We start from the raw sequence: 57,671 nt of genomic DNA, 5'->3' as shown, positions 1-57,671 counted from the left end.
TGAGATCGGCCAATATGCTGCAAAAGCCGGAATCCACATGCTTGTCTGTATCGGTGATCTGGCCCGGGAGATCGCCCGCGGCGCTGCTTCTCTGGAAACAGGTATGGAAATTTACCACTATGATACCAAAGCAGAATTCCTGAACAGCGTGGATTCTGTCATCAACGAAAACGATACAATTCTGATAAAAGCTTCTCACGGGATGGAATTTCCCGAGCTGGTAGAAGCGCTTAAAACGAGGTAATTATGGAATATCAAATGCTGGTACTGGATCTGGACGGCACGCTGACCAACTCTGAAAAGAAAATCACACCGCCTACCAAGAAAGCTCTGATCGAGATTCAGGAAGAAGGGAAAAAAGTAGTACTGGCAAGCGGACGCCCCATCAACGGTGTGCTGCCGCTCGCCGAAGAACTGGAGCTTAAAAAGTACGGAAGCTACATCCTGTCCTTTAACGGGGCACGTATCACCAGATGTTCCGACGGCCAGCTCCTCTATAACCGCACACTGCCCCGGGATGTACTGAAACCGGTTTATGACATTACCTGTTCCTATCCCGGACTGGATATCATCACCTATGAAGGGCCTGATATCATTTCAGGCATTGCCTGCAACGAGTATACCGAAAAGGAATCTTATATAAATAAGATGCCTGTCGTACATATGGATGATTTCACAGGACACCTTACCTTTTCTGTAAATAAACTCTTGATCACCGGCAACCCGGCCGTGATAGAAGAAGCAATGGAAGATTTGAAAAAACGTTTTCACAAGCTGCTGAATATCTACCGTTCTGAGCCTTATTTCCTTGAAATTATGCCACAGAACATAGATAAAGCCTACTCCCTCCAGAAACTCTTAAGCAGTCTGGGCCTGACTGCGGACCAGATGATCTGCTGCGGGGACGGCTACAATGACCTGTCCATGATCGAATATGCGGGACTCGGAGTTGCTATGGAAAATGCGCAGCCAATCGTGAAGGACAGCGCCGATTTTATCACTCGCTCGAATGATGAAGACGGAATTTTATATGTAATCGAAAAATTTATGAAAGAAACATGAGGCATCTGAATATGGACATTCAAAAATTTTATGAAACAATCGGTGTTGATTATAATCTTGTACTTAGAAGACTTCTGCGTGAACATTTGATTGATAAATATCTGCACTTATTCTTAAAGGATAACAATTTTGACCGCCTGGGAAAAGCACTGGAAGCACGAGATTATGAGGAAGCCTTCAAGGCTGCCCACACGCTCAAAGGACTCTCTTTGAATCTGGAGCTGACCCCTCTTGCAGAAGCTGCCGCAGAATTGTCCGCCTATCTAAGACCCCTGACTGCTGAGACACTGGACCCTGATGAAGTGGAAAAAAAATACGAGAAAGTTAAGACCGAATACGAAACCATCAAAAATCTGATATCTTAAAGGAGCGCGTCAATGAAAAGCACTGTACAAAAGAAAACGATTCTAATCGTAGATGATGCAGAACTCAACCGCTGTTTACTGTCAGATATACTCCAGGACGATTACAATATCGTCGAAGCATGTAACGGGAAAGAAGCTATTGAGATTCTAAAGCATAATGATGCATCCATATCCCTGATCCTGCTGGATCTGATCATGCCTGAAATGACCGGGTTCGATGTCCTTGCCCTCATGCAGAAAAACCACTGGCATGAAACAATCCCTGTCGTGATTATTTCTTCTGAAAATTCTGCTGAATATATAGAAAAAAGCTACGAATATGGTGTCGTGGACTACATTAGCAGACCCTTCGACCCAAGTATTGTAACCCAGCGTGTGAAGAATACAATTATCCTGTATTCAAAACAGAAGGAACTGGAGTCGCTGATTAAGGAGCAGGTCATCGAAAAAGAGCGGAATAATGCCCTCATGATCAATATTTTAAGTACGATCGTTGAATTTCGAAACGGTGAATCCGGCCTGCACGTCATCAGGATCCGGATCATCACAGAGATTCTGATGGAGGCACTCAGGAAACGTTATCAGGAGTATAGTATGGATGAATCCCATATCGCCCTGATTTCCAATGCAGCTGCCCTGCACGATATCGGTAAAAACGAGATTCCAGAAGAAATCCTTAACAAGCCCGGAAAACTGACATATGAAGAATTCGAGATTATGAAGACGCATTCTGCATGCGGTGCGGAAATGCTTGAAAACTTAAGGTTCGGCAACGATGAAGAACTCGTGAAATATGCGCGGCAGATCTGCCGCTGGCACCATGAGCGCTGGGATGGCAACGGCTATCCGGACCATCTCAAAGGAGATGATATCCCTATCGCGGCCCAGATTGTTTCCCTTGCAGATGTTTACGATGCACTCGTAAGTGAGCGTGTCTATAAGCCGCCTTATACACATGAGCAGGCAATACAGATGATTCTGAACGGAGAATGCGGCATGTTCAACCCAAAGCTTATCGCATGCCTGAAAGAAGTCAGCGGCCATCTGGAGCAGGCAGTCAAGCTCAGGAGCAAGGACCCCGGCCATCTTTTCGATGTTAACCAGCTCTCACGGGAAATTGTTCAGAAAAAAGGTGTCAAGCTGTCCGACCGGACACTTTTCCTGTTAGAACAGGAACGGACAAAATATCAGTTTCTTACCTCCATTACGGATGAAGTATTGTTTGAATATGACTTCAGTACAGACACCATAACTTTTTCAGACAGGTGCCGGGACGAATTTAATATTCCGACTATTGTCACTGAATTATTTTCTCACAACAATCTGCGGGGAATCATCGATAAGGAAGATTTTCAGAAACTGACAGAACTTGTTTATTCCGCAAGCCCTGCATCCCCTACTTTCCAGACGCAGCTTATCATGACGACATCGGATGGTTCCAAAGAGTGGTATGAAATCGTCGGGCGGACTTTATGGTCCAATGACGACCAGAATGAACAGTTGTACAGCTGTGTAGGCAGAATTGCAAATATACACCGGCAGACAATCGAAGGCAGACGCCTCGAAGAACTGGCACAGAAAGATTCGCTGACGAATCTCTTTAACAGAGATGCTGCCCAAAAAGTTGTCGGCCATATTCTGGAGACCCGAAATCAGGCGCCGGGCTTAATGATTTTATTCGATCTGGATAATTTCAGGGAGCTGAATGAAAATAACGGCCATCTGTTCGGGGATCAGATTTTGAAACATGTAGCCAGACTGGCCGAAAATAATATCCGTAAAATGGATATTGCCGCCCGTGTAGGCGGCAACGAATTCATGGTATACCTGCATGAGGTCGTATCTGAAGAATTTATGCTAATGTACTGCCGCATGCTTTCCATTGCCCTAAAGCAGTGTTATCAGGGGACGGAATATACCATCAGTATCGGGGCGGCGGCTTATCCGAAGGACGGTACCTCCTACAGTGAATTATTCACCCACGCAGGGCAGGCCCTTTATGAGTCAAAACACAGCGGGAAAAACTGCTGTACAATATACCGGAATGACGGCACTATGCAGGCCGCTTTTGAGGGAGCTGTGCCAGAATAATCGCCGTAAATACAAGCACACAGCCGAAAATTTCCTTCGGTGACAAAGTTTCATTTATCAGTACCCAGCCGGCAAGCGCCGCAAATACGGATTCCATGCTTAAGATCAGAGAAGCCACCGTGGGGTCCGTATTTTTTTGTGCAATAATCTGCAGCGTATAGGCAACCCCGCAGGAGAGAACCCCCGCATAGAGCAGAGGAAGCCATGCAGCCGCCACTGCCTCAAAAGTCGGTTTCTCACTTATAATCATGGGCACAGCGCACAAAATTCCGGCTACCCAGAACTGAATACAGGAAAGCTTTACACCGTCCACCTTTGGCGAGAAGTAATCAATAATTAAAATATGTAATGAAAAAATGAATGCACAGATCATAACCAGAAAGTCCCCATAAGAAATAAAAAACCCTTCCTTTATACATAAAAAGTACATCCCGATAATGGCCAGTCCCACGCCGATCCATGTCTTAAGCCCGACCTTTTTTCCAAGAAACAGCCCGAGCACAGGCACGATCAGAATATATAACGCCGTAATAAACCCGGCCTTTCCCGCACTGGTATAGACAAGCCCGATCTGCTGAAGGGAGCTTGCAGCTGCAAGGGCAATACCACAGCAAAGGCCGCCGGTTAAGAGTATCTTCTTATCTCCACGCTTCTTCTGGCCTTCCTCTATACTTCGTGAATCCGGCCGGTATGCCGGGTCTTTGGGGTCCTTTCTTCCCATGATCCATATAACAGGCAGGAGTACCAGACCTCCCATCAGACATCTCAGGGAATTAAATGTAAACGGCCCCATATAATCCATTCCAACACTCTGAGCCACAAACGCACTTCCCCAGATCAATGCGGTCAATACTAACAGTGCATCATTTTTTAATTTCGAGTTCATCTCTCATTCCATCCTTTACTCTTATGTAATACAATTTCACGCACTGTCCAGTATAGCACCTCCATCCATGTTTTTCCAGACTCCATCTTTTACATTTTTCCCTGACTGTTCCCGGCCTAATCCAGCCCGGGCAGTATTTCTTCCAGCACTTTCATTGCCTCGTTCAATCTCCGCAGTTCTTCCTCTGTCAGTTTTTCCTCGAGCTTTTGGATAAATCCTGTATTTTTTAGGTAATATTCATCCAGATATTCCACTGCCTGTGGTGTCAGGCATATCCGGACGGATCTGCGGTCTTTCTCGTCATGGACACGTTCCACAAACTGATGATCACACAACTTATCGATCAGCTTCGTCACCTGCTGTTTGGGAACCTTTAACTGCTGTGCAAGTTCTGTCATTGTGGTGCTCTCATACTTTCTGACAGTCTCCAGACAGTAGTAGGTTTCCAGACTCATCTCCTTATTCAGTGACTCCCTGAACGGCCGTACCAGTTTCGAATTCCAAGCCGGAAATACTCTCAGAAGACTCCGGACAAGTTCTTCAGACAATTTTTTCGTTTTCATAAGCTCTCCTTTTGTTACCATTTCGGTATCTTGACAAACATGTGGGGAAGTGTTATGCTTTTTAATTAGTAAATAAAATATGACTATCATTGTAGGTTAACTTTTACTGATTATATAATAGAAACCACTAAAATTCAAGCGCGCCTCTATTTAATCCATAGAAAGCCTGATCTTCTTTCAAAATTAATTCAAACAGGAGAGTGAATCATTCATGAGCAAAAAATTCAAAATTCCAGCAGTGATAAAGGATAACTTCCGCTTCAGTACTCTTAGCTTCCTTTTTATCATTGCCTATGTCAATATCTTTCAATTTGTTTTCGGCCCTGAAAACTCCATCGTCGGCGTAATCTTCACGATCATGATGTCCGCCTCGATGGTGCGGGACCTCACTGCCACACCGATTCGGCATTTTCTTGTCCAGTCGGCGGTTCTTGTTTGGATGGCAATAGCAGCATGTCTGGTGACGGTTCTCCCTGCTATACCGGGTTTTGCTGTCAATTTTATCACGATAGCACTCATTTTGTATGCATTTACATATGAATATTCCAGCCATTTATATTTTCCGTATATTTTATCCTACCTCTTCCTTGTATTTATCTCACCGGTTGAGTTAAGCCATCTGCCCATGCGGCTTTACGGCATGCTGACAGGGGCACTGTCTATTATCCTGTATCAGCTCTTTATGGGAAGGAAACGGGTGGCCGAAACTGCAAATGATGTATTAAATGAAATGATCGACGATGTCGGAAAGATGATTTCATTCCGGCTGGACCAGTCCGGGGAGCAGCCGGATTTTTCCGAAACCAGACGCAGGCTGTGCCGCCTGAGCCAGACCGTATATGACCGAAGGAAGAAGATACTCTGTGTCTCCGATGCCAGCTTTTCCATGATTGATGCCGGGCGGGGTCTGGAAAACCTGCTCCTGCTCATCAGTGAGATGCCCCAGGAACTCTCTTCCGGGAACAGAACTCTCCTGATCCATACGAAGTCCTGGCTGGACATTTTCCGCGCCTTTCTCAGTTCTGAAAACCAAACCATACCGGAGCTGACACAGGAAGGGCTGTCTGAATCATCCACTTGTGACACTGCAGATTCTGAAGATACAAAAACTGCCCTTACATTTTACCAGACGCTTTCATATACACGTAATAAGCTCCTGCACATGACCGATCCCAAACGGAGAATCCACTACCGCAGGACCGCCCTCTCCCTGAAAACACAGCTTTATGCGGCTCTGGACTACAGCCCTGTACGAGCCGTTTATGCCATTCGTACCGCACTGCTCCTCTCCTGCGCAACAGCACTTGTCCAGTTCCTTGGACTCCCTCACGGGAAATGGCTTCTATTTACACTTGCTTCCGTATCCCTGCCTTACGCAGATGATGTTCCGGTAAAAATAAAGAAACGTATCCTCGCAACCTTGATCGGGGGCGCCATCTCCGTTATCATATATTCCCTGATCCCCTCCCCTGCGGGACGTACAGCCGCCATGATGCTGTCCGGTTATATTTCCTTCTATTTTTCTGATTATACGGAAACCTTCGCATGTTCCACAATCGGCGCACTGGGCGGGGCTGTATTTATGAGTAGTTTTGGTTTTCAGGCTGTAGGTGGTATGTTCGTAATCCGTATCTGCTACGTACTGGCCGGTGCCCTTATCGGTTATCTGGCCAACTGCCTGATATTCCCCTACAGCCGGGCCAAGGCGACAAGACAGCTCTGGAAGAGATACATAACCGTCACAGAGCTACTGACCAAAATATGCCGGTCCGTATCAGCAGATGCACAGCTGTATTATAATCTTGTTATTCAGGCACATCTGCTTGAAGAGAAATTGTCTGCTAATGCATGTCTGGAAAAATGGGAAGGCAGCTCTGAACTGCTGGCGAAATTCCGGAATAAGGTGCGTCAGGCACACAGAGTCCATATACCCGAGCATGAAAAAGCCCCGATATTTTAATCGGGGCTTTTTCACTGCCAAAACTATCGCTTTCGTTTTCCGCTCTATATTGTATCTATTTTTTGATTTCCTTCTTTTATTTTGTTATACTATTTATATCCAAACGAAGGAGGTCACTATGTTTACCGCACTGTTAGCAGACGACGAAATTAATATTTTAAATCTATTAGAAAAGCTGATTGACTGGAATGCCCTGAATATTGAAGTGATTGGTAAGTGTCAGTCCGGCTCCGAGGCATATCAGGCCATTATTTCCCGTAAACCCGATATTGTTATTATCGACATTAAGATGCCCGGATTATCCGGTCTTGATGTTGTAAGACAGATTCAGGAGGAAGGGATCTTCCCCAACTTTATCCTGATCAGCGGTCACAAGCAATTCGAATATGCCCGCTCGGCAATCCAGTACGGTGTCGAGAATTATCTTGTAAAGCCAATCAACAAGCAGGAATTAACGGACAATCTGGTCCAGATCATCCACCGCATTGAGAAAGAACAAACCAGCAAGGATTACAAAGTAATGTTGGAACAGCAAATAAAAACGAACATTGCACTTTCCCGGGAGCAATTTTTAAAGATGCTCTATTTATCACCGGACCTGTCGGCACGGCAGCCCCTCGAAGAAATTAACCGGCAGTATGGCTTCCACTTTGTACATGATCACTATAGAGTGATTTCCATAAAGCCGGATACGAAGGAACTTTTTACTCTTCCCCAATACCAGATCCTGCTAAAACAGATCTACGAATTTATCACCTTGAAGCTGGAGGATTATCCGCTCGTAACATATGGAATCATAGAGGCTGACGAAATTATGCTTTTGATCAACTATGCATCTGAAGAAGATCTGGCATGCTCACTTGCCTCTATTTTTGAAACTTTAAAGAATAAGTTTTACAGCTATTGTTATATTACAATGGGAATTTCCTCCACGTCCGTAAACCTTTTTCAGGTTTCCTTCCAAGAGGCCCGCATTGCCATAATGAGCCGCATCACGCTCGGTAAGGACCGCATGATCGATTACAACGGACTGTCCCGTTTTCGGTTGAAGCTGAATAAGTCCCATCTTTTGGACCAGTTCGGCACCTACATAGACACACTGAATATAGCGGGGGTCGAAAAGGCGATTTCACAGCTTTTACAGGAAATATCAGACGAGTCCGTAAGCCCTGTTTCCATTTTTGATTTGTTCATCAGCCTGATACAGCTTCTGGACGAGCACCTGACCGACCTTTATAACAAAACAGAAGAAAATTTTACATTTCCAAGGAAACAATATGTGTCGCAAATACATAATTCCACATCAAAAGAAGAGCTTGTGCAAAGTATGAAACATATCATGATTAAAGAAATTACTTCCTACGAAAAGCTTCAATACAGCAAAGACAGCCGGTATATCAGTCTCGCGAAGCAATATATATACGATCACATCGACCAGAATATCACGCTCAATGATGTAGCTGAGGTGCTGTTTATCAATCCCTCCTATTTCAGCGCCCTCTTCAAAAGAGAAACGGGCGAAACGTTCAGTAATTACATAACAGGCATGCGGATGAAGCGTTCAAAAGAGCTGCTTAAAAATCTCCAATACTCTATTGCTGATGTCAGCAGTATGGTCGGGTATCAGGACTCCAAATATTTCAGTAAAGTATTTCAGAAAACTGTTGGAATCAAGCCTTCCCAGTACCGGAAACTTTATACGAACTGAGGTGACTGCTATGAAAAAGCTTTTATTGAAAATGGGACCCTTTTATAAAAAACTACTGGTATTTTTCATTGTAAATATTGTAAGCATACTCCTATATATTCTGGTTCCATTAGGAAAAATCAGAGTGCTCTGCCTATTTCTTCTAGTGCTGTCCTATCTGCTGGCCGTGCCTTTGATCCTCCTGCCGCTTAGAACGCTGTATCTGCATTTTTCGAGCCACAGGATACTAAGCGATGAATGGCTCCCCGAAGATAATGCAGATTTCTGCCTGATCAACGATTATCTTCAGGCTTCTTATGAAAAATCGCATTCCATTGAGAGTGCCCTCTCCGACAAAAATATAGATTATCTGTCCAAACAGATCAACTCGCATTTCTTTTACAACACACTGGACTCCATAAGGGGAAGGGCTTTCTGTGATGGCGCTTATTTCGTTGCTGATATGATTGAAACATTATCCTCTTTTTTCCGTTACAGTATTTCGAGAAAAGGTAATATTGTATCTTTACAGGATGAACTGCAGAACCTTGATTCCTACATGAAGATTCAGATGTTCCGCTTCGGCAACAGGATACAGTATGAAGTTTCTCTGGAATCTGATAGCATCACCCGCTATCAGATTCCCAAGCTCACACTGCAGCCGATCGTTGAAAATGCGATTATACACGGCATTGAAAGCTATGAAAGTGGTGGATTGATCTCTATCAATATCTTCGAAACCGATTCTACCATCGTCTTACATGTGAAAGATAACGGGGTTGGAATTCCGAAAGAGAAGCTGGATCAGATCAATCTAAATTTCCAGAACAACCATTTTGAAAGCCCGGAAGTTCAGAAAAAACATATGAATATCGCCCTGAATAACATTAATAACCGGATCTGCCTGCTCTACGGCAGCAGATTCCACCTTCACATTTTCAGTACGAAAAATATCGGAACTGATGTGCAGATTACGATTCCTAAAATCTTGAAAGAAAAGGAGATGTAGAACTTATGAGAGAACATTTACTTCAGATCGAAAATCTGTATTTCGGTGGGCGCGACAGTGCTGCCTCTGCTCTTAATATCTCTGTCTATAGAAATGAGCTCATTTCCATCTGTAGTTCTTCCTCTCTCTCTGTAGATTCACTGAAGAATGCATATAAGAATCACCAGATGAATGGCAGGCTGACATTTCCGGATAAAAAAACGGTCTCCCTTTCAAAAGGTACGCCACTTAAGTATATTTACAGCATTTCAAGATACGCGCATCTTGTTCCTGCGCTCTCCATTACAGATAATATTTTCTCACTCCGCAAATGCTCATTTCCACACTTTCTGTATAATTCGAAACATGCCCGAATAGCCGCAGCCGATTTAGTGGATGAGCTGAATTTGCCAGTAAATATCGACACACCAGTTTCGGAACTGACCGCCGCAGAAGAGCACCTGCTTCTGCTTGCGAAGGCATTTGTCTCCTCCGCAAAGCTGATTATACTGGATAATATTGTGGAGTACTACACTTACGCAGAGCTCTGCCTGCTACTTGATCTTATCAAGCTGCTGCAGGACCGGGGAGTCACATTTCTTGTTTTTACAAATGGCCCCTCCCTCCTTACCCAGATGTCGGACCGCATATTTGTAACACAGAATTATGAGATCACCAATATTCTATACCACACTGAATACAGTGATAAATTGCTCTCCTCTATGATGTTGGGGGATGATCCGCATATCACCAACGCAAAAAAATCTTATCCGAAGGAAGAAATACTTCTCTCTCTTGACTGGTCATGCCTTTTTGCAGATCTGCCTAGGATGGAGCTTCACCATCAGGAATGCCTGTGTGTATTTAATTATAATGGTTCTAATATCGACGATATCTACGACCTGTTTACCAGATATTTTCCATATGAACTGGACGGCAAAACCTGTACGAGTTATTCCTCCGCCGTCAAAAATGGACTGGCACCGATCTCCATTTCCAGAATCGAGGACTATTTTTTCCGGGAACTTTCACTAAGGGATAACCTGACTCTCCCCATCCTGCATAAAATCAGTACAGCCGGAATCATTAACAAGAAACTTTTTAACTACTGTATCCACTCATCTCTGGAAAAAATGAATGGGAACAGCGCAAATGGAACAGACGTACTTCTGAAATCGGTACTCCTTAGATGGCAGCTGGCGAATCCAAAGCTGATGCTGATCTCTGACCTGAATGTAACAGACTCCGACAGGCCGGAAATCTATCCCGTACTGAATGACATTAACAAATCCGGTGCAGCACTGGTCATACTATCTTCGAATCTCTATGACTGCCTGTATTTTGCGGATTCTCTTCTTGTTATCCGGAATTCTGCCGATTACCGCTTCTTTCATAAATCGGATTCCGCCTCTTTTGTGCAGGACGTGAAATCTTATGTATACGGCAGTCGTGATATACCATAATTTTGTCCGGTTCCATGCACCCGCAAAAAAGAAAGCGCAATGCCGGCATTTTCTTAGCATTGCGCTTTCTTTTATAATTCCAGTTTTCCTGCTATTCTTTCAAGCTCCTTATAGTCCTTGTCCAGATGGTTCCGCATCCTGATAAAGAGTGGGTACAGTTCTTCATATATGTTACTCCAGGATGGAATAGGTTCTATCATTTCTTCCGGGCACTTCAGGACATCATAAGCCTCCTGTATACTGTGATATATTCCTGCCGTGTATCCAGCAAGCATGGCACCACCCTTGGGTGCCCCGCTCAGTGTCCCTGCAACATAGACTGGCATATCCAGCACAGATGCCTTGATTTTCAGCCACTCTCTGCTGTTTGCACATCCACCGGCTATCTTGATGTATTTTGTATCGGCCCCCTCCTTCTTCGCCTCCTGGCAGATTTCCTTGAGCGCAAATGCATTTCCCTCATAGATTGCTCTCAGCATATCCGCACGGTCAGTCAGCGCCGTTGCACCCAGATACATCCCTCTGATCGAGTTGCACCAGAGCGGGGCGCGTTCTCCCATAATATACGGATAAAAGAACAGCCCCTTACATCCCGGGCTGGCCGCATGCACCATATCCTCATATACATCATATATGGAATTTTTCTTCTGTTCGGCCATTCTTGCCTTTTCCTGCTCTTCTCCCATCACTTTACGGAACCACCGCACCGTATCGCCGGAAGAATTTGTCGGTCCGAAGAGAAGGCAGGGAACTTCCTTTGTCCTCATGATCGGCGTAAAACTAAGTAATTTGGAATCCGGAGACGGGGGCATGCGGCTGGCAAAGAAATTATTGCTCGATGTTCCTGTGATCTCTGCGGCCTCCCCCTGTTTATTCAGTCCGATCTCCAGTAAAGCCATCGCAGAATCCACACCGCCCACCAGAACAGGCGTCCCCTCTTTCAATCCTGTATGAGCGGAAGCCTCCCTTGTCACTGTCCCAAGTATCTTATGAGCCGGTTCTACTGGTGGCATCAGTTCTTTTAAAGGGATATCAATTGCCTTTGACAGTTCCCCGGACCAGCACTTCTTATGGATGTCATAGCACAGCGTCATTTCAGCCTGACATTCATCCAGCGCGAGTTCTCTTGTCAGCATATAATTCAAATAAGTATTCGCTTTCACGATATGGCGTGTCTTTTCATAAAGTTCCGGCTGGTGGTTTTTAAACCAGATAATATTCGTGATCTGATAATAGGGATCCGCGTAGGCACCAAATTCTTTCCGGATTCTTTCCCTGCCGTATATGCGTTCCATCCATGCAGTCTCTTCCACCGCCCTGCGGTCCATCCAGATATGCGCCCTGCACAGTGGATTCCCAGCGGCATCCAACGGAAGCATTGCCATTCCCTGAGAGCTGACGCTAACCGCGGAAACAAAAGTGTCATGCATGGAAATCTGACTTAAGGACTGCCGAATTGCACGCGCTGTGTCTTCCCACCAGAGACGGGGGTCCTGTTCTGCCCAATTGTAATGGCTGGAGATCGTCTGATAAGATCCTGCTTCTCCTTTTGCCATACATAGGCCATCCTCCGAAAACAGCATGGCCTTTACGTTTGTTGTCCCCAGATCCACGCCTAATATAAGCTTCTTCATTTCTTCAAAGGCTCCTCCCGTATGATTTTCGCACTCTGTTTTATGATACAAACTGCATGAATTCTGCTATCTCAGTAAAGATCACACCCAGAGCGTATGCCCCGGCATCTGGATAGCCCAGGCTTCTCTCACCGACTGTGCCGGCACGCCCCATTCTCGCTACAATATTCTTCGTCTCTTCCGCTCCGTTGACAGCTGCCACAGCTCCCATTTTAAAAGCATTTTCCCATGTCCCGCCCTGTTCTGCAACGGTCCTGACTGCCTGTACACATGGAATCAAAGCATCAATCAATGTCTTATCACCGATGACTGCCCCCCTTCCGAAAGACCGCTCTCCTGTCTTCTGAATCCCTGCTGCCGCTGCCTGCATCATGTCAGCAAATTCTGGGAGTGTCAAGTATGCCCTGTCTCCCGCCTGCAGTGCAGCTGAACGGAACGCGGAACCCCAGAGAGGCCCCGATGCCCCGCCGCAGTTTTCCATAATGATCATGGAACACGCAAGCAAAAATTCCTTCACAGTAGAAAAATGTTCTTTTAACAGTTCGTCCCATTCCCGCTTCACTTCTCTGAACCCTTTTGCAATACTCATCCCGAAGTCACCGTCGCCAGCATAAGAATCCAGTTTGCAGAAACTTTTCTCATTCTCCAGAATACAGCAGCACATTCCGCATACGATCGCTGCAAGATTCTGCACAGTGAGTCTCTGGTCTTTAATCACCTTCCATGCCTCTTCGCACAACATCTCTTCGCGGAGTTCTTTCTTCTTTTCCTGAAGCGGAGTGAACGGCTGCATTTTTACCGGACCATCCACTCTGAAATGCGGTGCATAACATGGCTCGTCAATATATTGTTTCAATTCATCGTCAAGCTTCATCAGAGAAACTGAGCAGCCCATCATATCAATACTCGTCATATAGTTTCCTGCAAACCCGCGGTAAATGTGTATTCCCGCCTCATCCAGCAGGCGGGCGACTTCATAATTCATAATAAATAATTCCTGCAGCGGTGTAGAACCAAACCCGTTCACAAGCAGGACAGCCTCATCATCCTTTTCGATGTGCAGGTCTTCTATGATCTGCATAACCATTCTGGATGCCAGTTCGGACGCATCTAAAATGCGTTCCCGGCATCGGCCCGGTTCGCCGTGGATCCCGACCCCATATTCCATCTCACCCTCTCCGATATCGAAGGTTGGAACTCCTGAGGCCGGCACCGTACAAGATGTATAGCCGGCACCTATCGTCCTCACATGATCCGCTGCTTTCTGCGCGATCCGTTTTACCTCATCCAGCTTAAGGCCGCTTTCTGCGGCAGCGCCTGCCGCCTTATGTACGAGGACCGTTCCCGCTACGCCTCTTCGTCCTACTGTATACAGGCTGTCAGTCACGGCAATATCGTCTTCCACCTTGACCCACTCTACAGGAATACCTTCTTCCTTAGCCATCTCTGCGGCATTTGTAAAGTTCATGACATCCCCACTATAGTTTTTAATAATCAGAAGGACTCCCTTATCTCCTGCCACTGACTTGATCCCCTGATATACCTGAATCTGGGATGGTGAAGCAAAGACATCGCCGCATACCGCCGCATCCAGCATTCCTTTTCCCACATAACCGGCATGTGCCGGTTCGTGTCCGCTTCCTCCGCCGCTGATCAGGGCCACTTTATTACCTTTTAGTTCCTTCCTTCTGATAATTCTATATTTCTGCTCAAACACAACATCCGGATTCACATGTGCAATGCCGCTTAACATCTCCGGTACAACATTTTCCGGCCGATTGATTATTTTTTTCATATCACTCCTCCTTCCGCCTGATTAATATTTTTCAAAGAGGAACTTATCAGGCAGGTCCAAATGAAATGCCTTTGCCATGTCTTTGAAATTCTGTACACCCGGCACCTGTCTTTTTATTGATATCATGGACAGCGTTTTCACAAGAATTTCTGAGCCTTTTTCTACCGTATTCATCAGACCAAATGTGCTGTCGAAAGTCTCGCCTGATACAAACAAACCATGCTGTGCCCACAATACCACATCATATTCCCGCATTTTTTCACAGGTAAGTTCCGCAATTTCTTCTGTCCCCGGCACCATCCACGGCAGGACTCCCATTCCCGCCGGAAAGATCATGGCACATTCCGGTTCCATCTCCCAGAGCTCTCTCGTAAAAATTTCATCATTGATTGGAAGTACAAAGGAAAGTGCAATAACATTGGCCGGGTGGGCATGGTACACAAACCTGTACTTTCCGTTCGTCGTCTCCTTTTTCACGGACTGGCACATGAGGTGCGCAGGCAACTCACTTGTCGGCCCGCCATTATTTTCAAGCCCCCATACAATCCGCCATGCTGTTCCGTCTTCATTCATTTCAATGACACCGAGCGTATCCTCCGGGTATATCTCGGCATTCCTCATCGTTTTCCCACTTCCGGTTACAATGAAATATTCTCCCGCCAGATTTTCAAGCTGTTTTTCAATTGGCACCCATTCTCTGCCCTTGAATTCCAACCCTGCCAGTTCCTCTTTAGCCGCGCGGTAAGTGAGATTTCCGCCGTGGCACTCATGCCATCCCATCAGGTAGCCATCACTGCACATGCGGATAAATTTTACCAGACTCTCCGGTCTTTCCATCATTGTCATTCTCCTCCATAAAGTTCCTTCTATACCTGAAATTTAAGTGTCTCCCCATTCAGAAAACGCTCAATCTCTGTCACAATAATCTTAAGGCTGTTTTTTAAAATGTCGTTTGTAATCCCTGCAGAATGTGGCATCAGTGTAACATTATCCATCTTAAGGAGCGGTGAGTCATACGGCAGCGGTTCTTTTTCGTACACATCCAGACCTGCCCCCCTTATCTGTCCTGTTTCAAGCGCCCGGATCAGAGCCTGCTCATCTACCAGTCCGGCTCTTGCCGTATTAATAAATATGGCATTTTGCTTCATCATGGCAAATTCATCTTCACCAATCATGTGCTTCGTCTCAGGACAAAGCCTTGCATGCATAGTAATAATGTCTGCCGTCTTAAGAAGCTCCGAAAGCTCCACCTGTTCGACACCATCTTCTTTCAGGATCCCGGGAGATGTTATCTTTTCATATGCGATCACTCTTGAGCCAAACCCTTTTGTGAACCTCTTTGCCACCGTTCTCGCGATTCCTCCATAACCGACAATACCTACGACCAGATTCGATATAGCCACATGGGAAGCATCATTATACTTTTCTTCCACCCACTCTCCCTTCGTGGCAATCAGATTTCTCCTTACAATGCCCCTGCACTCTGACAATGCCAGTGCAACCGTCATATCCGCAACTACTTCTGCGAGTCTGGACGGAGCAAAAGAGACCTTTATTCCCCTGTTCTTTGCGTATGCTATGTTGATATTTTCATATCCACTGCGAATCGTCATAATCAGTTTCAGGTTCTCCGCCGCATCAATCACTTTCGAGCTGATTGCCCCCCACTGGATTAAAAGAATATCTGCGTCTTTGATCTTATTTAAAACCTCCTCATCCGGTGTGGTCCATTCAGGCCCCTCATCCTCCATTTTCTGTACATATTCTTCAAATGTCTGCATCCGGAATATATTTGTATCTTTTGCATAATCTATCTCCAGATCCCGGAATATTTTCAAATCTGACCGCCAGCAGAATGCCTGAAACTCATCCGCCAACTCTCTGAAACGATCCACTACTAAAACCTTCATTCTGCCGCACCTTCTTTCTGATGATTCATTTTCTTATTCTCATGGCTAATAACCATCTTCTGGCTTTTTGCCCTCTTTTCCCTCAGACAATCAATACTTACAACCACAATCAGCACAATTCCTTTACATAGCAGCTGCGTATAGGAATCTACACCTTTTACACCGAGTCCGTTACTCAGTACACCCATGACGAGCACACCCTGAACAACGCCGAGCATCTTTCCCTTTCCTCCTGAAAAGGCGATACCTCCTACCACACAGGCTGTAATTACATCCATCTCATATCCCTGTCCTGCCAGTGGCTGACCGGATGCAATACGGGACATTAATACGATAGAAGCAAGGCCGACGAAAATGCCATTAATTACATAGGACAGAATCATGATCTTTTTCGAAGATAGACCGGACAGACGCGTTGCCTCCTCGTTGGAACCTACCGCGTAGAAATATCTTCCCAGATATGTTCTATTTAAAATAAATGCCCCGATCAGGAAAATTGCTATCATTATGATAATTGGAATGGGAACAATGCCAAAAATATATCCCTGTCCGATAATTTTCATACTGTTCGGCAGTCCATATACGGGAGATGCACCTGTAAAGATATAAACCACTCCCTGCAGCACCTGCTGCATTGCCAGTGTACAAATCATGGCAGGCATCCCTGTCGTAACGATTGCAAATCCGTTAAATGTAGAAATCAGCACTGCAATTACAATACCACCGATACATGCCAGAATACTCGGCACACCGTTTACAATCATCATTGCTGTCGCACAGCTCACTAGAGAAAGCTGGGAACTGATAGACAGATCCAGCCCCCCGGCAATCATAACCATAGAAAAACCAGTAGACAGAATTCCCAGCACCGCAATCTGCCTTAATAGGCTCATCCCATTGCCGATTGTCATAAATCCGGGGGCCGTTATCCCGAAATAGGCGATTACGATGATCAATAATATCAACACCGTAAACTTATTAAAAAACTTCTTCAGCATATCCACCCTTTCATTCCTCCTTGTCAATTCATGGATGCATAATCCATAATCCCTTCCTGACTGAATTCTCCTTTACTTCTCTCCAGACATCCTGATATTTTCCCTTCCCTCAGGACAAGGATTCTGTCTGACATCCCCATCAGCTCCTCCATCTCGGAGGATACCATGATAATACTGATCCCCTGCTCAGTAAGCTCATTCATCAAATTATAAATTTCCTGTTTTGCCCCCACATCAATCCCCCGGGTTGGTTCATCAAAGATAAGGATTCCTGCATTACCGGCCAGCCATTTTCCTACGACAACTTTCTGCTGGTTCCCGCCGCTCAAATTTTTAACAAGCTGACTGACCGAAGGTGTTTTTATCCGAAGTCTTTCCACCTGTTTGTTCACACACTCGTTCTCAAGACTCTTATTGACCAATGTTCTTCTTGAAATTAGCCTGTAATTCGGAAGTGCCAGATTTTCTTTCACTGACAATTCCAGAATAATCCCCTGTTGTTTCCGGTCCTCCGGTATCAGGGCAATGCCAAGATTCACAGCCTGAGCTGGACTATCTATATGAATTTTCTTTTCTTCTAGATAAATGTCACCGCTTTCTATCTTATCAGCACCGAAAATCAATCTTACCAGTTCGGTCCTCCCTGCCCCTACAAGTCCTGCAAGCCCCAGTATTTCACCTTTTTTCAGATTGAAACTGATATCCATAAGGCCGTTTCCACATAAATGTTCGACTCTCAGCGCCTCTGTTTGAGGCACGATGCTGCGCGGAGGATAGGTTTCCTTCAGTGTTCTTCCAACCATGAGGTTAATCAGGGTCTCTCTGTCCAGATCCTCTGTTTTTTCTGTTGCTATTTTCTCGCCGTCCCTCATAACCGTGACCCGATCCGTCATTTCAAAAATCTCACTTAATCTGTGGGATATATAGATAATCGTAACTCCCCTCTTTTTCAGTCTTCTTATTAGTTTAAAAAGAAGTTCCACCTCATTTTGCGTCAGCGGTGAAGTCGGCTCATCCATAATCAGAACCCTGACCTCCTGACTGACCGACTTTGCGATCTCTACCAGCTGCATCTGTGCAACTGTAAGATCTTCTACGAGTACATCCGGGTTTATGTTAATTCCCATTTCCTCAAAAAGCTTCTTTGCCCTTTTTTTCATTTCTGAAAACCTGACCGTAATACCATTCCCCACAAAACGCCCCATGAAAATATTCTCTGTTACCGATAAGGTGGGAATCAGGTTCAACTCTTGGTGAATAATACGCAGCCCCTTCTCAGTCGCCTGATGCGGCGTTATTTTCTCAAACTTCTCATCCCCAATGCAGAAGCTGCCTTCATCCGCTTCTATGACTCCAGATATCACTTTCACTAATGTGGACTTCCCGGCACCATTCTCTCCCATGAGTCCGTGCACCTCTCCCTCGTGAAAATCAATGGATATATCCTTCAGTGCAATGACTCCCGGATAAGTTTTTACTATATGATGTACGGACAGACTTATTTTCTTTTCTTTTTCCATATACAAGACCGCCTTTTTTGTCATTAAGAAAGGCACCTCTTTTCGAGAATGCCTTTCTCCTACTTATCCTCTTATTTCAAAGCTTCCTCTGCATTCTCAATTGTCACCGGATTCATTGGGAAATAGTTTACCTTCTCATATTCTGAGCTTTCTCCCGTTACATCTTTCTTTGCGCAGTCTACCATGTTCTCGCCAACCTTATTTAATTCCAGATCGACAACACATTTAAAAATGCCGCCTTCTGCAACATATTCCTTTGATTTCTTTGTTCCGTCACAGGAGAACAGCCCTCTGTCTGTTTCTTTTTCAAGTCCGGCCTGTGCAAATGCTTCATAAACTCCGTGCATCGTATCATCATTAATAGATACAACTACGTTCATGTCCGGATATGCCTGAAGGAAATTCTCTCCTGCTTCCTGTCCTGCAAGAGCTGTTGTCCCGGCTCCTGTGATCACGATTTTTCCTTCCGGCAAAAGTTCCTCAAGTGCCTTTTTGATTCCGTTTTCACGCTGTGTCAGAAATTCAGAGGATGGCTCATTCACAAGTCCAATCACGGGATCTACACCTTTTTCTACAAGGTTCGCCTTTGCCCATGTTGCTGCCTGTTTTCCGATTTCATATCCAAGTTCTTCATTGGAAGCCACAAAGCAATTGGTGAAATCACAATTAGGTTCTGTATCGAATGTAATGATTTTGATCCCTGCGTCATAAGCCTTCTGTAATTCCTCTGCCCCGTCACTGGCATTCATCGGATGTACGATCAGGACGTCTACGCCGCTCGTCATAAAATTCTCGATACCTGTGATCATCTTCTGTACATCCATCTCGTAGTACATCAGTGTAGCATCAATTCCCAGTTCCTCAGCCTTGGCTTTCATTGCGTTTCCCATATCACTGATAACCTGTGTGGACGCCTGATTCAGAAGAATTCCGACCTTTACTTCCTCATCACTGCCCTGATCTGTTTCCTGTTCTGTTTTTTCTTCTTTCTTACTGTCGTCCACCAACTTGCTGTCTGTACTGCATGCACAGAGTGAGAATACAAGAGCTGCAGATAATAACATCGTAATAATTTTCTTTTTCACCTTTCTTACCTCCTCATATCTTTAAGTTCTTTCAAGCTTGAATGTAATCTTATTATACCTGTATTACAATCATATACAATGAGTCTGCTTTTGTAAAAAGTGTACTTTCTTTAGTATTTTTCTTTTTTTCATTATGATTCACTTTCGAAACCATGATTAATAATAAGAACGATAAATAAAGCCCCGCAAAACTCACAGACTATCTGTTTTGCGGGGCTTCATTTATCGCCCTTTATAATATTTCCTTGTTATCAAATTTCCTTTGCAACATCATACGCCTGCCATACGGCACCCATAAGGTTTCCGACTCTAGCTGGTTTTGACCTCAATCTTCCTATATTTCGTATGCCCGCCTTTCGATGCGGACACTCCAATACTGCCAGTTAGATAGGGATGTTCTTCATCCACCGCTGTCAGCGACACGCCATCCTGAACACTAGCTTCTATCCGGTTTCCGCTGACTTTGATGCTTATCACATACTCTTTTCCGGGCTCCCATTGATACTCTGTTTCTGTAAGTACACGGTAACCGTTCTCATTTTTCAGAATTGCAAATTTGCCGCCCGGCAGGAACCCTGCCGCATAAGAACGCACTGCCCCCTGAACCCGTACATTCTGCATATGTGTTCCTGTATTAAGAGGAGTGCACGTAAAGGCAGCCGTATAGTCTCTCCAGTCATATCTTCCGGTGTACGCCTCCGCATAATCCGCACAGGACAGGTGCATCTGACCGCCTTCCAGATATAGCATTCCCTTCAGTCTGGTAAACTGCCTGACTTCGCGGTGGAGCCCCGGCCAGACTTCTTCCTCTTCTTCCTCAAAGAGAATCGTATAGTCTGCCCTGCCCTCCGTGTAGAGGTCATCTATCATCCCTACAAAGCTTCCATCCCAGCTATTTTCTTCTTTTATACAGAAGCAAAAACCAATTTCTGCTATCAGGCCTCCTTCCATATCCGGGATTTTCCAGCCCATCTCTATCCACTTCCCTTTTTCCGGATTTACACTTTCTCCAAGCAATATCTCTCCGGTATTCTGTTCTTTTGCATAAAGACAGACTTGTGTGTTACATCCATATTCCGGTATAAATACACTGCCATGTATCGTCTGGCCCGGATACACAATTGGTGAAAAACCTGGGTCATAGCGGCTGTCATGAAAATCATCGGGACAATAATATGTTTTCTTATACACATATATATGTTCACCTGTTCCGGCATGGTTCCCGACTATCTTAAGGCTTCTGGAGCCATCAAAAGCTGTCTCATCCGTATTCTCAATGTGAGTGCTGCCGGGCCTTTCTTTCCGTACACGGATTGCATGGGTGGAACCCGGAAATTCAAAGTGGCAGCTGTCAATACGCCCATCTGCTATATGTTTCCACGGTTCCGGCATTTCTTCTCCCGCAACGGCATAAGCTAATTTTGTTATATATAAGGCTCCATAAGGAATATCCTGAATATTCAGAGAGCCAATTACGCTGGAACATGCCAGAAAATCGTTAATCGGCCTTCTCCATTTCTGATAGTCTATTGCTGCAAGGCCGCCCCGTACTCCCATAATTGTAGCAAGGTTTCCTACATTACAATCCGTATCCCAGCCACACATATTGCAAATATTTAACGTATCTGAAAAATTGCCTTCTCCATAAAGTAACGCCAGAATAATCACCGCCGCATTCGGGATGATATGGCAGTTTCCGGGATATTTGCTGTATCCCCAATTATCATGTACATATTGGAAACACGCTCTCCAGTCACCGGGATGGGCATGGTAGAACCACTTAATTGCGCGCACCGCCCGTGCATATTCACAGTCTTCCGGGATATAAGACAGCCCTTTCTCAATGATTTTCTCTATCTCATTTTCTACAAAAGCATAGCTGATACATACAGCAATGAATATCCCTCCATAGATTCCATTTCCCCCGTGAGTAACACTGGCTGCTTTCTGTGCATATTGGGCTGCCAAATCCGGATTTCCCGGAGTGACAAGCCCCCATGTGTCAATAAAAATCTGTCCTCCGATCTGCTCTGCCATCGTACTCCCATTCTGCGCAATGCTGCCGCTAAGCGGTGCAGGGATTGAATTCCTGAGGTTCAGATATGCAGTGTGTTCTGTGGCCGTTCCATACCCGCCCCACCAGAAGAATCCGTGTTCATAGGGGGCATAGTTAAGCAATGCTTCTGCAACATCCTGTGCCTGAATGGAATATCCGCTGCGGCTGTCTTCCAATGCCCTCAGGAAAAAAAGTGGTCCATTACTGTCATCATCTGCTGCGAAATCCTGATAATCTATCAGATACCCGTCTGGTTCTCCATACAGTTCTCTAATTTTTTCATAAGTCCAGCCTTCAATGGGAGCTCCCAGACGGATACCGATTATCTTCGCCAGCCAGCCGGCATAAATCTGTTCTATGTATTTTTCTTTCATTGTCCATCTCCCCGGCTATAACATTTCTATGCCTGACAATGCTTCCGTATCAGGAACAACAATATCCGCTTTTCCTAAAATAGCTTTGCCGCCAACCCCGATACATTTCATCCCGCCTGCTAATGCCGCATCAATTCCGGCGGCCGCGTCTTCTATTACGATACATTCGCTGCAGGGGACACCAAGCAGTTCGGCCGCCTTTATAAATACCTGCGGGTCAGGTTTTGCACGTTCTGCCAGATTCCCGTCAACAATCGCGTCAAATTGGTCCGCAAGTCCTAGTTTTTCTAATATCATCCGCCCACTTTTGCTTGCAGACCCCAGCGCAATCTTATAGCCGGCCCTTTTTTGCCTGCTTATAAATTGAGAGATACCGGGAAGAATCTCTGACTGGTCAATACCTGAAATCATATTCAGATAATAACCATTTTTTCGTTCCGCCAGTTCCTGTTTTTGTACCTCACTCATCCCTGTCAGCCCGCCGACTTCCAGAACAATTTCCAGCGAGCGCATCCTGCTTACGCCCTTCAGCCTCTCATTATGTTCCTCTTCAAATGCAAATCCCAGTTCTTCTGCCAGCTTCCGCCACGCCAGATAATGGTATTTTGCAGTATCTACTACAACACCGTCTAAATCAAAAATGATTGCTTTCATGCACTCTTTCCTTCTTTTCTTTCTATTATAAATACTTGAAGGGAATCTTTCAGTTCATATACTTCTCCTCCAACCTCTACCTTAAGGGGGCTTTCTTTTGCCGGCGGTGTTCTCCCGGCCCCTGTGTCCTTTAAGCAGACCTTCGTATTGCTCAGAGTTAACTCAATATCCTTCCCTCTCACTTTTATGTGAAAATGTATTTCCTCCCAATGTTCAGGAAGCCGGGGCGTAAGGTGCAGAACTTCCCCTTCATAGTTTACCCCTGCAAATCCAAATACAATGCAGGTCCAGATCCCCCCAAGGGAAGCCGCATGAATTCCGTCTGTCGTATCATTCGGATTCCCGTCCAGATCAATCACCATACATTTTTCAAAAAACTTCCATGCCAGATCCATCGCCCCTATTGCCGCACATGCCTGAGCATGGGCACAGTAGCTTAGGGATGAATCGTGTATGGTCCTCGACTCATAATATAATACATTCTTCCGGACAACTTCCGGAGAAAACATCTGGGGAAACAGATTTAGAAGCATTACCGTGTCAGCCTGCTTAAGTACCTGCATATCTACAATTTCATCTCTCGAATAGTCCTGCAGCACTGCCTGTTTCACTTCTGATTCTTTATACTTTTCGATATCTGTAAGACATTTTTTTGTAAGGAATGTGTCATCCTGAGGAATTATCTGCTGTTCATTAGGTTCCGGAAGATAAATCTTCTCTGAGAATTCCTCCCATGATTTTCTCCTTTTCCCTACCTTGAGCCTATGGTAAAGGCCAGGGGTCACTTTTTCTGCCTTTCCTGCCAGCGATGCGGCTAACGATACGCAGTATCTCGCCATATAATTGCTATAAGCATTGTTATCAATATGCTCTGTATATTCATCCGGTCCGATGATATCCCGTATAACATAAGCCTTCCTAACCTCGTCCCATTCTGCTCGTGATACCCAGAAAGACGCTGCCTCAAATATGATTTCATACCCAAACTTTTCCATGAACCTGTCGTCACCGGTCATGCTGTAGTATTGCCAGACAGCATAGACGATATCTGCCGTCACATGGTGCTCTTTTATCCCTGACCAAACCTTATTGGCTTTGCCTGTATAAATATTCAGTGCAGCGTACAAAGGTGTCTCTTCCTTTCCGCTGACCGCCGCCTCCCAGGGGTACATGGCACCTTCATAGCCATAAGCCGCAGCCTTCTCCCTTGCACCATCCAGTCCTTTATACCTGAACTCTAAAAGTTGTCTTGCCGCTTCTGGAAAATTATATAAGAAAAAGGGAAGTACAAAAATCTCAGTATCCCAAAAAACATGTCCTTTGTATCCTTCTCCCGTCAGCCCTTTTGCAGCAATACTGCTTGAAGAACTGCCCCAGGGCATCATACCAATCAAATGATATTGAGCAAATGCGATAGATGCCTCTTCCTCCAGAGTAGCCCCTTTTATCCTGATTGCAGCCTGCTGCCAAAGCTTAGACATCTTCTCTTTATGGGCCGAAATTACCGAAGCATATCCCTTGGAAATACAATCCTTTAGTATCTCTTTCTGTCTGTCCAGCTCTGCCATATCTTCCTGCTTATGGATATAAACATATTTTTCAAACTCCCAGCTTCCGCCTTCCGGTACTGTAACATCGTATGATGCCTCCACACTGCGTCTTTTCAGTGTAAAGACAGGGGTCCCGCTTTCACAAGAACTCTCCGCCAGAATGCTTAATGTATCCTCCGTCAGATATCCTTTCATCTGCATTATTTTCCGGTCATATACCCTGCAGTTAATCTTCTGGAAATGTGAAACACCGCTGTTCGTCTGCTGTCCGTCAATGCCGCTAATCAGCTTTCCACTGGTGCCCGCACCGCGGCAGACAGAGATCCTAATGCTCTGTACAAACAGATGTCTGTTTTCCATAGACGCAAAACGCCGCTCGATGACCTCAATTTCTGTACCTGACTTTAATTCAAACCTGACTGATATCACTAATTCTCCTGTATATATATTGAATTTCCGCTCGTACCCCTTTATCATTATACGGTCAGGGCATATCTCTTCCCCATCCAGTATCAGCCTGAATTCAGTTACATCAGGACAGTTGACCAGTTCAGTCACTTCGTCCTCGTAGGCACAGTTAAATAAACCAGCAACGAACATCCCCCTTTTCCCATTCAGTGATGGGAGTCCCCCTGCCCCCCTTACACCAAAGTAGCCATTGCACTGTGCAAACACAGATTCTGTTTTCAAGTGGAACCGTGGTTGATATTCCCGCTGCGCGAGCCAGATTCCATCTTCCTTTTTTTCTATATCATAATAAATCATTCCATTATCACCGGCCTTCCGCTGTCTGCTGACTTGTATAGAGCCTCAATCACTTTCTGGACATAGGTCCCCTGTGCGGCTGTCACCAGAAGTTCTTCCTGCCCCAGACAGGCATTTACAAAATTTTTGTCACTGTCCATATGCCAGTCCCTCATTTCCATAAACGGGTATGTACTGTCTGTGAGCTGTCCATCCTTCTCCCCATAAACCTCCAGAGGGAAAAGGCTTGCGCCAAGTTTCTCTCCATACAGCGTAATATTCCTCAAGTCTTTTTCCTTCTGGTTGATGGCGAAAGACGTCTCAATCAAAAGGCTTGTTCCATTCTCAAATCTAAGGAACCCGAATACGCCATCCTCTACCTGAAAGCAGTCCGGGTTCCAGCTCCCCATCAGAGAACAGCCGCCCCTTTTGCCGATCCTGTCACTGGACGTGGCGCAGACATAGGTGATTTCCGGGTATTCCAACAGGTATAATGCCGCATCCAGCATATGTGCACCAATATCAATCAATGGCCCGCCGCCCTGCATTTCTTTATTCGTAAAATTTCCCCAGCCGGGAATTCCCCTTCTTCTATGCCACTGCGCTTTCGCATGGTAAATCGTACCGAATTCCCCATTACGCACCTTCTCCTTCATCAATGCCACATGTTCACTGTGACGGAAATGAAAACCATAGGACAGGACCAGATTCCTCTTTCGGGCTTCCTCTTCCATCTGCCAAGCCTCCCGGACCGTTATTGCCGGAGGTTTTTCGCAGAGTACATGGCAGCCGCATTCCAAGGCATCCAGGGTCATCCGGCAGTGGAACTTATTTGGCACACATATCGTAACTGCATCCGGCTTTAATTCTGAAAGCATCTTCTTATGGTCCTGATAAAAATTCTGTATTCCAAACTGCTCTGCAAGTGCTTTTGCGGCATCCAGATTCACATCGCATATACCGACTACTTCTGCCTGATCCATCTCTCTAAAGTTCGGAAGATGGGTCACTTTGGCTATCTGTCCGGCGCCAATGACAGCCATTCTCAATCGTTTCATCTTACAACCTCCTCATATTCCAAAGCCCCGCAGCACGCCACTAAGCATCTAACCTGCCTGCGTTACGGGCTGCGGGGCATTTTCTTTTGCCGTCCCTACAAAAACTGTTTCATGAAATCAACGGACTTTTGATAAACCTCCAGAGGATTCTCACCGCGGATCCGTCCTTCATTCACAACATCGCCTTCATATCCAATGTCCTTCAATGTCTGTATATGGCGTTTCCAGTCAATGGAACCTGTACCCGGCTGATACCTGTGGTTTTCAGCAATGTGGACATGCCCGACTGCATCCCGGAACTTCATCAGCGACTCTGAGATATCGTCTTCTTCTATCGCCATGTGATAGAAGTCGGCGGTGATTTTCACCATCTTAAACTGTCCCATCTCTATGATATCCATTGCATCCTGAAGCGTATTGAGCATATGGTCCTGATAGCGGTTGAGTGGTTCCAGATACAGATATATGCCGTTTTCCTCTGCCACAGCATCTAGTTCTTTTAAAGATGCCAGAATTGCTTTCACATCTCCTTCATGGCTTCGCGGTGGTGTCATAGGCGGAAGACGGAATGTAAACATCCCCCATGCGGCAGGCACTACGACACCCTTTCCGCCTACCTCTTTCAGCGCACGTATGATTTCCTTCAGGTCTTCCACGCCATTTTCTCTGCGCTCCTCAATAAAATCGCCAATCCATCCCCTATATCCGCCACACGCACTCGATACAGGCAGTCCTGACTCTTCAATCGCCTTTTTTACCATATCAACATGATCGGTTAACACTTTTCCGTCAATTTCAAAACATTCAAATCCCATTGCTTTCACAAATTTAAACTTTTCCACTAAATCCTGCGGAAAGAAGTCTTTGTCCTGAGTTCCTAAACGCATTTTAATCCCTCCCCATGAAATCGATTCCCAATTTGATACTCTCTTCCGGATGCTGGTCTACATAATTACAAAAACCTTCCGCACACTCTTCGAATGGGACCACCGGATAAATAATATCCTCACAGTCCAGATACCCGTTCATCAGCAGTTCCCAGCACACATCCTCAATTCGGTGCCTGTCCCATCTCGGATATTCCGGATTCGGCTCACTGCACGCACGGGAGAAGATAATCTTCCCATAATTAAAATGGGCTTCCTGTCCAAGCCACAGTCCTGCCGGAAATGGCTTTGCAAATGCAACATATGCGATAGTCCCATTATAGCCAAGCCCCTTCAAAGAAGACTGCAGCGCATGGACATTCCCGCTTGTTTCAATGATCACATCGGCTCCCATCTTCCCTGTCAGCCTTTTAATCTCCATCCCTGCATCACAGGCAGTGGAATCCAACGTATAATGGGCACCATGTTTCTCAGCAATTTCCCGCCTTTTTGCAATAGGGTCAATTCCGATGACTGTTACAGCACCAATCTTTACTGCAAACTGGAGGGCTATCTGTCCGATTGCACCCAGTCCAATGACTACTACACGGTCTCCCGGGCGTACTCCTCCATCACGGATTCCACTTAAAGCGAACTGTGCCGGATCGTAGCATACTGCATTTTTAGCAGATGCATCTTTGCTCATTTTGCGCAATTTATAGTTGTCTACTGCATTTACAATCTGTGTCTCCTTAATCGGTCCATAAGAACATACCCTGTCTCCGATCTCATATTCCGTAACGTCTGCCCCTTTTTCCGTAATGGTTCCGACAAACATATTTCCAAGAGGAAGGTCTCCAAATTCAATCCCCCTCGGTTCCTCTTCATCCCGTTTGGCAAACACACGCCATTCTTCATCAAATTTTCCATCAATAAAAGGAGTGGTACCCCTGAAATCCGCAAGCTCCGTGCCATGCTTTGGCGCCGCAAATTCCACCTGTACTTTTACTTCATTGCTTAATATTTCCCTGTCTTCATATTCCTTTAACGCTGCTTCCCTCGGTGCAACTGCTACTAATTTTTTCATCTTTATCCAATCCTTCCTTTCCTGTCGTCTATCCTTTTACGCCGCCGTCTGTGCTGCCGCTCTTAATGAGCCGCTGGCTAAATCCATACATAATGATTACAGGTAATGATGTAATCAGTGAAGCCGCCATCATTCTGCCCCATACATAGTCCGGTGTATTAAACAACGAGTTCAGGCCAATCGGAATCGTCATCATATCCGGAGAATCAATGAAAATAGAAGCAAACAGTACATCATTCCATGCAATCATAAATGCATATACAAATACGGAAATCAATCCCGATATGGACAATGGAACAACAATCCTGAAAATAATCCCCATCTTACTTAATCCGTCTACCCTTCCTGCTTCTTCCAGTTCCTTGGGAATCGTATCGAAATAACTTCTTGTCATATAAATCGCCGTGGGCAGTGTCTGTATAATCATACAGATGATGACTGCCTCCCTGCTGTTTTTCAGCCCTACTGCTGACAGCATGCGGAATAACGGTACAATCAGAAGGATTCCGGAGAACATATAGACGAGGAAAAACATCTCGCTGATACCCTTTTTCCCTTTGAACTTCAGTTTGGAAAGTGCATATCCGCCCAGAATACCAAGGAATACTGCAACAACGGAAACAGTCAGGGCAATATAAAGGCTGTTGCCAAAATATTTAATAAATGGAAAGATTTTCGGGTTAAATATGTCTATAAAATGCTGGAATGTCCATGCCTTCGGTATAATCGTCGGGGGAAATGCGATTGCCTCCGATGTCGCCTTCAAAGATACGCTGAGCATGATAATAAAGGGGAAGAGCAGAACCAATACCAGCAGGACAACCCTTACATAAAAAAATACTAATTTCCCTGTTTTTTTATTCATCTTCTTCAACTCTCAGCACCTTCTTTCTAATCAGCATAACCAGACTGAATATCACAACAAACAGTATGATGGAAATTGCTGCCGCCTTTCCAAAGTCATGTGTCGCAAATGCCATGTCATACAGGTAAACGCCAAGTACATCGACCTGTTTCGTCAGCAGGTAAACCTCTGTGTAAATGTAGAATACCCATATGGTACGCAGGCTCACAACCGTAACAAGGGTTGGCTTTATAGCCGGATAAGTAACGGTCATAAATTTCTGCCAGCTATTTGCCCCATCCATATCCGCCGCCTCGTACAGACTCTTGTCGATAGACTGGAGAATTGCAACAAATGACATGTAGGCATACGGGAAAAACTTCCATATAGCAAAGATTGTAACTAATATAAACGCACTGGCCGGCTGGTCAAACCAAAGCGGAACCTCTTTTGCAAGATGCAGGACATCCACAATAATATAGTTGATGATTCCATAAATATTATTGAACATATACCGCCATGCAAAGATAAGACACACTGCCGGTACAACATAAGACAGGATAATAATCGAATTCACCATTTTTTTCCCGACAAAATCCCTGTTCATAAAAACTGCAATCGCCAGACCAAACGCAGTACTGATTACCGTAACCAGAACAGTAAATACCAGGGTGATGAACACGGAGTGATAGAACCCTTTGTCCTGGAATACCGCTATGTAATTACTAAGGCCTACAAACTCAGAGGCCATTTTGGGATTTACCGGCACATCCTGAAAACTGATTAAGATGTTATAAATCATCGGATAGCCAATTAAAAGCGCTAATAAAATCAGGCTGGGAGCTAAAAGTGCATATGCAAACCGCGTATCACTTCCGCCCAGTTTTCTGTTCTTCGGCTTCATTCCTTTCCCCTTTCTCTCTTTTAATCGGGACCGGCCGCCTCGCTGGCCGGTCCTTATAGGTTAATGTGCTCTCAGATCCAATAAGCAGCTGCCTTCCTACTTTATCAGGCCTTCCACTGCTGACTGTGCTGTCTCAAGTTCTTTGTCCACATCTGCATTCTGTACAACAACGTTATTAATCAGCTTACTGATAGCGCCAGTGTTGGTGACATCACCCATTTCTGTAAAGTTCTTGCCGCCGACTGTTCCAAAAAGCTGCAGGTTCTCAACTGCTACTGCAATATCATCATTCAGGTTCTCGTATACCTTACGCTCATCCATGTCCGTGAAAGCCGGGTCTTCGCTGACCGCCTTCAATACCGGCTGTATTCCGCCAGGAGCCATATTCAGCCACGTAATGTTATTATCTTTTTCCAACAGGTAGCTTACAAATTTTTTAGCTGCATCTGTCTGTGCCTCATCCATGCCTTCTGCAATGCCAAGCACGGTAATTGTTCCATATGCAACCTGTTCCTTCTGGTTCGGCAGAACAAGTGCTAAATCACCTGCAAACCCGGCTTCATTCACTGCACCTAAAATGTAAGTGGAATACATCGCCATCGGCGCATTCTTTCCTACGAAAGCATCTTTTACGTCAGCAACCTCTGTAGATCCCGGCATAGAGTAAGACGCAAGCTCTTTATAATATTCCACTGCCTCTTTCATCTCCGGTGTATTCACGGTAACATTTTTGTCACTGTCAAATACATTGGCCCCGTTTGAAAGCGCAAACTGGGAGAATACCTGCTCTGTAAACGCAGATTCAGATGTCGGCATTGCAATACCATATTTTTTATTAGCCGGGTCATTGAATGCCTTTGCAATTTCAAGAACATCATCCCAGTTCTCAGGAACATCAAATCCTTTTTCCTGCAGCATTGCAGTGTTCACCCAGATTCCCTGTACCCAGCTGCACAGCGGAACACCTACATACCCGCTTCCGTCTTCTGTCTTCGTTACTTCAAGCGCGCCTTCATAGAATGCATCTTCTCCAACTTCATCCACAACTGCCTGAACAGCATCTAAGCTGGTGAACTGGTTCGCAACACTTGTCTTCGCCTGGTCCTGGCTGTATTCAATAATCGCCGGAAGCTCCCCGCTTCCTCCAAGAGCTACGATTTTAGAGTCATAATCATCCTCGTTCACAGGAATAGATTCTACTGTAATACCCTCATTCTCTGCCTCGAATCCGTCTATCAGTTCCTGTACCACATCCTGTCTCTCCTGCTCTACCTGCTGATGCATGAACTGTATCTTGACAGTGCCTCCCTTATCAGAGCCGCCCTCAGTATCTTTTTCTTTCCCTGCGCATCCTGCTGCAAGAGTAGCTGCCATTGCTGTAATTAACAGCACGCTTAATACTTTCTTTTTCATAATCTTCTTCTCCTTTTCTTAATAAATTGTTTTTTATTTGTGTCAAAGAGTCCTTCCCCTTTGCAACAATCTACTGTTTTTTATCCAGGCCGCTTCGTATGGCCCTAGTACTATCTTATCTTTTATTTCCTCTCCATTCAGAAGGTTGGTGCCTGAAAGCCCGTCCCGCCCGATGGGCACCGTTTCACCGGATACATTGATGAATGCCTCAATACATTCACCCGACTCTTTCGCAATCCTCCTGACAGCAAGCACCCTGCCGTCAACATTTAGCACTTCCTGCACAGCCTGAGGTGCAAACGCCTTCTCCTTCTTCCGGATATTCAGCCTCCTGATCATTTCTTTGAATATTCTGCTTCTGTTTGTATCTCCATCCAGCTGCTCTTTCAGAAAACCGTAATCCAGCTGTTCCCGGTTGATACGCCTTGGTATGCCGGAAACTGTCATTCCATAGTAATCATTTCTGGAGCCTAAAAGACTGTGTATATAAATACCCGGGACACCCTGCATAGACAATAAAATCGTCTCTGCTGCCAGAAATCGCCCTATCCTTGTTTCATCGGAATCTTCCGGACCTGCCAGTGCATCCTGATAGTTGATATTTAATTCATATGGACTTTTTGTCCCATCCCCGTTATCTTTATAGGAAACCCTTCCGCCGTGTTCCAGCGTTGCTTTCACTAGAAATTCTCTTTGTGCATCGTCCAAAATCCCCTCCGTGGGTCTGACTCCGATTCCATCATGAGAACTCAGGAAGTTAAAAAATGTAACATCCTCCCCCGGCAGCTCAAGCCCTGCCATCCATTGACTTAGTATGGAAGCATCCCCTGTCAGGAGAGAGTACATAACAAGTGGAGGCAGCGGAAATTGATACACCAGATCAGCCTCATCTTTTCCGTCCCCAAAATAGCTGATATTATCTTTGTGGGGTACATTTGTTTCTGTAATCAGCTTGGTTCCCGGGGAATATACGCACAGGACATCCTTCATAAGCTTGATTAATTCATGTGTCTGCGGAAGATGCATACATGTTGTCCCCGCCTCTTTCCACATAAAACCAATCGCATCCAGCCGGATGAACTTTGCCCCCATCCTTCCGTACATTACTAGAAGATCCAGAACCTCCGCCAGAACGTCAGGACTGTTAAAATTCAGGTCAATCTGGTCCTCACTGAACGTTGTCCATACAAACTTTGTTCCTTCTGCCGTCTGAAACGCTGTCAGAAGCGGCAGTGCCCTTGGCCTTGTCACCTTACTGTAGTCGGCATCTGGATCGCAGGTAATAAAGTAGTCTGTGTATGGCTGTTCACACTCCAGATATTTTTGGAACCAATCACTGCTTTTAGAAATATGGTTGATTACTGCATCAAACATTAACCCATATCGCTTCGCCAGCATTTCAATATGCCCCCAGTTTCCCAATGACGGATTAATCTCTTTATAATCCACCACTGAAAAACCATCATCTGATGTGTAAGGATACATAGGCAGAAGATGTACATTGCCTACTGCATCTTTTACATAGGCATCCAGAAATTCACTCAGGACTTCCAATGCCGGGGCATCCCCATTCACGATAGAATCGCCATATGTAATCAGCATCGTATCCGCCTGTGATAACTTTCGTGCCTTTAACCCGGTCTTTTCATATTTTTCCAATTGTTTTTCAATTTTCTGCTTTGCACTGGCAGCCTTTTCCTCTGTACCAAATATAAACTTCAGCCGTCTCTCAATTCCTTCCATTGATTTCTCCTGTTCTCTGTATTTTTCCAACGTTTTCCCATTCTAAAGGCTTCCATAAGCATTTATATGACAACGTTGTCAAAGTTTGGTAAAAAAATCTACTTATCAGGTAGATTTTCTTTCTATAATTTTCGTCGGGAACTTGAACCTCTTCTTTTTATTAGAATCTTTCCCATTCTCAATCTCTTCTACAACATAATCCATACAGCACTTTGCAAGGATGTCAAAATCCTGTGCCACTGTAGAAATAGGCGGATAATAGAACTCTCCCAGAGGAATGTTATCAATCCCAAGAACCGCCACATCTCCCGGAATCTCCAGTCCTTTTTCGTAGATTCCGCGATAAACGCCCAATGCACGTTCGTCACCAGATACAAAGAACGCCTCTATATCATAAGTTTCCAACACTTCTTTCGACTTATGGTAAGCCTTCTCCACCGTGTCAAGTCCGTCAAATATGTGATATTCGGCATCCATGCTTTGCATGATTCTTTCAAACCCTTCGATACGCAGCTGTGTGGACAAAAACTTCTTTTCACCTATAAACAGTGCGATCTTGCGGTATCCCTGCTCAATCAGGTACTTCCCGCCGTTATAGCCTACATCGAAATTATCCAGGCTGACTGATGGAACATCCTGATTCTCTGATTCTCCGAAAAGTACATATGGTATATTATGCTTCTCAAAGTATTCAACCCTGGGGTCATTTAGGATGTTCTCCAAAAGTATTGCACCGTCAGCCAGTCCACTGGAGATGAGATAAAATCCGTCTGTCTCATCCTCCTCAAATCGTTCACTGTTAGACGGTGAGAGGACAACCTTCATATTCTTCTGCTTTGCATACTGGAACAAATATTTTAATATAATGTTATGCCATATGCTGAGATGTTCTTCATGATGTCGGTCTGCAAAAACTACGATGATGTTGGTCCTGTTCCCCTTAAGTCCTTTAGCCAGCATATTAACCTGATATCCTGTCTTTTTCATGGCAGCATAAACTTTTTCTTTTGTCTCTTCACTGACATGAGGGTTATTATTCATCACTCTGGAAACTGTTTTGATCGAAACCCCGCTTGCCTCAGCTACATCAATAATTGTTGCCTTTTTCATAGTCTTTTTCACTTCCTTTGTCCTACGTTGTCATTATATATAATCCCTCTGTAAAAATCAAGCATTTCCGGCAATAACAATTAATTTTGTAAAATGCAGACAAGAATGAACTGCGTTTTTTAGACATAATTCACAAAGATAGATTACTCGTAAAAATTTTTATTCAGAAGCTGTAAAATCAATCTGGACGGGGTACAGCTTTTGGATTATGATTTCCTATTAAATGAGGACAGTCTGGATAACGAAATGTTCACTACAGCTGCCGCCCGCATTGACGTTATGTCAAATAGTATTGTATAATAAAGAAAAGTGTATGATTTATCCGTCCCCTGACCGGGCCGGTATGTATATAACATAGAAAGCAGGTGATACTATGCCATTTAAACGTGGTGATACATGTTATATTATGGAGGATAATCCACACCCTACGCAGGTGAAAGTCGTCAGCAAGCAGGGTACGACCTATATCGTACAGCTGATTGGTTCCTGTGGTGCGATGAAACTTCCCGAGGAGAGGCTCTTTGCCACCTCTGAAGAAGCCGAAGCAAGCAGGAAAGCTCCCAAAGCGTCTGTAAGCGTACAGCTTTCCGATTCAAACGGGAGATCAAACGTGATCGAGATTCAGGATATGTTTAAGAAATAATTGAAATGTTAAAAACCGTATCTTTAGAGATGATTAATGGTATGCTCATAATCCTCTGCAAGATACGGTTTTTATTTTTTAAATTATAATACTATCCTTATATTTTCGCAGCCCCCATAGCCTTCCACTCTGTTATCTGTAAGTATCTGCGCGGCCTGGAAATCTGCAAAAGTAACAGCGCTGACTTTCCCGAATTTGGAGGAATCCCCCAGCACGTACCTGTCCCGGCACTGCTGCATCGCTGTCTTTTTTATCAGTGCTTCGTTGGCATCCGGCGTCGTAAATCCGGCATTTCTGCTGATCCCGTTTGTCCCGAAGAATCCTTTTGTAAAATGATAGCTTTCCAGTGTAAGCAGTGCCTGATTCCCGACCACGGCCTCTGTAGAAGCCTTCAGTTCCCCGCCTACAAGGAATACCCGCAGTCCTGCAGCGGCCAGTGTCTGTGCATGGACGACGGCATTGGTCACGAAGGAGGCCTCTGACTTTGCCAGATAATCCAGCATACACCCTGTCGTGGTCCCCGCATCCAGATAGACAAAGTCTTCCGGCTGGATCAGGGAAGCCGCATACTTTGCAATCTTCTGCTTCTCATCTTTCTGTACCTCCACCTTCTGTGCCACGGTTGGTTCGGTGGTCATTAAGGTGTGATCTGCCGCGATGGCGCCGCCGAAAACTTTTACAAGCCTGCCCGCCTGATGCAGTGCTGTTATGTCCCTCCGGACGGTTGATTCGGAAGTGTGAATCAGGTCTTTTACCTCTGTGACTGTGATACTCTTTTTCTCCTCCAGCAATTTCAATATCAGTTCATATCTTTGTTCCGTCAACATGACCCTCTTCTCTCCTTCCTCATCCTTACGGTAACTGTTAAGCTTTTTTCGTCTTAAATACCCCCAGCAGTACTGCTGAAATCACCGTTCCGACTACAAGTGCCAGCAGATACATCAATGCATTTCCCACAACCGGGAATACAAAGATTCCACCGTGCGGTGCCATCAGTGTACAGTTGAACAGCATGGATAACGCGCCCGCTGCGCCAGAGCCTATGATACAGGCAGGAAGTACATGGAGCGGATCGGATGCTGCAAACGGGATCGCTCCCTCGGTGATGAATGCCAGACCCATGATAAAGTTAGTCGGCCCTGTCTGGCGTTCTTCCTTTGTAAACTTGTTCTTAAACAGCAGTGTTGCAAGGGCAATCGCACACGGCGGTGTCATACCGCCGACCATTACTGCTGCCATTATATCATAATTCCCTGCTGCAATGGAAGCAGTTCCGAACACATACGCAGCTTTATTGAATGGGCCGCCCATATCGATCGCCATCATGCCGCCCAGAATCAGGCCGAGCACTACTTTACTGGAACCACCCATATGATTCAGCGCTCCGTTGAGCCCCGTATTGATACCACCCATGATTGGCTCTACAACAAAGTTCATCGCCAGTCCCATGACCAGAATCCCAACAACCGGGTAAATAAGGACAGGTGCAATCTTCTCCAGAGCATCCGGCAGCTTGTCACAGAGCTTGCGGAGTCCGACAATCAGATAGCCTGCCGCAAAACCTGCTACTAATGCACCGAGGAAGCCGGATTTTCCGCCGGCTGCAAGCATACCACCCACAAACCCGACTGCCAGCGCCGGCCTGTCGCCGATCGCCATTGCGATAAATCCTGCCAGTACCGGAAGCATGAACCCGAATGCCGTGTCCCCGATTCCTTTAAACAAGGCCGCCGCCTGTGTGATGGAACCAAAGTTTGCCCTCTGGTCCGCCGGAAGTGCGTTGATATCTACACTCAAACCATCTATCAGGAATGCAATGGCAATCAGGATACCGCCGCCTACTACGAACGGCAGCATATGCGAAACACCGTTCATCAACTGCGTATAGATCGTATGGCCTATACTGCCCCCGCTCTTTGCGTTGTCGGCCTGTACCGCCGCGCCGGATGCTGCGTGGTAAACAGGCACATCCCCGGATATCGCACGCTCCACAAGCTGGTCTGCTTTGCTGATCCCGTCCGATACCTGACACGCGATAACTTTTTTCCCGTCAAACCGGTCCATCGGAACCTGCGCGTCAGCAGCTACTATGATGCAGTCTGCATCCGCTATTTCTTTGGCCGTGAGCACATTTTTCGCGCCACCGGAGCCCCTGGTCTCAATCTTTACAAAGCAGTTCTTCGCTTTCGCTGCCTTCTCGATCCCCTCTGCTGCCATATAAGTATGGGCGATCCCGGTCGGGCAGGACGTCACAGCGAGAATCTTTACCTGTGCATCATCAGCGGAGCCGGTATCTGCGAGACGTTCATCAATATCACTCTTCTCCTCGTCCGCCTTATCGATGATCTCTAAGAATTCATCCACAGTCCGGGCATTTCTCAGTGAATTCGAAAACTCCTCATCCATCATCAAAACAGAAAGCTTGCTCAATACATCCAGATGTACATTATCCTTCGTATTCGGCGCCGCAATCAGGAAGATCAGCGTGACCGGCTCACCATCCAGAGAATCGAAGTCCACGCCCTCTTTTACAACCATAGCAGCCAGTCCCGGCTTCGTAACTGCATCACATTTCCCGTGGGGGATGGCAATTCCTTCTCCGATTCCGGTGGTGCTCTCTTCTTCCCTTGCATAAACCTGTTCGCGGTATGCGTCAATACCATTGATCTTACCGCTCTTATTCATCAGCTCTACCATCTGGTCGAGCGCTTCCTTCTTACTCTTTGGCGCCCCGTCCAGAGAAATACTCCTCTTATCCAGTAAGTCTGTTATTCTCATACTCATTTCCTTCTTTCTCACATCAATGTCTTGTATACGGCTTCAATTTCACTTCTGGTTGCCAGGTATTCGGAAAAAGCGCTGGCGCTTCCCGCGGCTATTCCCATATGGAATGCATATTCATAGTCTCTTTGCTTCAGCCAGCCCGCCAGGAATCCCGCCACCATAGAATCTCCGGCTCCCACACCGTTGACCAGAGTGCCTTTCGGAGCAGGCGACGTATAAACCTGCCCGTCCTCCGCGATCAGGACCGCGCCCTCGCCTGCCATTGAGATCAGGACATTACGTGCTCCCTTTTCCTGCATCTTCCTGCCATAAGGAATGACCTCATCCCTTGTACTTAAATTTACGCCGAAAATCTCTCCCAGCTCATGGTTATTTGGCTTGATCAGGAAGGGCTGGTAATCCAGCACATTCAGCAGGAGGTCCTTCGTGGCATCTACGACGATCCTTACTCCCCTGCCTTTCAGTCTTTCCATAATCTTCTGATAGATGTCATCCGGCATGGAAGCCGGAATACTCCCGGCAAGGACCAGTACATCCTCCGCTTTCAGAGCATCCAGCTTCTCCATCAGCATACTGACCTTTTCCTCACTGATGTCCGGGCCCTGTCCGTTGATCTCTGTTCCGTCGATGGACTTCAGCTTCAGGTTAATCCTTGAAATCCCCTCTTCTATCTGTATAAAATCTGACCTGATCCCGGCTGCTTCTGTCTCCTTGCATATCTCTGCCCCCGTAAACCCGGCCACAAATCCAAGCGCCGTGCTTTCAATTCCCAGATTGCCAAGCACGGTGGATACATTAATGCCCTTGCCCCCTGGAAGAATCAGTTCCGAGCTGGTCCGGTTCGTCAGGCCCAGCCTGAAGTCTTCCACGGAGACAATATAGTCGAGCGACGGGTTAAAGGTTACCGTATATATCATCTCATTCCCTCCTGTTCTTTTGATGATTTTATTATATAACCATATTCATTCAAATTCAATCAAATTAATTCACAAATATTTTACTTCTTTTTTGTATATTTTGCACGATTGTGACCGGTATTAAATTATTTTGACCGATTTAAGGGTTATTACTTAGTCAATTACTCCGTAACTGCCTTTTAAGGGTTACCTGAAACTAACTTTTATGGTATACTATTTACACTTAGCGAGGTTTTATCAAGCTTAGTGAAAATGCATACCTGAACACTTAACGAGGTATTTCACGAGTTTAGTGTTTATGGTATGCATTAGGAAAACTAAGAAAGGAAAAGAAGCCGTTTGAACAAAAAATTAAAAGAGAAAATTAACGACTCCCTCTCCTCAGTATTACCTATAACTGCCATTGTTATGCTGCTTGGCATTTTTGTAGTCCCCATGGAAACCGGCACGGTCACTCTGTTTTTAAACGGAGCGCTGCTGCTGATTATCGGCATGGGGTTTTTTCAATTAGGTGCTGAGATGTCAATGACACCTTTAGGCGAAGGCGTCGGCGGGCAGATTTTCAAAAGCAGGAAACTTGTTATCACGATAGCGGTCTGCTTTCTGATGGGGGCGATCATCACGATAGCCGAGCCTGATCTGCAGGTTCTTGCGAATCAGGTCGCCTCCATCCCCAATCAGGTGCTGATCCTGTCTGTTGCCATCGGCGTTGGTGCTTTTACAGTCGCCGCAGTACTCCGGATTCTGTTCCATGCTACACTGCGCGGGCTCCTGGCCGTCTTTTATGCCGCCTTATTCCTGATTTCTTTTCTGGCTCCGGCTGATTTTGCGGCCGTTGCCTTTGATGCCGGCGGCGTCACCACCGGACCCATGACAGTCCCTTTTATCATGAGCCTTGGTATCGGACTTTCTGCGGCCAGAAGTGATAAGGACGGGGCGAATGACAGCTTCGGTCTGGTGGCCATCTGCAGTATCGGCCCGATTCTCGCCGTACAGATGCTCGGTATCTTCTACCATCCTAAGGACGCCGTGTACAGCATGGTAGATATCCCGGCAGTCGTTACCGTTCAGGATGTCGTCCGCCTATTCACCGCGGAGATTCCACATTATGCAAAGGAAGTCATGGCTTCCATGATGCCTGTTCTGGGGGTGTTCCTCATCTTCCAGCTTCTGGCGCATAAGTATCACAGACGTCAGATCATTAAAATGCTGATCGGCTTCCTCTATACGATTATCGGTCTGATCCTTTTCCTGACCGGCGTCAATGTAGGCTTTGCACCTGTCGGCAATCTGCTTGGCTCCGCAATCGCAGGAGACAGTATCAAGTGGCTGCTCGTTCCTGTCGGTATCCTGATCGGTTATTATATCGTCAAAGCCGAGCCTGCAGTACAGGTTCTAAACCTGCAGGTAGAGTCCGTTACCAACGGAACTATTACCCGGAATGCGATGAACAAATGTCTCTCCATCGGTGTATCCGCAGCCGTAGCACTCTCCATGATCCGGGTGTTTACCGGGATCAGCATTTACTGGATTTTAATTCCGGGATATGTCCTTGCACTGATTCTTACCCGGTTTGTCCCGCCTATTTTCGTAGGTATCGCATTTGACTCCGGCGGTGTTGCTAGCGGGCCTATGACCACCACATTCCTGCTCCCCCTGGCTATGGGTGCATGTACAGCTTCCGGGGGCAATGTGGTCACCGATGCATTCGGCGTCGTGGCTCTGGTCGCACTTGCCCCACTGATTGTCATACAGATTATGGGAGCCATTTATAATTATAAACTCAAAAAACGTCTGGTACCGGCAGAACCTGAATTGCTTGAAGACGATGATGAGATCATTGACCTGGAGGATGAATAGAGATGATAAAAAGTAAAGAACCGATGCTGCCGCGTCTTGTCATGGCGGTGACAGATATCAAAACAGAGCGGAAACTTTCCCGGATTCTGGAGCAGCGCCACTGTTCCATGTATTTCCAGTGTTTCTGCCTCGGGACTGCAGGAAATGAACTTCTAAATTTATGCGGGCTGGGGGAAAGCGAGCGAATACTGACTATGTGGATCATGCCAAAAGAATTTGTGCACAAATTATTTTTAGAGATGGACCAGACGATCCATTTTAAAGAGAAAGGCGGAGGAATCGCAGTAAGTCTTCCAATGACAGGGCTTCCGGCTAATCTTGCTAATTTTCTGAAAGACCATGTAATGTTAGAGCTGAAAAAACAGATGGAACAGGAGGAAGAAAACATGTCTAAGGAATCCGTTTATTCTATGATTTTAGTAACCGTGAACCAGGGGTACAGTGACGATGTGATCGATACGGCAAAAAAAGCCGGGGCATCCGGTGGTACAATCATCCGCGGACGCCGCCGCGGTATCGAGGAGCCGATGCATTTCTGGGGGGTATCACTCCAGGAAGAACTGGAGATCCTGATGATCGTCGCACCAAAGGATAAGAAGTCTGAGATCATGTCCGCGGTCAGCCGGGAGCACGGACTGCATTCACCGGCACAGTGCCTTGTTATGTCTATGCCGGTGGATGAGATTATCGGTCTGGAGGAGTAACAACGGGTGCAAACACCGTTTTCCTCACCCGCACAGCCATATAGATGATGCCCGTCATATCAGCCAGGAACCAGCCAATCGGTATTGCCCACCAGATCCCCATCACACCGATGGCAGGAACCGGAGACAGCACATATGCCAGAAGCACGCGCGTTCCCAGCGATATGACGGTCAAAATCAGTGACATTTCCGGCCTGTTGATGCCCCTGTAAAATGCGTACAGCAGGAAGAGAATTCCGATTCCGCAGTAGAATGCACCTTCCACCCTCAGGTATCCGACCCCGATATTGATGATTTCCGTTTCCGACGGCGATACAAACAACAGCATCAGGTATTTTGCGAATCCAAATACCACGACTGAGATAAAGAGGCAGAAAATCATAGAGATACCAAGCGCATGTTTTACCCCTTTTTTCACGCGGTCTTCCTTCCCCGCCCCGAAATTCTGTGAAACAAACAGGGAGAATGCATTCCCGAATTCCTGTGCAGGCATGTAGGCAAACGAATCGATCTTAACCGCCGCCGTAAAGGCCGCCATGACAGCGACTCCAAAACTGTTTACCAGTCCCTGGACCACCAGTATCCCGAAGTTCATGACCGACTGCTGGATCGATGCCGCGAACGAAAAACGGGCGATCTCTTTTATGGATTCCTTCGTTGAAACGTGACTATTGTTCTCAGCAAGAAGTCTCTTTTTCCATTTACCCGGGGTCAGTGCATCCCGAAGCCAGGGTTCTTTTACCCACGCATAAATGCCGATCCCCACCCCTGATATCGCCTGCGAAATCACAGTCGCTGCCGCTGCGCCGCCGATCCCCCAGCCAAATCCGAGCACGAACAAAAGGTCGAGCGCAACGTTTAACAACGAGGTGCCGCCGAGGAAATAAAGGGGGATGACGGAATTTCCCAATGCCCTTAAGAAATAAGAAAAGTAATTATATAGGAAAACAAAGAAAATACCTGCAAAAATAATCAGCACATACAGCCGCATCATGGCCATCAGCTCTTTCGGAATCCGGAGCAGGCGAAGAATCTGGTCTGTCAGCAAAAAGGACAGAACATTCACCACAATCGTAATCCCGCCAATCATAAAAAATGCAGCACGTATACAGTCCTGCATTTTCAGAATATCCTTTTTCCCATAATAAAAAGAAAATACCGATCCGCTGCCCATACACAGCCCGATCAGAATCGAGGTCAGAAAGCTCATCAGCGTGTAGGCCGTCCCTACCGCCGCCATCGCCTCTGCCCCTAAAAATTTACCTACAATTAATGTATCCGCAATGTTATAAAACTGCTGGAGGAGATTGCCGGCAATCATCGGGCCCGCAAAGATAAGCATCGTTTTTGTAACATTACCGGTCGTCAAGTCTTTATTCATGATTCTCTGGTTCCTTTATATCCGTGTGGGCGCTAATAATTCAAACGGGAAACAGGGTATATTCCGCAGGACTCCGTACAGCAGGATCACGACAAGAAGCCAGCACAGATACTTATCCGATATATGTCTGTCTATATGGTTTCCCCCTGTAATCATCCAGTCCAGGCTCCTCGCAATGAAATATGCCGCTAGAAACAGCATCACAAAAATCATAAGCGGATTATAACGGAACGCCTGATAGAATTCCCCGTGTAAAAGGGCATAGCTTGCACGCCCTGCACCGCAGCCCGGACAGTACAGCCCTGTAATCGAATAAAACACACATGGGATGAACGGTACCTTTTCCGGATTGTGGCTGTACAGGTATGACGCCCCCAGTAAAAACAGGACGGCAATACTAAATAGTATTGCTGCCCTTAATGTCCTATATTTTTTTATGTACTGTCTCAGTTTCCATCACTTCCGATCCTTTTACCACACCCTAACATTTAATAATAATAGTAAGAAGAACTTCCTATTGCCACAAGCAGAAAATAGATAATACCGCCCACTACGCCGACTACCGCCGCAATGATGGAGAAAATCTTCGCCTTCTTCGCACAGTCTCTGGCCTCATCCATCCTGCCTGACATCTGCGCCGTATTGATCTTGCTTGCAAATACGATGGCCGGGATTCCCAGCGGTATACAACAGCAGATCGTTGTGAGAATGGCAAACACTAAGTATGGTGTCGTATTAATCATATCCTGCGGATATGGTTCCTGATACTGGTTCTGATATTGATTCTGGTATTGGTTCGGGTCCTGATATTGATTCTGGTACTGGTTCGGGTCCTGATATTGATTCTGGTACTGGTTCGGGTCCTGATACTGGCTCTGGCCCTGATAGGTTCCCTGCTGCTCGTAATAATAAGACGGCCCCTGGTCTGCCGCATTGGACTGCTGCCCGGATGGCTGCCCCGAGCCTGCTGCGACCGTCTGTGAATCAGACTCCCTGCTTTCCGTATTCGGCGGAACGGCTGTCTGGGCTGCCCCACAGTTCGGGCAGAACCTTGCATTGTCGTCAATAGTCTGGTTACAGTTCTTACAAATCATATGCGTTACCTCATTCTTTCTGTAATATTCTTCTGATAATCTCTGCGGCACAAAAATTGCATTTGTTTTATTATACACTATTGCCGGGATATCTTCCAGAAGATTTCTGCAATATAATGGGAATGAGGTAACCATATATTTCTATTTTACCTTGCTGTTATAAACATCCTTATTCAGGAGCCCTTCTGACTTAGCTACATATACACTCGTACAGGAGTCGCCTACTACGTTCAGAGTCGTCATCAACATTTCAATCGGCCTGTTGATTGCCAGAATAAGGCCGTATGCCAGCAGTGCCCCGTCATTTGTAAATCCAACACCTGACAGGATGGTGAAGAGAATGACAGCACCGGCACCCGGGGCTGCAGGAGTACCAACTGAAGCAACCAGCGACAAAAGTGAAATCACCAGAAGCGATAACGGTGTTACATCATATCCGGCACAGCCTGCAATAAACAATGTAGCAATTACCTGCATAATGGCATTTCCATTCATATTAACTGTCATACCAAGCGGAAGTACAAAGGAGGCAATCTTTGTATCCACACCAAGTTCGTTCGTTGTAGTTTCAAGATTCAGCGGCAGTGCAGCAGCACTGGAAGAAGTTGAAAACGCGAATACAATTACCTTGGCAATTTTTTTCAGGAACATAATCGGATTTAATTTCGTACCAATCCATATAATCAGACTATATCCCACGGTCAGGAACAAAAGCAGCAGAATGATAGTCGTAACAGCATAAACGAGGGCCGGCTTTAAGTAATCAATGCCATATGTTGCAAATGTCCTTGAAAGCAATACGAAGATAGCAAGCGGTCCAAACTTTGTAACAACAAAGTTAAGGAATACTACGATCACATCGTTTAATTCTTTTAAGAAGTTCTTTAATGTAGCCGTTTTTTCCTCCCCAAGAACGTTCATTGCAAGCCCTAATGAAACTGCAAGAAATACGATGGCAAGTACTGCGGTATTATTGCTGAAAGCAGTGGCAACATTAGAAGGCACCATATTCAGGACCACAAGCAAAGGATTTGATCCAGTCGTACCACTGGAGGCTTCTAACCCTGAAAGATCGGAGACATTAAAAAATCCGGCGTTAAACAATGACAGCCCTACGATACCGGCAAGGAGTAACGCAAAAAGGTAACATAAAAGGAACCATGAGATTGTTTTAAAGGATATACGCCCCAATGTTTTTGTATCTGAAATTGTGCCAATTGCAAGAGCAATTGATGTAAAGACCATAGGAATTATAACTAGCTGCAGGGCACGGATAAACATCTGTCCTATAATGTAGAACAGACCGATAGCACTGGTCGCCCCCTCAGCAGTAATGTCCTGAAACAATATGTTATTTATCGTGTTCCAGATGTCTCCATTTCCCGAACTGTTCAGCGATTCCCGAAGAAACATGAAGAGAAAACCGGCTATGATTCCAAGAGCAAGAGCGATTCCCATCTTTACCGCCAGAGATGGTTTTGATTTTTGGTTTTTCATACAGATTAAAATCCTCCTTTTTTACTTTGTTTGTTACGAGCTATTATTGTTACGTTTCTGCAAAAACGGAAGAAACGGCAATACATGTGTGACCTTTCTGCACACCATTGTGTATGCCGTTGCTTTATGGTTATATATTACTTTGTAGAATCCACACTTACAATCGTTAAATGGACAAAAATAAACGGAATATTTTGTCTTTTTTAACAAAGAATTTATAAAATGTTAATAAATACAAAATCAGTTTTTCGTAACAAATATAGAAATATATGAAAAGTACAAAATGTTATTGACAAGGAAAGTTAAATGATGTAATATAATCCTTTCTCCTTCATAAAAGAAGGAAAATTATAAATATTAAAAGCAATAGTCAGTCAATAAGGAGGTAATGGGATGTACAGCAACATGGAATCAATCGGGTTTTCGACTTATTTCAACGATGTAGTGAACTACTTTTATGAGGACAAAAAATTGGTGGCACAATTAGGGGAAAAGCTAGGATTTGACGTGAATCAGGATGTTTTTCTGGGGGTAGTATTTCTCTATCCGTCAGCAGAGCAGGGGACTTTTGATGAGAAAGAACAATTGAAGGAACATTTGGCAGAGATGCAGAATCTCCCATCTATTAACAATCAAATTAAACAGAACCAATTTTTTTATGTTGACAACGGTGTTGCAACATTCCTGATCGGACACGACAAAGATGATATTATGAAGATACTTCCCGATTTCAAAAAAGAAGCGGTAAATCTTTTGGATTCAATGGATCAGAAGAAAAAAGTCCGCGTAGGTTTTGGACTTCCGGAAAAAGGAATTGCAGGAATCACACGTACTTACTCCTATGCCATAAAGGCAGTAAAGGCTGGGGAAATATTCAAAAAAGAACGATGCATTCTGGATTATATGGGAATGGAAATATATAGTTCTATTAATGCTATGGTCACAAATTATGGAAAACAAATAACAGATATTGTGTTTGAACAGCTCTCAGATATTGAGATCAGAGTTCTTGCCAAATATTATAAATGTAAAGAGGATATTGATACAACGGCACGGGTCATGAATATCCCGCCGGATTTAGTACGGGAGTATCTCGCAAACGTAAAGAAGTCTACAGGGCTTGACGTGCATGATACTGAGGATAGTTTCAAACTGCATCTGCTGGTAATTGCCAAAAAAGTTCTGGATACCAATAAAAAAATTGATGAAATCAAAGCAACAAATCATTATGAATATATTCTTCTTGATATTGATGATACGTTGTTGGACTTTCAGGCGAATGAAAGAGAGTCTTTTATTAATGTACTGAAAGACTACGGCTACAAAAACGCTGAGGACTATCTTCCTGTATACAAACAGATCAATGACCGGCTCTGGAAAGAATATGAGCAGGGGATTATTGAAAAACCGGAAGTCCTCAATACAAGGTTTTCCAAAACGATGAAAGAATTCGGTATTGAAGTCAATGGGAAAGAATGGGAAAGTAAGTACCGCTCCTATCTGAATGAGGGTGCACAGATGATCGAGGATGCAGAGGAAATCTGCCAGTGGCTGAAATCCAAATACCGGCTGTTCATCATTAGCAACGGAGTAGCACAGACACAAAGAAAACGCCTGAAAGCTTCCGGCCTGGATAAGTATTTTGAACAAGTATTTGTTTCCGAAGAGGTCGGGGCACAGAAGCCTTCCAAAGAATTTTTCTCCTATGTAGAAAATCATATTCCGGGGTTTGATAAAAGCCGGGCACTGATCGTCGGGGACTCCTATAGTTCTGATATTCAGGGCGGCTTGCAGTATGGAATTGATACCTGCTGGTTTATACGCGGAGATATAAAGGAACAGGAATCGGGAGAAAAGAGCACTTACAGAATCAGTGGTCTGAAGCAGCTGAAAGATATATTAGATTAAAAACAGGGGCGGATAGAAATGGCAAAACTGAGAGATTTACTGCGGTTCCGGTCACTAAAAAACCTGAAGCTTATTACGGATACAGAATGTCTGGATGTCAATGTAGGTACCGTAACCGTAATGGAAGTACCTGACGTAATCCAGTGGCTGAGAGGGGATGATTTTCTGATAACCAGTCTCTATTCCATTGGAGACGATGAGGAAATGCAATGTCAGCTTCTATATGACCTGATCGATACACAAAGTGCATGTCTGGCGATCAAGACAGGAAAATATGCACACCGCATTGCAGATAAAATGATTGCGATTGCAAATGAAAATCATTTCCCGCTGCTGCACATTCCATATGAGATGACTTATATTGACATTATTATGGATGCCATGAATGTCATCATGACAGAAAGTAACAGAAGAGAAATGCTTGGAAAGTACATATCGGATATCATTTTTCAGCCATTTGTCAATGAAAGTATGCTTAAGGAAGAAGGCAGACTATTGAAAGTGGATATTGAAAATGATTATTTTCAGGCAATGGTGCTGGATGCTGATATGGAAGAAGGTCAGGGTGGGAATACATCACGTATGATAAAATTCGCCATAGACAGGCTCTCCAATTTTACAGAGAGCCTGTCAGATCAAATTTTTTGTGGAAATTCCAAACTAGAAAACGGGATGTTGATGCTGCTGTATAGTAAAGACAAAAGTGTTCTGGAACAATATCTTCCATTTGTGATTACGGAAATGCGCGTGATGCTGGACAGCCTCTCTATGCCGAACGACTGGAAGGCAGGGATTGGAACAATAAAGACAAAGGCATCAGGAATCCGGCACTCTTATGAAGAATCCATTAAGGCAATTGAACTGGGACGGATAATGGATGGAAAAAAGAAAATTTACGAATTCCGCGATCTTGAATTGTACAGCAGCCTGCGTGAAATACTACAGAATAAATCAGACAGCCTGTTTTCAAGCATCCTTGGGAAATTGAAAAACCAGGAACTGGTCGATACTTTGATTATTTATTTTGAATGCAATGGAAATATGGATGAGACCGCAAGCCGGATGTATACACACAAAAATACAATTAAATACCGCTTGAATAAAATCAAGGAACTTACCGGACTTGATGTAAAATGTCAGGGAGATAATTTTAAACTATACTTTATGATTCTTGAGAAAAAGTTATGCGGCAGATAAGGCACCGCCATGTGCAGAAGTTTGCCATATCTTTGTTCAAATAAACAAAAAGACGGGCTTATTTTTGAATTAATGAACATATCATTGAGCGCTTTGAAAAGATATACTTATCATATTCAGATAAAAGTGACCTTTTCAACAAACAGGCAGGAGGAGCGCTATGATTTACGATTTACTGGTCAAAAATGGAAGCATAGTAACCGGAAAAGAAATAACAAAGGGAAACATCTGTGTCTTAAATGGCAAGATTGCCGCAATCACCATGCCGGATGTGGAATCAGAGGCAAAAGAAGTCGTAGATGCGGAAGGAAAATATGTATATTCCGGCTTTATAGACACACATGTACATTCCAGAGATGGAGGACAGACACAGAAGGAAGACTTTTTCCATTCGACAATGTCAGCGGCATATGGAGGGATTACGACAATCCTTGAGATGCCAAATGCAGTTCCTGCGGTAGTTGACAAGGAAAGTTTCGAACGGCAGAAAGAAAATCTGGAGTCGAAAGCCTGCATAGATTTTGGGATGTGGGGACTGTGCGTAGGAAAGGAAAATAATGATAAGCTGGAAGAGCTTGCAAAAGAGGGTGTGGTCGGCTTTAAGTTTTTCTGGGGGTATTCTATCAGAAAGAGCGACTATTCTCTCGTTTATTCCCCGAGCAGCATGGGAGATGATATCATCCCCCCATTCGGCGACGGTGAAATCTACGAAATTTTCCAGAAGGTACAGGAAACAGGAAAATTAATTGCAATACATGCAGAAAATGCAAGCATGATTAAAAGCTTTACAGAACAGGTAAATCCAGCTGATTATAAAAACGAATACGAGGCCCTTCTGGCAACAAGACCGTCTGTTACAGAAGAAACAACAATAAAGACAGCTATTTCTTTTTCCAGAGCGACAAATGCACATCTCCATATTCTGCATGTAAGCTCAAAAGAAGGAGTTGAACTAATTCGGGAAGCAAAAACGAAAGGGTATCATGTGACGGGTGAAAGCTGCCCGCATTATCTGACACTGACAAATGGAGATTTTGACAGAGTAGGAAAGATGATGAAAGGCTATCCTCCGGTAAGGTATCAAGCAGATCAGGATGCGATGTGGACAGGTTTAAAAGACGGAACATTATCCTTTGTATGTTCCGATCACGCACCACACAGAAAAGAGGATAAACAAGGTTCTATCTTCGACATCCCGGCAGGCATGTGTGCAGTGGAGACTATGGTTCCGCTAATCGCAAATGAAGTAAACAATGGAAAGATAAGCAAACAGGAACTAGCAGTCATCCTTTCTGAAAATCCGGCAAAACAATATGGTTTATATCCACAAAAGGGTTCTCTGGAAATCGGGACTGATGCAGATATTACAATTATGGATTTTAATCAGGAAAAAACTATACATGCTGATGATTTACATAGCGTGAGCAAAGTGACTGCTTATGACGGGTTTAAGGTGGGCGCAGTTCCTGTGTGTACCATCGTCAGAGGAAATGTATTGGTGAAAGATGGAGTAATGTCAGAGGATAAAAAAATCGGGAAATTTATCCGGCCGCAGTAAATTAGGCGTTTCATTGACAAACTTTTGTCTTGTCGCCAGACATGGACAAAAAAACCGGGAAGCCGGCCCCATGCTGGGAGAACCTACGCATGGGGCCGGTTTTCCAGTTTTTCCTGTCGACAGGCTTTTCTGCCGGCTAAACTCCATTGTCTAAATGAACAAAAACAGGGACTTTTTTTTGCGTTTGGGAACATATCATTGGATGCTTTGGAAGGATATACTGTTCTCATACTAAAGAATGTATTTGGTAACTGCGGTTCTCTGGAGCCAGAGATGGCAAACCGGACATAAAACAGTTTTTTAATTGGAGAATATGAGCAACAGGAGGAAAATGATATGGTACATAGCCGTAAGGATTTGCAGTATTGTGAGGAACTTTTCAGACGTTTTTACAGTATAGGCTCAACTACAGATGGCGGTGTCACGAGATTAGGGTATTCGCCTGTGGAAGACATGATGCATGAGGAATTTATCAAAAGCGGCAGGGAGATGGGATATACCGATATTGCGGATGAGGCCGGGAATACTTATGTCTGCAACAGTATGGATGATAATTATTACCTGATTGGCTCTCATCTGGATTCTGTAGTGGAAGGCGGCAGATATGACGGCGTGGCAGGTGTGATTGCCGGTATGATGGTTCTAAGATGGGCAAAAGAAGACAATCTTCAGGTTCCGGTCAGGGTCGGGGCTTTCCGGTGTGAAGAGTCCAGTAATTTTGGCTGCTGTACGATCGGAAGCGGGCTTATTACAAAAGAAGTGTACAAACAGGATATTGAGGGCTTAATGTCAAAAGACGGTCAGCTTTTAGGCGAGATTTTTGAGGAAAGAGGACTGAATATCCGCCCTAAGAAGATAGAGGGGGTGCGGCAGTATCTGGAACTGCATATTGAACAGGGAAAGGTACTGGAAGAATGCCATACAAAGATAGGAATTGTGAGTACGATTGCAGGACCTGTCCGCTATAATCTGTATTTTCATGGAATGGCGGAGCATTCCGGAGCCACTCCAATGATGATGAGAAAAGATGCGTTATGTGCGGCATCAGAAGTGATATTGGAAATAGAACGCATAGGCCAGAGAGAGTCGATGTATCAATCAGTGGCAACAGTAGGCGTCCTTTATAATAAGCCAAACGCAATGAATGTAATTCCGGGCTCAGTACAGCTTGGCATTGATATCAGGGGAATTGATACGGCGAGTCTTGGGCGGATTGAAAGCGGCGTGTTAGACGCTGCGAGAAATATCTGTGAAAAAAGAGAGATACAGCTGATTGAGGAAAAATTAAGCAGTATTCCTCCGATAGAAATGACTAAGGATCTGGAGATGAAGCTGGAAAAGGCCGCAAGGGAATTAAATATATCTAACCGCATCATGGTAAGCGGGGCAGGACATGATGCAATGTCATTTGCTGCAATTTGTGATACTGCTATGATTTTTATTCCATGTGATAAAGGCATCAGCCATAATAAAATGGAGTTTGCCACGATAGATGATATCTGCAATGGGGCAAGAGTAATTTATGAACATATCAGGAGGGAAAACCAGTGATTTTAATCAAAAACGGCAGGGTCATCGACCCCAAAAGCGGAATGGATGAAACCATCGATATTCTGATTGATGAAGGAAAGATTGTCGGGTTAGGAAAATATAAAAGAAGCAATGAATATGAACATGTTATAGAAGCAGAAGGAAAAATCGTTGCACCGGGACTGATTGATATCCACGTCCATTTCCGCGATCCCGGTCTGACATATAAAGAGGATATTGAAAGCGGCGCTTTGGCAGCTGCATCAGGAGGATTTACGACCGTAGTATGCATGGCAAATACAAAACCAACAGTCGACAATAAAGAGACTCTTGAGTATGTTCTTGAAAAAGGGAGGCAGACCGGTATCCACGTCATGTCTGTCGCAGCTGTGACAAAAGGAATGCAGGGACAGGAGCTGACAGACTTTCGGGAATTAAAAGAAGCCGGGGCTGCAGGCTTAAGTGATGATGGGATTCCCATTAAAGACAGTAAGCTCATGTATGAGGCTATGGCAAAGGCAAGAGATGCAGGAATGCCTGTCAGCCTCCATGAAGAAGATCCTGATTATGTGATTCAGGCGGGAATCAATAAGGGAACCGTTTCAGATGAACTTGGAATAGGTGGTGCAATGGCATTGTCTGAACAGCTCATGGTAGCAAGGGACTGCCTTCTGGCACTCGAGACAGGGGCGAGAGTCAATATTCAGCATGTAAGTTCACGAATTTCTGTGGAGTATATCAGGCTTGCACAAAAATTAGGTGCGGACGTCTGGGCGGAAGCAACACCTCAGCATTTTTCCCTGACTGAGGAAACGGCACTTGAAAAAAAGACACTGGCCAAGGTCAATCCTCCATTGCGAACACAGGAAGACAGATATGGAATTTTAGAAGGGCTGAAAGACGGCACGATTCAGATTATTGCAACTGACCATGCCCCCCATTCTACAGAGGAAAAGGAAAAACCGATTACTCAGGCACCGAGCGGTCTGATTGGCTTAGAGACATCGCTTGCCTTAGGCATTACGAATCTGGTTCGGACAGGAATCCTTACAATGGAATACATGCTGAAAAAAATGACGCTGAACCCGGCAAGGCTGTATGGGCTGGATGTAGGATATATCGCGAAAGGTGCGCCTGCCGATATTGTTATATTTGATGAATTCGAAAAATGGAAGGTAGAAAAATTCCATTCTAAATCCTGCAATTCTCCGTTTATAGGGGAGGAGCTATATGGCAAGGTCAAATATACAATCTGCGCCGGCAGAATTGTATATGAAGATAAATAGTAGCAAGAAGTATTATATATAGAAGGGAGGCATTTGCAGCTAAGAGTCTTGAAAGGGCATGATCTTAGCTGCTGAAACAGGAGGCTATGGGAAAAATATTAACGAATGTAAGGCTGTCAGATGATTTTTATCTGATTGAAGCTGAAGAGAAAAATGATGTAAAAGCCGGACAGTTTTATCTTCTTAGAGGATGGAATGAATATCCGGTGTTATCAAGGCCAATCAGTGTATTTGACGCAGACGGTGAAAAAGTATCTTTTCTCTACAAGACAGTTGGAAAAGGCACTGAAATTATAAGCAATTTGCTGCCGGGTGAGGAATTGATTCTGCAGGGGCCATATGGAAACGGATTTCCGGCGGATATTAAGGGGAGAGTTGCCATGGTCGGCGGCGGAGTAGGCATCGCACCATTTTACTATACGGCAAAGAAATACAAGGAAAGCGGAATGTGTGACCAGATTGACCTTTACCTTGGATTCAGCGGGCAGGCGGTTCTGGAAAAAGAATATAGAAGCACAGCGGATAATGTCACGATCGACATCGGAGGTTTCATCACCGACTCCATTAATCCTCTGGATTATGACGTCATACTGGCCTGCGGCCCCGAAATCATGATGAGGGTATTATATGAGAAATGTATGAAACTGAATGCAAAGGCGCCACTGTATGTATCTATGGAAAACCGTATGGCATGCGGCATGGGAATGTGTAAAGTATGCACGTGTAAGACGAAAAGCGGAAATAAGACGGCGTGTAAAGATGGGCCGGTATTTCTGGGAAGTGAGGTGTTTGCATAAATGAGCAGATTAAAAACAGAGTTTGCCGGAGCTGCATTTAAAAACCCGGTAGTCCTGGCATCCGGAACGTGCGGTTTTGGAAGAGAACTGGCAGAATGCTTTGATATTGAGAAGTTAGGCGGACTTTCCTCAAAAGGGATGATGATCCATCCCCACGGCGGAAACGACGGAATACGTATCTGGGAGACCCCAAGCGGTATTATGAACAGTGTAGGGCTCGAAAATCCGGGAATCGAATCCTTTATCGAAAAAGATCTGGACTGGATTAACGAAAAAAATGTTGTAAATATCGTGAATCTTGGCGGACATGCAAAAGAAGATTATTACCGCGGAGTGGAGCGGTTAAATGATGTGCATCTGGATCTTTTAGAACTGAATATCTCCTGCCCTAATGTAAAAGAAGGCGGAATGAATTTCGGTGTAAAAACAGAAGCCGCACGCGAACTGGTGCGGGAGGTCCGCAAAATCTGCAGACATAAACTAGTAGTTAAGCTTTCACCGAATGCAGAGGATATTGTCTCACTTGCCAGAATGTGCGAAGAAGAAGGTGCAGACGGCGTCTCCCTTACCAATACCTTCCTTGCTATGGCAATAGACATAAAGAAAAAGGCACCGTTATTTAACAATGGGTATGCCGGACTTTCAGGCCCGGCAATTAAACCAATCGCGCTGCGTATGGTACATCAGGTATGTAAGGCTGTCAAAATACCTGTTATGGGACTTGGCGGGATTACGTCATGGCAGGACGCCATTGAATTCATCATGGCAGGTGCCCAGGTGGTACAGATTGGAACCGGAACTTTTATGAAACCGGATATCTCACTGGACATCATTGCAGGAATGGAAAAATATCTAAAAGATAACCATATTGAATCTTTGGATGAAATACGTGGTATAGTATAGTCTTCTTAACATTTAACTAGTTCCAAAATTCTCATAAACTCAAAGTCCGAGAGCCGGAACTGACATAAAATTAGTTCCAACTCTCAGACTTTTATTATTAATATTCTACTATTTTACCAAACAGTGACACATTTAACATATTAGATGCATTGACATAAATATATGTCAAAAGCTCAAACAATATCTTCATTTTCTATTATAAACTTTCTATCTAGCACTCCTTGGATATCCTTTATCATCTCATACATTTTGATATATTTTTTGTCGATAAAAGGACTAAAAAAATCTAAAGCGACATATAGCAAAACATATAGAACAATACCAATTATTCCCACTTTCGTTACAATCTCTATTTGTTCCGACATGCTACCTTCCATATTAAATATCCATGATATCACGGCTACAAAAATCGGAATTAAAAAGAAATCAAATAATTTATCTAAGAATTTTTCTCGCTTGCTTTCTTTCTCTTTGTGACTTTCAATCTCCACTTCACATCGGCGGCATAATTGTTTAATTTGATTTTTTTCCTCAAAACCTATACTCTTTAACCATTCTTTTATTTCATCATATCTGTCATTTTGCTTCTTAATGTCCCTATTACTATTTATAACACACTCCTTTTGTATAATAACAGTCATAATTACTGCAAAAATGATTTCTATAGCGAAGCTGATAAATTCTAGTAATACTTCACCTTGTAAAGCAAAAGCAACTGTGCAACAAGCACTTATTAACATAATCAAAAAACAAACTATTTTGGGTCTAGGTATCTTTTTTAATATTGTTTTCCAATTATGTTTATTCTTTTCTAAATTTATGTAACTATTTAATACCAGATATTCCATAACCTTATCTTCCTCGTATAATACCTTCCACTTTCATAAAATATATCAAATATTTACTATTATCTTCCGCACTCAATCTGTTATTGCCGTTTGTTTAATTCAGCTTCTATCAGACAGTTTGCTATTTCAAAGGCATCCACTCTCCGCTTCGCCAATGTAATCTGAGATTTGTATCTATTCATATCTTCCTTTAATTCCAAAGTTTTTATCGTTTCCCTTAACTTGTGCAGCGTTGAATCGATCTGTCGTTTGGCCTCAGTCAGGTCATGAGTCGTAAATTCCATTATATCCCCTTTCAAACAATATCATCTGTCCATCTTTCAAAGACTTTACTTTTCTTTCTTTTATTATATCCGATTCGTTTATTTCTCCGAACAACAACGGTGATTTTGGGTTATGCATCTGAAAGTTTTTAGAAACCATTTTTCCACTGTGATTTGCATAACAATATAGGCATCCATTTTTACACGTATTATATGCTCCTATATCAATGCTTGAAACACATCCACATTCAGCCCTTTGATTCGTATCCTTACCAACGTTTAATCGAAAACCGCCTATTCTTTCAATTCTTTCCTGGTCAATACATTTCGCATGTCCAATGCCTATCGTTTTATAATCATTTTTTTCAGCACAAGCATCTATATAGAAACCATACTCTTTCGCAATATTTACAAATTGTTCCAGTAATTCCATTTGCATTTCATAAGTATCTTTCATAATACCGAGCGGACTCAGATTCCGTTCCGTATTTCTGTATACATCCAAAAAACTGACCGTACATTTCTCTGTATATTCTCCGAGCTTCGATGCTAACACCCTGAAATATTTGCAGTGGTAATCCATTGTATACTGCCCGCTAAAAAAGATAGGATCATATCTCCAAATAACTTTCTCTTTTCCTATTTCTTTCGAAAGTTTTTGAAAAGCCGGTATAAGCATTTTATTTTTTGACGGTAAATCAGGCTCAACATCCGGCCCATATGCACTTAACGTAACCTGAAAATAATAAGTATAATCTGACAACTCATTCAAGCGTTTCAGCATAGGTATTGGGTTCTTCGTCCAAAAAACAATCGCATCCAAAACATCAGGTGATAAATCTATTTTGCTGACTTGGTGCATATTCATCGGATTTCTCACCAACACATATTTTTCTTTTAATCTGTGAAACATCCAATCAGAAAAATAAGATGGTATATCGGTTCTTCTGCTTGCACTAATAATCACTAAATCACCTCCGGTTAAGTTCCCCCGCTCACAGGGCTATTCCAGTTTCCTTTCCAGATATAAAGAATGCTCAGAGCTGCCCCCAAAAACCACGAGGTCGGATAGACCATCATCAGCAAATCCACACTATGCTTTACCGCCATTGCCACTCCTATCCATATGATACGGAACAAGCAGAGAGAAATCAGGAAGATGAACATCGCCTCCTTCGTCTTTCCGGCTCCCCTCATAGTACCTGCGAGGATATGAAGAATTGCAATTCCCCAGTAAAACGGGCAGAAGAACCGCATAAGATAAATCCCGCATTCCACCACTTCCCTGTCACTGGTAAACACTCCGATGACCTGCGGTGCAAAAAGCATAAGGAGTATACCGCTGGCTACAGCATAGACGATTCCCATCGCCGCTGACGTGAACATCCCCTTCTTCACACGTTCCAGTTTCCCTGCCCCGATATTTTGCCCGGTAAAGGTGGATGCCGCCATTGCTATACTCATTACCGGAAGCAGGTTGAAGCCATCTATCCTCAGATATGCCGCATAGCCTGCCATTACCACAGAACCAAAACTATTCACCGCGGACTGTACGAAGACATGTGCCACAGAAATCACGATATTCTGTATACCTGTCGGAAACCCAACCCGGATAATCCGTCCCAGCAGCTTATCGTAAAAACGGATATCCCGTATTCTTACGTGGTATATCTCGTCCGTCCTTGTCAGAAATAAAAAGATAAGCACGCTAGAGATAAACATGCTGATAACTGTAGCAAATGCGGCCCCTGCAATCCCCATCTTTAACACTACGACAAATAACAGATCAAGAAATATATTAGCTATGGCCGCTATAATTAAATAGATAAGGGAACGTTTCGAATTACCAACAGCATTTAGGATCCCTGCCGCCATATTGTAAATAGCAGAAAACACAATCCCTGCGAAAAAAATCCGAAGGTATACCACTGCATCCTGAAACAGTTCCGCCGGTGTTCCCATCGCCCGAAGAATAACAGGCGCCAGTAGAATACCTGCCGTAGTCAAAACAATTCCTGCCACAATTGAAATCGCAACAGTGGTATGTACAGCCTTATGCAGCCCCTCCTTGTCCTGTGCGCCAAAAAACTG

49 protein-coding genes (2 of these 49 cut by a window edge) are annotated in these 57,671 nt (G+C 44.6%); 18 read left to right on the top strand and 31 right to left on the bottom strand.

Translation table 11 applies throughout. The features are described from left to right. The 4 genes in view from A8806_RS04375 to A8806_RS04360 are tightly spaced (at most 12 nt apart) and all read left to right on the top strand, a layout consistent with a single transcriptional unit that may run on beyond the window. A protein-coding gene (locus tag A8806_RS04375; RefSeq protein ID WP_109729968.1) for a UDP-N-acetylmuramoyl-tripeptide--D-alanyl-D-alanine ligase crosses the window boundary here: on the top strand, positions 1–244 show its final stretch. Its footprint begins 1,127 nt before the window's first position; the window shows 244 of its 1,371 coding nt (coding positions 1,128–1,371); its start codon lies beyond the left edge, outside the window; it ends in the stop codon at positions 242–244. A 2-nt stretch (positions 245–246) separates the two neighbouring features. Further along, on the top strand, positions 247–1,062 hold the full coding sequence (locus A8806_RS04370; protein WP_109729967.1) for a Cof-type HAD-IIB family hydrolase: 816 nt from the start codon (positions 247–249) through the stop codon (positions 1,060–1,062). 11 nt (positions 1,063–1,073) lie between these two features. Further along, positions 1,074–1,427: an Hpt domain-containing protein gene (locus A8806_RS04365; RefSeq protein ID WP_181368580.1), complete on the top strand. Its 354-nt coding sequence runs from the start codon at positions 1,074–1,076 to the stop codon at positions 1,425–1,427. A gap of 12 nt (positions 1,428–1,439) precedes the next feature. Then, positions 1,440–3,518, top strand: coding sequence for a GGDEF/HDGYP domain-containing response regulator (locus A8806_RS04360; protein ID WP_109729965.1), 2,079 nt, complete (start codon positions 1,440–1,442; stop codon positions 3,516–3,518). Here the strand turns inward: A8806_RS04360 and A8806_RS04355 are convergent. Continuing rightward, positions 3,481–4,404, bottom strand: coding sequence for a DMT family transporter (locus A8806_RS04355; RefSeq protein ID WP_109729964.1), 924 nt, complete (start codon positions 4,402–4,404; stop codon positions 3,481–3,483). The two genes, A8806_RS04360 and A8806_RS04355, sit on opposite strands and share 38 nt — an antisense overlap. A gap of 116 nt (positions 4,405–4,520) precedes the next feature. Further along, complete coding sequence (locus A8806_RS04350; protein ID WP_109729963.1) at positions 4,521–4,967, bottom strand: MarR family winged helix-turn-helix transcriptional regulator; 447 nt, start codon at positions 4,965–4,967, stop codon at positions 4,521–4,523. A 211-nt stretch (positions 4,968–5,178) separates the two neighbouring features. Here A8806_RS04350 and A8806_RS04345 point away from each other — a divergent pair, with 211 nt between their 5' ends. From A8806_RS04345 to A8806_RS04330, 4 genes are all read left to right on the top strand, one after another. Beyond that, positions 5,179–6,927 (top strand): FUSC family protein, encoded by a 1,749-nt coding sequence (locus A8806_RS04345; RefSeq protein WP_109729962.1) that lies wholly within the window; start codon positions 5,179–5,181, stop codon positions 6,925–6,927. A gap of 118 nt (positions 6,928–7,045) precedes the next feature. Continuing rightward, entirely contained in the window at positions 7,046–8,635 is a 1,590-nt protein-coding gene (locus A8806_RS04340) for a response regulator transcription factor (protein ID WP_181368579.1), read from the top strand. Between the two features lie 10 nt (positions 8,636–8,645). Next, positions 8,646–9,623: a sensor histidine kinase gene (locus A8806_RS04335; protein WP_181368578.1), complete on the top strand. Its 978-nt coding sequence runs from the start codon at positions 8,646–8,648 to the stop codon at positions 9,621–9,623. Positions 9,624–9,628: 5 nt separating this feature from the next. After that, positions 9,629–11,065, top strand: a complete 1,437-nt coding sequence (locus tag A8806_RS04330; protein ID WP_109729959.1) for a sugar ABC transporter ATP-binding protein — start codon at positions 9,629–9,631, stop codon at positions 11,063–11,065. A 71-nt stretch (positions 11,066–11,136) separates the two neighbouring features. Here A8806_RS04330 and A8806_RS04325 read toward each other — a convergent pair whose 3' ends face one another. The 18 genes from A8806_RS04325 to A8806_RS04240 all read right to left on the bottom strand — a co-directional run bounded on the left by A8806_RS04325 (position 11,137) and on the right by A8806_RS04240 (position 34,410). Beyond that, positions 11,137–12,699, bottom strand: a complete 1,563-nt coding sequence (locus A8806_RS04325; RefSeq protein WP_146203254.1) for a xylulokinase — start codon at positions 12,697–12,699, stop codon at positions 11,137–11,139. Positions 12,700–12,739: 40 nt separating this feature from the next. Continuing rightward, positions 12,740–14,494, bottom strand: a complete 1,755-nt coding sequence (gene dhaK, locus A8806_RS04320; RefSeq protein ID WP_109729957.1) for a dihydroxyacetone kinase subunit DhaK — start codon at positions 14,492–14,494, stop codon at positions 12,740–12,742. Between the two features lie 21 nt (positions 14,495–14,515). Continuing rightward, positions 14,516–15,334 (bottom strand): rhamnulose-1-phosphate aldolase, encoded by an 819-nt coding sequence (rhaD, locus tag A8806_RS04315; RefSeq protein ID WP_330405247.1) that lies wholly within the window; start codon positions 15,332–15,334, stop codon positions 14,516–14,518. Positions 15,335–15,360: 26 nt separating this feature from the next. Beyond that, positions 15,361–16,404 carry a 2-hydroxyacid dehydrogenase gene (locus A8806_RS04310; RefSeq protein WP_109729955.1) on the bottom strand — a complete coding sequence of 348 codons (1,044 nt, stop codon included), beginning with the start codon at positions 16,402–16,404 and terminating at the stop codon, positions 15,361–15,363. Further along, a complete protein-coding gene (locus A8806_RS04305) occupies positions 16,401–17,402 on the bottom strand; it encodes an ABC transporter permease (protein ID WP_109730223.1) in 1,002 nt (333 codons plus the stop codon). Before A8806_RS04305 ends, A8806_RS04310 begins: the two co-directional genes overlap by 4 nt. Before the next feature lie 23 nt (positions 17,403–17,425). After that, positions 17,426–18,922: a sugar ABC transporter ATP-binding protein gene (locus A8806_RS04300; protein WP_109730222.1), complete on the bottom strand. Its 1,497-nt coding sequence runs from the start codon at positions 18,920–18,922 to the stop codon at positions 17,426–17,428. 71 nt (positions 18,923–18,993) lie between these two features. Next, on the bottom strand, positions 18,994–20,007 hold the full coding sequence (locus A8806_RS04295; RefSeq protein WP_109729954.1) for a sugar ABC transporter substrate-binding protein: 1,014 nt from the start codon (positions 20,005–20,007) through the stop codon (positions 18,994–18,996). Positions 20,008–20,316: 309 nt separating this feature from the next. Then, complete coding sequence (locus A8806_RS04290; protein ID WP_109729953.1) at positions 20,317–22,437, bottom strand: ADP-ribosylglycohydrolase family protein; 2,121 nt, start codon at positions 22,435–22,437, stop codon at positions 20,317–20,319. A 15-nt stretch (positions 22,438–22,452) separates the two neighbouring features. Then, positions 22,453–23,091, bottom strand: a complete 639-nt coding sequence (gene pgmB / locus A8806_RS04285; RefSeq protein ID WP_109729952.1) for a beta-phosphoglucomutase — start codon at positions 23,089–23,091, stop codon at positions 22,453–22,455. Beyond that, positions 23,088–25,406, bottom strand: coding sequence for a glycoside hydrolase family 65 protein (locus A8806_RS04280; protein ID WP_109729951.1), 2,319 nt, complete (start codon positions 25,404–25,406; stop codon positions 23,088–23,090). Before A8806_RS04280 ends, pgmB begins: the two co-directional genes overlap by 4 nt. Then, positions 25,403–26,443 (bottom strand): Gfo/Idh/MocA family protein, encoded by a 1,041-nt coding sequence (locus tag A8806_RS04275; protein WP_109729950.1) that lies wholly within the window; start codon positions 26,441–26,443, stop codon positions 25,403–25,405. Before A8806_RS04275 ends, A8806_RS04280 begins: the two co-directional genes overlap by 4 nt. Positions 26,444–26,538: 95 nt before the next feature. After that, positions 26,539–27,330, bottom strand: coding sequence for a sugar phosphate isomerase/epimerase family protein (locus A8806_RS04270; protein WP_109729949.1), 792 nt, complete (start codon positions 27,328–27,330; stop codon positions 26,539–26,541). A gap of 1 nt (position 27,331) precedes the next feature. Further along, positions 27,332–28,396 carry a zinc-dependent alcohol dehydrogenase gene (locus A8806_RS04265; protein WP_109729948.1) on the bottom strand — a complete coding sequence of 355 codons (1,065 nt, stop codon included), beginning with the start codon at positions 28,394–28,396 and terminating at the stop codon, positions 27,332–27,334. A 28-nt stretch (positions 28,397–28,424) separates the two neighbouring features. Further along, on the bottom strand, positions 28,425–29,261 hold the full coding sequence (locus A8806_RS04260) for a carbohydrate ABC transporter permease (RefSeq protein WP_181368577.1): 837 nt from the start codon (positions 29,259–29,261) through the stop codon (positions 28,425–28,427). Further along, positions 29,254–30,144, bottom strand: coding sequence for a carbohydrate ABC transporter permease (locus A8806_RS04255; RefSeq protein ID WP_109729946.1), 891 nt, complete (start codon positions 30,142–30,144; stop codon positions 29,254–29,256). Before A8806_RS04255 ends, A8806_RS04260 begins: the two co-directional genes overlap by 8 nt. A gap of 96 nt (positions 30,145–30,240) precedes the next feature. Continuing rightward, a complete protein-coding gene (locus A8806_RS04250; protein ID WP_109729945.1) occupies positions 30,241–31,557 on the bottom strand; it encodes an ABC transporter substrate-binding protein in 1,317 nt (438 codons plus the stop codon). A 42-nt stretch (positions 31,558–31,599) separates the two neighbouring features. Continuing rightward, positions 31,600–33,300: a sugar phosphorylase gene (locus A8806_RS04245; protein ID WP_109729944.1), complete on the bottom strand. Its 1,701-nt coding sequence runs from the start codon at positions 33,298–33,300 to the stop codon at positions 31,600–31,602. 105 nt (positions 33,301–33,405) lie between these two features. Continuing rightward, positions 33,406–34,410 (bottom strand): LacI family DNA-binding transcriptional regulator, encoded by a 1,005-nt coding sequence (locus A8806_RS04240; RefSeq protein WP_109729943.1) that lies wholly within the window; start codon positions 34,408–34,410, stop codon positions 33,406–33,408. A 373-nt stretch (positions 34,411–34,783) separates the two neighbouring features. On the opposite strand from A8806_RS04240, the gene A8806_RS04235 reads away from it, so the two are divergent. After that, positions 34,784–35,053 (top strand): hypothetical protein, encoded by a 270-nt coding sequence (locus tag A8806_RS04235; protein WP_109729942.1) that lies wholly within the window; start codon positions 34,784–34,786, stop codon positions 35,051–35,053. Positions 35,054–35,136: 83 nt separating this feature from the next. Here A8806_RS04235 and A8806_RS04230 read toward each other — a convergent pair whose 3' ends face one another. Genes A8806_RS04230 through pfkB form a run of 3 tightly spaced genes read right to left on the bottom strand, consistent with a single transcriptional unit; the run spans position 35,137 to position 38,754 of the window. Next, positions 35,137–35,880 carry a DeoR/GlpR family DNA-binding transcription regulator gene (locus A8806_RS04230; protein WP_109729941.1) on the bottom strand — a complete coding sequence of 248 codons (744 nt, stop codon included), beginning with the start codon at positions 35,878–35,880 and terminating at the stop codon, positions 35,137–35,139. A gap of 37 nt (positions 35,881–35,917) precedes the next feature. After that, positions 35,918–37,831: a PTS fructose transporter subunit IIABC gene (locus A8806_RS04225; RefSeq protein WP_109729940.1), complete on the bottom strand. Its 1,914-nt coding sequence runs from the start codon at positions 37,829–37,831 to the stop codon at positions 35,918–35,920. A gap of 17 nt (positions 37,832–37,848) precedes the next feature. Further along, entirely contained in the window at positions 37,849–38,754 is a 906-nt protein-coding gene (gene pfkB / locus A8806_RS04220; protein ID WP_109729939.1) for a 1-phosphofructokinase, read from the bottom strand. A 339-nt stretch (positions 38,755–39,093) separates the two neighbouring features. Between pfkB and A8806_RS04215 the strand changes: the two genes are divergently transcribed. After that, positions 39,094–40,614: a DUF1538 domain-containing protein gene (locus A8806_RS04215; RefSeq protein WP_109729938.1), complete on the top strand. Its 1,521-nt coding sequence runs from the start codon at positions 39,094–39,096 to the stop codon at positions 40,612–40,614. A 2-nt stretch (positions 40,615–40,616) separates the two neighbouring features. After that, positions 40,617–41,318 (top strand): P-II family nitrogen regulator, encoded by a 702-nt coding sequence (locus A8806_RS04210; RefSeq protein WP_109729937.1) that lies wholly within the window; start codon positions 40,617–40,619, stop codon positions 41,316–41,318. On the opposite strand, the gene A8806_RS04205 is transcribed toward A8806_RS04210, so the two are convergent. The 4 genes from A8806_RS04205 to A8806_RS04190 form a co-directional block, all read right to left on the bottom strand. Then, complete coding sequence (locus A8806_RS04205; protein ID WP_109729936.1) at positions 41,299–42,699, bottom strand: MATE family efflux transporter; 1,401 nt, start codon at positions 42,697–42,699, stop codon at positions 41,299–41,301. The genes A8806_RS04210 and A8806_RS04205 overlap by 20 nt on opposite strands. Positions 42,700–42,714: 15 nt before the next feature. Beyond that, the gene (locus A8806_RS04200) at positions 42,715–43,020 is read right to left on the bottom strand and encodes a DUF2752 domain-containing protein (RefSeq protein ID WP_242995947.1); all 306 of its coding nucleotides are present in this window, start codon (positions 43,018–43,020) and stop codon (positions 42,715–42,717) included. Between the two features lie 167 nt (positions 43,021–43,187). Continuing rightward, positions 43,188–43,793, bottom strand: a complete 606-nt coding sequence (locus tag A8806_RS04195) for a CD225/dispanin family protein (RefSeq protein WP_242995946.1) — start codon at positions 43,791–43,793, stop codon at positions 43,188–43,190. 141 nt (positions 43,794–43,934) lie between these two features. Then, on the bottom strand, positions 43,935–45,290 hold the full coding sequence (locus A8806_RS04190) for a dicarboxylate/amino acid:cation symporter (protein WP_109729933.1): 1,356 nt from the start codon (positions 45,288–45,290) through the stop codon (positions 43,935–43,937). A gap of 393 nt (positions 45,291–45,683) precedes the next feature. Here A8806_RS04190 and A8806_RS04185 point away from each other — a divergent pair, with 393 nt between their 5' ends. The 7 genes from A8806_RS04185 to A8806_RS04155 all read left to right on the top strand — a co-directional run bounded on the left by A8806_RS04185 (position 45,684) and on the right by A8806_RS04155 (position 54,469). Beyond that, positions 45,684–47,198: a YjjG family noncanonical pyrimidine nucleotidase gene (locus A8806_RS04185; protein ID WP_109729932.1), complete on the top strand. Its 1,515-nt coding sequence runs from the start codon at positions 45,684–45,686 to the stop codon at positions 47,196–47,198. 18 nt (positions 47,199–47,216) lie between these two features. Continuing rightward, a complete protein-coding gene (locus A8806_RS04180; protein WP_109729931.1) occupies positions 47,217–48,395 on the top strand; it encodes a PucR family transcriptional regulator in 1,179 nt (392 codons plus the stop codon). Positions 48,396–48,555: 160 nt separating this feature from the next. Further along, positions 48,556–49,953, top strand: coding sequence for a dihydroorotase (locus tag A8806_RS04175; RefSeq protein WP_109729930.1), 1,398 nt, complete (start codon positions 48,556–48,558; stop codon positions 49,951–49,953). 336 nt (positions 49,954–50,289) lie between these two features. After that, positions 50,290–51,504, top strand: a complete 1,215-nt coding sequence (locus A8806_RS04170) for a M20 family metallo-hydrolase (protein WP_109729929.1) — start codon at positions 50,290–50,292, stop codon at positions 51,502–51,504. After that, positions 51,501–52,769 (top strand): dihydroorotase, encoded by a 1,269-nt coding sequence (locus A8806_RS04165; protein ID WP_109729928.1) that lies wholly within the window; start codon positions 51,501–51,503, stop codon positions 52,767–52,769. Before A8806_RS04170 ends, A8806_RS04165 begins: the two co-directional genes overlap by 4 nt. Before the next feature lie 86 nt (positions 52,770–52,855). Continuing rightward, a complete protein-coding gene (locus A8806_RS04160) occupies positions 52,856–53,566 on the top strand; it encodes a dihydroorotate dehydrogenase electron transfer subunit (protein ID WP_109729927.1) in 711 nt (236 codons plus the stop codon). Continuing rightward, positions 53,567–54,469: a dihydroorotate dehydrogenase gene (locus A8806_RS04155; protein WP_109729926.1), complete on the top strand. Its 903-nt coding sequence runs from the start codon at positions 53,567–53,569 to the stop codon at positions 54,467–54,469. A gap of 173 nt (positions 54,470–54,642) precedes the next feature. Here the strand turns inward: A8806_RS04155 and A8806_RS04150 are convergent, their stop codons facing one another. From A8806_RS04150 to A8806_RS04135, 4 genes are all read right to left on the bottom strand, one after another. Next, complete coding sequence (locus A8806_RS04150; protein ID WP_109729925.1) at positions 54,643–55,317, bottom strand: hypothetical protein; 675 nt, start codon at positions 55,315–55,317, stop codon at positions 54,643–54,645. 80 nt (positions 55,318–55,397) lie between these two features. Next, complete coding sequence (locus A8806_RS04145; protein WP_109729924.1) at positions 55,398–55,601, bottom strand: hypothetical protein; 204 nt, start codon at positions 55,599–55,601, stop codon at positions 55,398–55,400. Next, on the bottom strand, positions 55,582–56,547 hold the full coding sequence (locus A8806_RS04140) for a DUF1848 domain-containing protein (RefSeq protein ID WP_109729923.1): 966 nt from the start codon (positions 56,545–56,547) through the stop codon (positions 55,582–55,584). The genes A8806_RS04145 and A8806_RS04140 overlap by 20 nt, the downstream gene beginning before the upstream one ends. 14 nt (positions 56,548–56,561) lie before the next feature. After that, positions 56,562–57,671, bottom strand: the 3' portion of a protein-coding gene (locus A8806_RS04135) for an MATE family efflux transporter (RefSeq protein ID WP_109729922.1). It continues 237 nt past the right edge of the window; only the last 1,110 of its 1,347 coding nucleotides appear in the window; the start codon falls outside the window, past its right edge; its stop codon occupies positions 56,562–56,564.

Source organism: Faecalicatena orotica (assembly GCF_003149245.1).
GTDB lineage: Bacteria > Bacillota > Clostridia > Lachnospirales > Lachnospiraceae > Faecalicatena_A > Faecalicatena_A orotica.
The sequence above is the reverse complement of the archived record's forward strand: the minus strand, read 5'-3'. Positions and strand labels throughout refer to the sequence as shown.

Coding starts and splice junctions, on each gene's coding strand:
- A8806_RS04330 (WP_109729959.1), top strand. CDS start 9,629: ATGAGAGAACATTTACTTCAGATCGAAAATCTGTATTTCGGTGGGCGC.
- A8806_RS04230 (WP_109729941.1), bottom strand. CDS start 35,880: ATGTTGACGGAACAAAGATATGAACTGATATTGAAATTGCTGGAGGAG.
- A8806_RS04250 (WP_109729945.1), bottom strand. CDS start 31,557: ATGAAAAAGAAAGTATTAAGCGTGCTGTTAATTACAGCAATGGCAGCT.
- A8806_RS04185 (WP_109729932.1), top strand. CDS start 45,684: ATGTACAGCAACATGGAATCAATCGGGTTTTCGACTTATTTCAACGAT.
- A8806_RS04360 (WP_109729965.1), top strand. CDS start 1,440: ATGAAAAGCACTGTACAAAAGAAAACGATTCTAATCGTAGATGATGCA.
- A8806_RS04305 (WP_109730223.1), bottom strand. CDS start 17,402: ATGCTGAAGAAGTTTTTTAATAAGTTTACGGTGTTGATATTATTGATC.
- A8806_RS04170 (WP_109729929.1), top strand. CDS start 50,290: ATGGTACATAGCCGTAAGGATTTGCAGTATTGTGAGGAACTTTTCAGA.
- A8806_RS04310 (WP_109729955.1), bottom strand. CDS start 16,404: ATGAAGGTTTTAGTAGTGGATCGTTTCAGAGAGTTGGCGGATGAGTTT.
- A8806_RS04205 (WP_109729936.1), bottom strand. CDS start 42,699: ATGAATAAAGACTTGACGACCGGTAATGTTACAAAAACGATGCTTATC.
- A8806_RS04195 (WP_242995946.1), bottom strand. CDS start 43,793: ATGATTTGTAAGAACTGTAACCAGACTATTGACGACAATGCAAGGTTC.
- A8806_RS04325 (WP_146203254.1), bottom strand. CDS start 12,699: ATGAAGAAGCTTATATTAGGCGTGGATCTGGGGACAACAAACGTAAAG.
- A8806_RS04335 (WP_181368578.1), top strand. CDS start 8,646: ATGAAAAAGCTTTTATTGAAAATGGGACCCTTTTATAAAAAACTACTG.
- pfkB (WP_109729939.1), bottom strand. CDS start 38,754: ATGATATATACGGTAACCTTTAACCCGTCGCTCGACTATATTGTCTCC.
- A8806_RS04265 (WP_109729948.1), bottom strand. CDS start 28,396: ATGAAAAAATTAGTAGCAGTTGCACCGAGGGAAGCAGCGTTAAAGGAA.
- A8806_RS04225 (WP_109729940.1), bottom strand. CDS start 37,831: ATGAGAATAACAGACTTACTGGATAAGAGGAGTATTTCTCTGGACGGG.
- A8806_RS04155 (WP_109729926.1), top strand. CDS start 53,567: ATGAGCAGATTAAAAACAGAGTTTGCCGGAGCTGCATTTAAAAACCCG.
- A8806_RS04190 (WP_109729933.1), bottom strand. CDS start 45,290: ATGAAAAACCAAAAATCAAAACCATCTCTGGCGGTAAAGATGGGAATC.
- A8806_RS04210 (WP_109729937.1), top strand. CDS start 40,617: ATGATAAAAAGTAAAGAACCGATGCTGCCGCGTCTTGTCATGGCGGTG.
- A8806_RS04150 (WP_109729925.1), bottom strand. CDS start 55,317: ATGGAATATCTGGTATTAAATAGTTACATAAATTTAGAAAAGAATAAA.
- A8806_RS04145 (WP_109729924.1), bottom strand. CDS start 55,601: ATGGAATTTACGACTCATGACCTGACTGAGGCCAAACGACAGATCGAT.
- A8806_RS04355 (WP_109729964.1), bottom strand. CDS start 4,404: ATGAACTCGAAATTAAAAAATGATGCACTGTTAGTATTGACCGCATTG.
- A8806_RS04255 (WP_109729946.1), bottom strand. CDS start 30,144: ATGAAGCCGAAGAACAGAAAACTGGGCGGAAGTGATACGCGGTTTGCA.
- A8806_RS04270 (WP_109729949.1), bottom strand. CDS start 27,330: ATGCGTTTAGGAACTCAGGACAAAGACTTCTTTCCGCAGGATTTAGTG.
- A8806_RS04180 (WP_109729931.1), top strand. CDS start 47,217: ATGGCAAAACTGAGAGATTTACTGCGGTTCCGGTCACTAAAAAACCTG.
- pgmB (WP_109729952.1), bottom strand. CDS start 23,091: ATGAAAGCAATCATTTTTGATTTAGACGGTGTTGTAGTAGATACTGCA.
- A8806_RS04245 (WP_109729944.1), bottom strand. CDS start 33,300: ATGGAAGGAATTGAGAGACGGCTGAAGTTTATATTTGGTACAGAGGAA.
- A8806_RS04370 (WP_109729967.1), top strand. CDS start 247: ATGGAATATCAAATGCTGGTACTGGATCTGGACGGCACGCTGACCAAC.
- dhaK (WP_109729957.1), bottom strand. CDS start 14,494: ATGAAAAAAATAATCAATCGGCCGGAAAATGTTGTACCGGAGATGTTA.
- A8806_RS04240 (WP_109729943.1), bottom strand. CDS start 34,410: ATGAAAAAGGCAACAATTATTGATGTAGCTGAGGCAAGCGGGGTTTCG.
- A8806_RS04365 (WP_181368580.1), top strand. CDS start 1,074: ATGGACATTCAAAAATTTTATGAAACAATCGGTGTTGATTATAATCTT.
- A8806_RS04290 (WP_109729953.1), bottom strand. CDS start 22,437: ATGAAAGAAAAATACATAGAACAGATTTATGCCGGCTGGCTGGCGAAG.
- A8806_RS04280 (WP_109729951.1), bottom strand. CDS start 25,406: ATGATTTATTATGATATAGAAAAAAAGGAAGATGGAATCTGGCTCGCG.
- A8806_RS04340 (WP_181368579.1), top strand. CDS start 7,046: ATGTTTACCGCACTGTTAGCAGACGACGAAATTAATATTTTAAATCTA.
- A8806_RS04160 (WP_109729927.1), top strand. CDS start 52,856: ATGGGAAAAATATTAACGAATGTAAGGCTGTCAGATGATTTTTATCTG.
- A8806_RS04345 (WP_109729962.1), top strand. CDS start 5,179: ATGAGCAAAAAATTCAAAATTCCAGCAGTGATAAAGGATAACTTCCGC.
- A8806_RS04260 (WP_181368577.1), bottom strand. CDS start 29,261: ATGAATAAAAAAACAGGGAAATTAGTATTTTTTTATGTAAGGGTTGTC.
- A8806_RS04350 (WP_109729963.1), bottom strand. CDS start 4,967: ATGAAAACGAAAAAATTGTCTGAAGAACTTGTCCGGAGTCTTCTGAGA.
- A8806_RS04300 (WP_109730222.1), bottom strand. CDS start 18,922: ATGGAAAAAGAAAAGAAAATAAGTCTGTCCGTACATCATATAGTAAAA.
- A8806_RS04275 (WP_109729950.1), bottom strand. CDS start 26,443: ATGAAACGATTGAGAATGGCTGTCATTGGCGCCGGACAGATAGCCAAA.
- A8806_RS04175 (WP_109729930.1), top strand. CDS start 48,556: ATGATTTACGATTTACTGGTCAAAAATGGAAGCATAGTAACCGGAAAA.
- A8806_RS04235 (WP_109729942.1), top strand. CDS start 34,784: ATGCCATTTAAACGTGGTGATACATGTTATATTATGGAGGATAATCCA.
- rhaD (WP_330405247.1), bottom strand. CDS start 15,334: ATGATGGAAAGACCGGAGAGTCTGGTAAAATTTATCCGCATGTGCAGT.